This window comes from Paenibacillus sp. An7 (genome assembly GCF_009870785.1).
Classification (GTDB): Bacteria; Bacillota; Bacilli; order Paenibacillales; family Paenibacillaceae; genus Paenibacillus.
In genome coordinates this window covers 57,672-108,335 of record NZ_WTWX01000013.1, presented here as the reverse complement: position 1 = coordinate 108,335, position 50,664 = coordinate 57,672, and the positions used below count along the sequence as shown (strand labels likewise).

The 50,664-nt window shown below is 41.4% G+C and carries 48 protein-coding genes and 1 riboswitch (1 of these 49 cut by a window edge); of the genes, 13 read left to right on the top strand and 35 right to left on the bottom strand.

Features of this window, described 5'->3' with window-relative positions; translation table 11 throughout:
• Positions 1-569: 569 nt before the first annotated feature.
• The gene (locus GQY27_RS15090) at positions 570-1,448 is read right to left on the bottom strand and encodes a nucleotidyltransferase-like protein (protein ID WP_160035851.1); all 879 of its coding nucleotides are present in this window, start codon (positions 1,446-1,448) and stop codon (positions 570-572) included.
• Between the two features lie 123 nt (positions 1,449-1,571).
• On the opposite strand from GQY27_RS15090, the gene GQY27_RS15085 reads away from it, so the two are divergent.
• A complete protein-coding gene (locus tag GQY27_RS15085) occupies positions 1,572-1,937 on the top strand; it encodes a YgzB family protein (RefSeq protein ID WP_160035849.1) in 366 nt (121 codons plus the stop codon).
• 164 nt (positions 1,938-2,101) lie between these two features.
• Here the strand turns inward: GQY27_RS15085 and GQY27_RS15080 are convergent, their stop codons facing one another.
• From GQY27_RS15080 to GQY27_RS15030, 11 genes are all read right to left on the bottom strand, one after another.
• The gene (locus GQY27_RS15080; protein WP_160035847.1) at positions 2,102-3,832 is read right to left on the bottom strand and encodes a glycosyl hydrolase family 18 protein; all 1,731 of its coding nucleotides are present in this window, start codon (positions 3,830-3,832) and stop codon (positions 2,102-2,104) included.
• A gap of 113 nt (positions 3,833-3,945) precedes the next feature.
• Positions 3,946-4,365 carry a peroxide-responsive transcriptional repressor PerR gene (gene perR / locus GQY27_RS15075; RefSeq protein WP_160035845.1) on the bottom strand — a complete coding sequence of 140 codons (420 nt, stop codon included), beginning with the start codon at positions 4,363-4,365 and terminating at the stop codon, positions 3,946-3,948.
• A gap of 203 nt (positions 4,366-4,568) precedes the next feature.
• Positions 4,569-6,479, bottom strand: coding sequence for a DUF4097 family beta strand repeat-containing protein (locus tag GQY27_RS15070; protein WP_160035843.1), 1,911 nt, complete (start codon positions 6,477-6,479; stop codon positions 4,569-4,571).
• Positions 6,480-6,706: 227 nt separating this feature from the next.
• A complete protein-coding gene (locus tag GQY27_RS15065; RefSeq protein ID WP_160035841.1) occupies positions 6,707-7,420 on the bottom strand; it encodes an MgtC/SapB family protein in 714 nt (237 codons plus the stop codon).
• A gap of 34 nt (positions 7,421-7,454) precedes the next feature.
• The gene (locus GQY27_RS15060) at positions 7,455-7,937 is read right to left on the bottom strand and encodes a GNAT family N-acetyltransferase (protein ID WP_160035839.1); all 483 of its coding nucleotides are present in this window, start codon (positions 7,935-7,937) and stop codon (positions 7,455-7,457) included.
• 74 nt (positions 7,938-8,011) lie between these two features.
• Complete coding sequence (gene gatB / locus GQY27_RS15055; RefSeq protein WP_160035837.1) at positions 8,012-9,451, bottom strand: Asp-tRNA(Asn)/Glu-tRNA(Gln) amidotransferase subunit GatB; 1,440 nt, start codon at positions 9,449-9,451, stop codon at positions 8,012-8,014.
• Positions 9,452-9,479: 28 nt separating this feature from the next.
• Positions 9,480-10,937: an Asp-tRNA(Asn)/Glu-tRNA(Gln) amidotransferase subunit GatA gene (gatA, locus tag GQY27_RS15050; RefSeq protein WP_160035835.1), complete on the bottom strand. Its 1,458-nt coding sequence runs from the start codon at positions 10,935-10,937 to the stop codon at positions 9,480-9,482.
• A gap of 23 nt (positions 10,938-10,960) precedes the next feature.
• Positions 10,961-11,248 carry an Asp-tRNA(Asn)/Glu-tRNA(Gln) amidotransferase subunit GatC gene (gatC, locus tag GQY27_RS15045; RefSeq protein ID WP_160035833.1) on the bottom strand — a complete coding sequence of 96 codons (288 nt, stop codon included), beginning with the start codon at positions 11,246-11,248 and terminating at the stop codon, positions 10,961-10,963.
• A gap of 134 nt (positions 11,249-11,382) precedes the next feature.
• The gene (locus GQY27_RS15040) at positions 11,383-11,769 is read right to left on the bottom strand and encodes an ATPase (RefSeq protein ID WP_160035831.1); all 387 of its coding nucleotides are present in this window, start codon (positions 11,767-11,769) and stop codon (positions 11,383-11,385) included.
• Between the two features lie 256 nt (positions 11,770-12,025).
• Complete coding sequence (locus GQY27_RS15035) at positions 12,026-12,661, bottom strand: MBL fold metallo-hydrolase (RefSeq protein ID WP_160035829.1); 636 nt, start codon at positions 12,659-12,661, stop codon at positions 12,026-12,028.
• A complete protein-coding gene (locus tag GQY27_RS15030; RefSeq protein ID WP_160035827.1) occupies positions 12,662-13,228 on the bottom strand; it encodes a thioredoxin family protein in 567 nt (188 codons plus the stop codon). It abuts the gene before it with no gap.
• 255 nt (positions 13,229-13,483) lie between these two features.
• On the opposite strand from GQY27_RS15030, the gene GQY27_RS15025 reads away from it, so the two are divergent.
• The gene (locus GQY27_RS15025) at positions 13,484-13,822 is read left to right on the top strand and encodes a hypothetical protein (protein ID WP_160035825.1); all 339 of its coding nucleotides are present in this window, start codon (positions 13,484-13,486) and stop codon (positions 13,820-13,822) included.
• 42 nt (positions 13,823-13,864) lie between these two features.
• On the opposite strand, the gene GQY27_RS15020 is transcribed toward GQY27_RS15025, so the two are convergent.
• The 5 genes from GQY27_RS15020 to yyaC form a co-directional block, all read right to left on the bottom strand.
• Positions 13,865-15,307, bottom strand: coding sequence for an O-antigen ligase family protein (locus GQY27_RS15020; protein WP_160035823.1), 1,443 nt, complete (start codon positions 15,305-15,307; stop codon positions 13,865-13,867).
• A gap of 122 nt (positions 15,308-15,429) precedes the next feature.
• Complete coding sequence (locus tag GQY27_RS15015) at positions 15,430-16,596, bottom strand: class I SAM-dependent methyltransferase (RefSeq protein ID WP_160035821.1); 1,167 nt, start codon at positions 16,594-16,596, stop codon at positions 15,430-15,432.
• 103 nt (positions 16,597-16,699) lie between these two features.
• The gene (locus GQY27_RS15010; RefSeq protein ID WP_160035819.1) at positions 16,700-17,350 is read right to left on the bottom strand and encodes a DUF6483 family protein; all 651 of its coding nucleotides are present in this window, start codon (positions 17,348-17,350) and stop codon (positions 16,700-16,702) included.
• Positions 17,351-17,484: 134 nt separating this feature from the next.
• The gene (locus GQY27_RS15005; RefSeq protein ID WP_160035817.1) at positions 17,485-18,276 is read right to left on the bottom strand and encodes an alpha/beta fold hydrolase; all 792 of its coding nucleotides are present in this window, start codon (positions 18,274-18,276) and stop codon (positions 17,485-17,487) included.
• Positions 18,277-18,416: 140 nt separating this feature from the next.
• Positions 18,417-18,980, bottom strand: coding sequence for a spore protease YyaC (gene yyaC, locus GQY27_RS15000; RefSeq protein WP_236570613.1), 564 nt, complete (start codon positions 18,978-18,980; stop codon positions 18,417-18,419).
• Between the two features lie 101 nt (positions 18,981-19,081).
• On the opposite strand from yyaC, the gene GQY27_RS14995 reads away from it, so the two are divergent.
• On the top strand, positions 19,082-19,306 hold the full coding sequence (locus GQY27_RS14995) for a DUF1128 family protein (RefSeq protein ID WP_160035815.1): 225 nt from the start codon (positions 19,082-19,084) through the stop codon (positions 19,304-19,306).
• A gap of 144 nt (positions 19,307-19,450) precedes the next feature.
• On the opposite strand, the gene GQY27_RS14990 is transcribed toward GQY27_RS14995, so the two are convergent.
• The gene (locus GQY27_RS14990) at positions 19,451-20,461 is read right to left on the bottom strand and encodes an asparaginase (RefSeq protein ID WP_160035813.1); all 1,011 of its coding nucleotides are present in this window, start codon (positions 20,459-20,461) and stop codon (positions 19,451-19,453) included.
• A gap of 173 nt (positions 20,462-20,634) precedes the next feature.
• Here GQY27_RS14990 and GQY27_RS14985 point away from each other — a divergent pair, with 173 nt between their 5' ends.
• The 4 genes from GQY27_RS14985 to GQY27_RS14970 all read left to right on the top strand — a co-directional run bounded on the left by GQY27_RS14985 (position 20,635) and on the right by GQY27_RS14970 (position 22,725).
• On the top strand, positions 20,635-21,312 hold the full coding sequence (locus GQY27_RS14985) for a phosphatase PAP2 family protein (protein ID WP_160035811.1): 678 nt from the start codon (positions 20,635-20,637) through the stop codon (positions 21,310-21,312).
• A gap of 86 nt (positions 21,313-21,398) precedes the next feature.
• Entirely contained in the window at positions 21,399-21,656 is a 258-nt protein-coding gene (locus tag GQY27_RS14980; protein WP_160035809.1) for a GlsB/YeaQ/YmgE family stress response membrane protein, read from the top strand.
• Positions 21,657-21,717: 61 nt separating this feature from the next.
• A complete protein-coding gene (locus GQY27_RS14975; RefSeq protein ID WP_442950912.1) occupies positions 21,718-22,275 on the top strand; it encodes a YtxH domain-containing protein in 558 nt (185 codons plus the stop codon).
• A gap of 93 nt (positions 22,276-22,368) precedes the next feature.
• Entirely contained in the window at positions 22,369-22,725 is a 357-nt protein-coding gene (locus tag GQY27_RS14970) for a DUF5665 domain-containing protein (RefSeq protein ID WP_236570612.1), read from the top strand.
• A gap of 75 nt (positions 22,726-22,800) precedes the next feature.
• On the opposite strand, the gene GQY27_RS14965 is transcribed toward GQY27_RS14970, so the two are convergent.
• The 11 genes from GQY27_RS14965 to GQY27_RS14915 all read right to left on the bottom strand — a co-directional run bounded on the left by GQY27_RS14965 (position 22,801) and on the right by GQY27_RS14915 (position 34,949).
• A complete protein-coding gene (locus GQY27_RS14965; RefSeq protein WP_160035807.1) occupies positions 22,801-23,796 on the bottom strand; it encodes a magnesium transporter CorA family protein in 996 nt (331 codons plus the stop codon).
• A 100-nt stretch (positions 23,797-23,896) separates the two neighbouring features.
• Positions 23,897-24,670: a sigma-70 family RNA polymerase sigma factor gene (locus GQY27_RS14960; RefSeq protein WP_160035805.1), complete on the bottom strand. Its 774-nt coding sequence runs from the start codon at positions 24,668-24,670 to the stop codon at positions 23,897-23,899.
• A complete protein-coding gene (gene rsbW, locus GQY27_RS14955; RefSeq protein ID WP_160035803.1) occupies positions 24,667-25,119 on the bottom strand; it encodes an anti-sigma B factor RsbW in 453 nt (150 codons plus the stop codon). Before rsbW ends, GQY27_RS14960 begins: the two co-directional genes overlap by 4 nt.
• 18 nt (positions 25,120-25,137) lie before the next feature.
• Positions 25,138-25,476 (bottom strand): STAS domain-containing protein, encoded by a 339-nt coding sequence (locus tag GQY27_RS14950; protein WP_160035801.1) that lies wholly within the window; start codon positions 25,474-25,476, stop codon positions 25,138-25,140.
• A 90-nt stretch (positions 25,477-25,566) separates the two neighbouring features.
• Positions 25,567-27,222, bottom strand: coding sequence for a hybrid sensor histidine kinase/response regulator (locus GQY27_RS14945; RefSeq protein WP_160035799.1), 1,656 nt, complete (start codon positions 27,220-27,222; stop codon positions 25,567-25,569).
• 17 nt (positions 27,223-27,239) lie between these two features.
• Positions 27,240-28,112, bottom strand: coding sequence for a CheR family methyltransferase (locus tag GQY27_RS14940; protein WP_160035797.1), 873 nt, complete (start codon positions 28,110-28,112; stop codon positions 27,240-27,242).
• 93 nt (positions 28,113-28,205) lie between these two features.
• Positions 28,206-31,916, bottom strand: coding sequence for a response regulator (locus GQY27_RS14935; RefSeq protein WP_160035795.1), 3,711 nt, complete (start codon positions 31,914-31,916; stop codon positions 28,206-28,208).
• Positions 31,917-31,920: 4 nt separating this feature from the next.
• Positions 31,921-33,093: a SpoIIE family protein phosphatase gene (locus GQY27_RS14930; protein WP_160035793.1), complete on the bottom strand. Its 1,173-nt coding sequence runs from the start codon at positions 33,091-33,093 to the stop codon at positions 31,921-31,923.
• A 242-nt stretch (positions 33,094-33,335) separates the two neighbouring features.
• Positions 33,336-33,680 (bottom strand): YflT domain-containing protein, encoded by a 345-nt coding sequence (locus GQY27_RS14925; RefSeq protein ID WP_160035791.1) that lies wholly within the window; start codon positions 33,678-33,680, stop codon positions 33,336-33,338.
• Positions 33,681-33,772: 92 nt separating this feature from the next.
• Positions 33,773-34,303, bottom strand: coding sequence for a hypothetical protein (locus GQY27_RS14920; protein ID WP_160035789.1), 531 nt, complete (start codon positions 34,301-34,303; stop codon positions 33,773-33,775).
• 121 nt (positions 34,304-34,424) lie between these two features.
• On the bottom strand, positions 34,425-34,949 hold the full coding sequence (locus GQY27_RS14915) for a DUF948 domain-containing protein (RefSeq protein WP_160035787.1): 525 nt from the start codon (positions 34,947-34,949) through the stop codon (positions 34,425-34,427).
• A 355-nt stretch (positions 34,950-35,304) separates the two neighbouring features.
• Here GQY27_RS14915 and GQY27_RS14910 point away from each other — a divergent pair, with 355 nt between their 5' ends.
• Positions 35,305-35,466, top strand: a complete 162-nt coding sequence (locus GQY27_RS14910; RefSeq protein WP_160035785.1) for a DUF1328 domain-containing protein — start codon at positions 35,305-35,307, stop codon at positions 35,464-35,466.
• Positions 35,467-35,663: 197 nt separating this feature from the next.
• Entirely contained in the window at positions 35,664-36,119 is a 456-nt protein-coding gene (locus tag GQY27_RS14905) for a hypothetical protein (protein ID WP_160035783.1), read from the top strand.
• A gap of 116 nt (positions 36,120-36,235) precedes the next feature.
• Here GQY27_RS14905 and GQY27_RS14900 read toward each other — a convergent pair whose 3' ends face one another.
• On the bottom strand, positions 36,236-37,111 hold the full coding sequence (locus GQY27_RS14900; RefSeq protein WP_160035781.1) for a cation diffusion facilitator family transporter: 876 nt from the start codon (positions 37,109-37,111) through the stop codon (positions 36,236-36,238).
• A gap of 321 nt (positions 37,112-37,432) precedes the next feature.
• Here GQY27_RS14900 and GQY27_RS14895 point away from each other — a divergent pair, with 321 nt between their 5' ends.
• Positions 37,433-37,618 carry a hypothetical protein gene (locus GQY27_RS14895; protein WP_160035779.1) on the top strand — a complete coding sequence of 62 codons (186 nt, stop codon included), beginning with the start codon at positions 37,433-37,435 and terminating at the stop codon, positions 37,616-37,618.
• Positions 37,619-37,703: 85 nt separating this feature from the next.
• On the opposite strand, the gene GQY27_RS14890 is transcribed toward GQY27_RS14895, so the two are convergent.
• Positions 37,704-39,329 (bottom strand): ABC-F family ATP-binding cassette domain-containing protein, encoded by a 1,626-nt coding sequence (locus GQY27_RS14890; protein ID WP_160035777.1) that lies wholly within the window; start codon positions 39,327-39,329, stop codon positions 37,704-37,706.
• A gap of 265 nt (positions 39,330-39,594) precedes the next feature.
• On the opposite strand from GQY27_RS14890, the gene GQY27_RS14885 reads away from it, so the two are divergent.
• Entirely contained in the window at positions 39,595-40,731 is a 1,137-nt protein-coding gene (locus GQY27_RS14885; RefSeq protein WP_160035775.1) for a virulence factor, read from the top strand.
• Positions 40,732-40,867: 136 nt separating this feature from the next.
• Positions 40,868-41,079, top strand: a riboswitch (Lysine riboswitch).
• 105 nt (positions 41,080-41,184) lie between these two features.
• Positions 41,185-42,636: an amino acid permease gene (locus GQY27_RS14875; RefSeq protein WP_160035771.1), complete on the top strand. Its 1,452-nt coding sequence runs from the start codon at positions 41,185-41,187 to the stop codon at positions 42,634-42,636.
• A gap of 74 nt (positions 42,637-42,710) precedes the next feature.
• Here the strand turns inward: GQY27_RS14875 and GQY27_RS14870 are convergent, their stop codons facing one another.
• The 4 genes from GQY27_RS14870 to xylA all read right to left on the bottom strand — a co-directional run bounded on the left by GQY27_RS14870 (position 42,711) and on the right by xylA (position 49,612).
• Positions 42,711-43,832: a transglutaminase domain-containing protein gene (locus tag GQY27_RS14870; protein WP_160035769.1), complete on the bottom strand. Its 1,122-nt coding sequence runs from the start codon at positions 43,830-43,832 to the stop codon at positions 42,711-42,713.
• A gap of 193 nt (positions 43,833-44,025) precedes the next feature.
• Positions 44,026-46,386, bottom strand: coding sequence for a YcdB/YcdC domain-containing protein (locus tag GQY27_RS14865; protein WP_160035767.1), 2,361 nt, complete (start codon positions 46,384-46,386; stop codon positions 44,026-44,028).
• Between the two features lie 262 nt (positions 46,387-46,648).
• Positions 46,649-48,142, bottom strand: coding sequence for a xylulokinase (gene xylB, locus GQY27_RS14860; protein ID WP_160035765.1), 1,494 nt, complete (start codon positions 48,140-48,142; stop codon positions 46,649-46,651).
• Between the two features lie 153 nt (positions 48,143-48,295).
• The gene (gene xylA / locus GQY27_RS14855; protein ID WP_160035763.1) at positions 48,296-49,612 is read right to left on the bottom strand and encodes a xylose isomerase; all 1,317 of its coding nucleotides are present in this window, start codon (positions 49,610-49,612) and stop codon (positions 48,296-48,298) included.
• A 345-nt stretch (positions 49,613-49,957) separates the two neighbouring features.
• Here xylA and GQY27_RS14850 point away from each other — a divergent pair, with 345 nt between their 5' ends.
• Positions 49,958-50,664 carry the 5' portion of an ROK family protein gene (locus GQY27_RS14850; protein ID WP_160035761.1) on the top strand. It continues 454 nt past the right edge of the window, so the window shows 707 of its 1,161 coding nt (coding positions 1-707); the start codon lies at positions 49,958-49,960; its stop codon lies off the right edge, out of view.

The window sequence follows — 50,664 nt, the reverse complement described above, 5'->3', positions numbered from 1 at the left end:
TAAAGTTATTGAAAAGAGCGATAAGCTCATTTAGAAAATGCTGACGAGAACTTAAAGTTCTCTATTCAATTTGTTATGACCAACAAATTGAATTTGTATTAATTCACTCATGAGTTTCACTTGCGTAAAACTCCTCGTTGTTCAGTTTTCAAAGATCAATCTTCAATGTGAAACTTCATTTTTTATCACTCGCTTATTTCAAGCGGCGACTTTTATAATATAACACATTGTCGTTTGTTTCGTCAAACATTTTTTTAAAAATCTTTTTTCAAACTTTCTTATCGATATAGTCCATGTTGTAATGACTAACCTGAAAGTTTGTCGCCTTTTTAACGGGCGATTTATAATTTATCATATTAGGAAGGGATGAGTCAAGCTATATAACTAACTTTTTTTAAGGTTTTTCATCTCTCCTACTTCAATAGCCCTGTTGTACACTTAGCAAGGAGATTTGTTAGTTAAAAGGGCCGTTATCCAATTATCCTCTCACACTTTACATACTTATTTGCCAAAAAGATAAGAGAAGATTATCCTTCTCATCTCCTCTATCTTTAACATACGAACTCGAATCAATTCACAAAGTATCGAATCTCTCTCCCGCTTTCAGTTAATGAAGGGATCCAGCTGCCCGTTTCCTTGATAATAGAACGATGCACTAACTTACGCAGCATGAGCGGGAGCTCCTCATGACAATACATAAGATCTGGATTCATCATTAACTCAGCTAAACTTACAGGATGATTGCTTTTGCGAAGAACTTCTAATAATAACTCAGAGCAACCTTCCATTTTGGACATGACTGAAAACTCACAGGCTAGCAAAGTTAATTCCACACGTTGTTCCAAGGTCTCTTCACTGGCTATAAGCTCGTCATATAACTTATATACTGCTCTGTCCATGTCTCTGATCTGTGCCCATACAGCCTGCTCGGGAGGGGTCCCCCTCTCAATTACTACGATTTTTGCCCAGTGTTTGAGTGATTTCAGAATACTTTGGTATGCATCAATTACCTGTCCATCTGCGAGCCAACGCTTTGCCTCAATACAAGTATTTAAAAAACAAGAGTACTCGTAAAACATTTTTTGCTTACGCATCTTACTGGCAAACGCCAGCACAGAGTCTCTAAGCAAATGAATTTTCTCATCCCGATCCCATAAGATATCTCCATCCATAAAGGCTTCCGTTACACTTCGATTTTCTCCTGTTATCAAATCTCGATTAAGCTTCATCCAGTCCATGTAAACAATCTGGTAACGGAGTTCACCTATAATGGAGTGTCTTATTTTATTATGCAAAGAGCTGTCTTCGTGCAAAATCAACACGTACACCTCAAAATCCTGCATAAGAGATCCCTGAAAATGCTCTCCGGAATGAGAGTACGCAATAGCTCCAACGACGCCCTGATTATCCGACTCTTCGGATAGAAAAGACAAATTAGATAATTCCACGCTTTCCCTCCATACAATAAATGGTGATTTTTTACCAATTAAGTTATAATATAGTTCTACATAAAAACATAGGTTTCCTGCTATACAGTAAAGACAACTACTCTTACGTTAGGAGCATTTATAATGATTTTTAAATCAGCTAAGATTGAAGCCTTTCGAACTTGGGGATTGCTGCTGACCATGATGGGAATGGGACTTATGGTACTTGGTACAGCAGGTATTGTTTTTTTTGGTTCCGCTGGTAAGATCGCCGCAGGTATTGGACTTGTTATTGGTCTGATTTCGATGATGGGAAGTCTCGGGATCTATTTTTGGGCAGGTATGATGTCTGTCAGTGCGGTTCAGATCGAGTGCCCCGAATGCCACAAACTTACTAAAATGCTGGGTAAAACAGACCGCTGTATGTTCTGCAAAACGATTATGACTTTTGACCCGGCTCAAGCAAACATAACAGCAGATCAACTTGACGTCCAAAAATCAAGATCCTAGCAATCATCTCCTACAGAAAATAATAGCTACACTCTTTATACACTAAAAAAGCCGTGCTAACTCTCCTAGGAAGAAAAGCACTCCAGTTGTTAGACACAATCTAACAATCGGAGTGCTGCTCAAGAAGGAGCCGCAGCACGGCTTTTCTATATTATAAGATCATATTAGTTCATATGAATTCGGTTTAGTACAGCCCAGGCGCCTTCATTCGCAAAACTTCTGCTCCAAGATGCGACTCCTGCTAATTCCAGTCTTTTAGCCAGTTCAACTCTTGCTCTAAGCGATGTCTTATCTTCAAGCCAAATCTTTTTAAGGACTCCTTGCTCCTCGTACTCTACATAATGCTGACCTGTATCTTCTAAATACTGAGGGGTCAGTTTCTGTGTCGAGATTATTTCCTGGGCAGTATCCATTCCAATTGCTTTGGAGCTCACTTTGACTTCTCCCTCAGCCATTTCCTCAGTCCACACTCTTGTATAGGTCGGCACACCGAGCAGGAGTTTTCCTGCTGGTACTTCATCCTCATCCATAATTTTCGTCATCGCAGCTGCAGCCCACGGTATCGACGATACCGATCCGGCTATTGGACTTGTAGCCCAGTGCTCATCGTAAGTCATCACCATCATGTAATCAATAATCTGTCCAAGTGATCTGCGGTCAAGAAATTTACTCCATAGTTCACTATTTGATTTAGGTGTTACCGCTATCGAGAGCACTAAATCATTCTCCTTCGCATAAGGGCGAAGCTCTCTCATAAATTGAGTAACATTAGGACCATCTTCTGTATATACATTCTCAAAATCAACATTAATGCCGTCCAGCTGATAAGTTTTTGCATATTCAATGATTTGGGTGATAATGGTATTTCGCTTTTCATAAGTGGATAGCGCTGTTGCTGTTAGGTCAGCATCAAATGCATTACTTATCAGCCCCCAGACTTCTATACCGAGTGCCTTTGCTTTCTTCACATAAGCTAGATCGGCCTTACTCGCTACATTCCCTTTGTCATCTGAAATCTCGAACCATGTAGGACTAACTACATTCACACCTTTAAGAACAGAAAGATTATCTGGGTCAGCTGCTCGATTGTAAACTGCCTCCCATGTAAGATGAATCGTTTTATCTTTCCATCTTCGCTCTGCTGCTGTTGGCACCACTTCCAGTTTCGGGACGGTTACCGTTTCTGCCCTTTTCAATTCACTAGCTAAAATATAACCCGTATAACCGCTATCCAGCTGTACAAATAACCATTTTCCATCAGAAGACCAAATTCTAACCCGGTCACCAAGATTTATTTTTTTCACGGTCACCGCTTGATTGTTAGGTTTTTGATAAAGTGATATACGTTCTTCTGGTTCTTTATGTTGGCCACTCCCTGCTGCTACTGCATATTCTATGGTTTCACCTTGATTCATGAGCAAAACAGCTCCTGTGTCTGCGCTCTCATGAACACTGATTCCGTACACTTCTTTCAATGCTTGTACAGGAATATAAAGTTCGCCGTCCGTTTCTTCAAGTACGTTTTGTAAAATATATGGCTTTCCATTTAGTTCTCCCTGCTCTTCCTCTTTTGTTAGCTGAAGTACCTTATCAGGAGTAGTTAAAATAATTGTACCTTCTGACTCCTCGTAACGAATGGAAGGATCTACTTCCTCTTGGAGCACAGAAAGAGGGAGTTTCAAACTCTCATTAGAGCCTTTAGCCTCAGCGTCCATAAGTTCTCCTTGAACAAAGATTGGTTTTTCAAATCCTCTCCAATCTGTAATGTCATCCACGCTGCGAATCACAATAGTCGTAAGCAATAGGTAAGCAATAGTGACGATACAACCTAAGCCCAGGGCTTTTTTCCAAAAGGGGGATCTTGTCCCTCGTTTTCGTGTTTTTCTTCTCACCATGTAAGTATCCTCCATCCGATATAACAAGAGTAAAACACAAAAGTTTAAAAAAAATAAAAAAACGCGAGAAATTCCAAAAAAGGAATTCTCACGTAATTGTAACAGTTTTCTGCTTACCTACAACTCTTACATACACCATAAAGCTCAAGACGATGACCATGCACTTCAAAATCCGTGCATGCTGCGGCTTTCTCTTCTACGTCTTGCAGTGAAGGATAACTGAAATCTTTAATTGTTCCGCACTTTTCGCAAATAATATGATAGTGTTCCGATATATTCGCATCAAATCGGCTGGAGTTATCACCATAAGTCAGCTCTCTCACCATACCTGCTTGTGTAAACATCTTTAAGTTATTATATACAGTGGCCACGCTCATACTAGGAAATTGAGGTTCCAGCGCACGATAAATTTCATCGGCAGTTGGATGTCCCATTGATTCCATTAGATAGTTAAGAATCGCATGGCGTTGAGGCGTAATGCGGACACCAGTCGTTTTAAGTTGTTCTAACGCATGTTGGACACGTGTTGCCATAAGCCCACCGCCTTACCTTTCTTACACTCGCACCCTTACTAGGGATTAAATATTTAAATTGTTAGACAAAATTTTTCCATGTTAAGTGACAGACTTCATATTTATTGTAAATTGTTATTCTTACAGTTGTCAACGCATATAGGCAAAGGAGAGGTACATTAGACAAAAAAGAATTGAATTGAGTATAAGATTAATGTGAGCAATTAGAGTTCATCCCGTGGAGTTTTCTGTTGTTCTGAAACATCCTCTGGGATTTTGGTCTGATTGATGATCAGATCACTATTTCCCTCAATTTTGATTTTATACTCGCCTTCACCAACAGTTCCTTGAATTTCTCTGTTCTTAATGATAAATGGTAATTCACTATTTAAGTTCCCATATGTGCTGGAACCTTCAAGGTTATAGTCTCCGTCTTGAGGTAATGATAGATTAATATCCCCTACTGCACTATATATATTCCAATTGCCACCTACCATACTTGATGTTACCTGAACGGCTCCGTTCAATGTTTCAAGACTCAGATCCTGTAAAGGATTCATTACTTTAATATTCCCATTGCGTGTTTTCGCTTCAATATCTCCTACAATACCAGAAGCTTGGATATGACCTACCTGTGTCGATAAACTGATTTCTTTGGATACATCTTCCGCTCGGAGATCTCCTCTATTCGTATCTAACGAAGCACTTCCTGTCACATTGGCAACCGATATATTTCCGTTTAATGTCTTAGCCCGTATATCACCGATAGCACTATGAATATAAATTTTACCGTTACCCGATTCGACGTTAATGTTGTTAATCGCTTGCGGTCGGTCCATGTATATAGCACCGTTAGATGTTCTAACCTCCAGATCAAACCTGCGGTCGTCTGGGATGGTAATCGTCATATTGAGTCTTGGCTGGCGTTTCGATTCACTCCCATAACCTTGGGGCGAGGTAGAAACGTGAATGGTCTTACCTTCGCTCACCTTCACCTCTGAAGCTTCTGCTACTGCCTCTGCTTCTATTTCTTCTACCTGATCTACCCATACTATGGTGTTAATCTGAATTTCGTCCACATCGCCTCGGTTTACTCTAATATCTCCATTAACATTCTCAACAAGAACAGATGCCGTACTCATCTCTACAGGAACAGTAGTGGTATCTTTGACAATCCGATTGTCTGCAGCTTCACTATAATCCATCGAAGCAGAGGTAAGATTCAAGCTCACTCTGTTCCATAGATGAGTGTAATGATCTTGCTGTGTTACAACAAAGATACAAGCGATAAGCGTAACGGAGAAGACGATCCCTTTAAAATCAGGCTTAAATCTCGATTTATATTTTCTTTTACTGGAAGGCCGAAGTTGTTGATGCAGAGTAAACGAAATAATAAATTCAATTCCCCATACCACTAGAATAAACGGCCAGTATCTTAAAAGTTCAAATGTATATTCCGTCTGATCAATCTGATCAAGCAGCAGGAGAGTGCCCGTTACCATAATAAATAAAGCAGCTGTATATCGACCAATTCGAATCTTATAAGGTAATGCCACTCTTTTCTTTTTTTGTTTCTTCCAAAAGCTTAGGGATAGTAAAATCTCTCTAGCGAGAAGAATACCACCAATTAAAATCAAGATAACGGCTGTACCCGTGGTTCCATATAGGGCAATGTACTGCTGCAACCACCTTGGTCGCTGAATGAACATCACCATTAAAGTTCCGCCAAAAATAAGGAGTATTCCGAAAGAGATTCCTCGTTCCCACGCTAAAAATCTAAAATTAGGAGCAATCGTTCTGTCCTCATCATCGCTCTGCCCCTGGGGCCTGCGCTTGCGCATTACAATCTGATCTGCAAGCTGGAGAACTTCATAAATATTTATGAAATAGAGAACAGGTATAAGAAGACCCAGCAAAATCAACAGCGGTACATTAATTTGTATTCCGATCGTAGAGAAATAAAGAAGTGCTGATAGATCAAGTAATAAGAGAAAAATAAACGTCAGGCCCTTAATGTATACACCAAGATATAAATGACCCAAACCCGGTAATAAAGCAGATAAAAGACCTGCTATAAACTTATGTTTTTTTCGTGTAAAACGTTTTGATGAGCCAGATTGCATGGAAGGCTGCATGTGAATATCCACCTCCTGAATAACAAACAATGAACGGTAAGTCCATTTTCTTTTTGATACTACCCTATTCTCTATTGTCTGTAACTGGAAATCAAATGGTATTTATTAGCCTAGCCTTTTAAAAAATATAAAAGAACTGTTCAGTAAGTCTGAACAGTTCTTTTATATGATCTTTATATGATCTATATAAGATACAAAAGTATAGCCTTTATATGCAAACAAGTCTTCTATTCAACTGAAATCGAGCGAAATTGATGCCACTCCTGCAGCTTCGTAACAAGGGACACCGTATTGAAACTTTTGGGAACTAGCACATGAAGAGTAACCTCAACATGCCTTTCTAACTCTGATCGATAGTTTGATGAACTGATATCCAGATCACTTACTGTCATTTTACGAACGGCAATCTTCTCTTCCTCCATAAAATGAGAGATCTTCTCGATCAGTACAGGTGTAGACACCGCACTTAGTGTAATAATGTGGGGTTTATTCCCCTTCAGATAACGTCTCTCCACTTTATTAAACACCCAAAGGTTTAAAAGGACTAAGACGGTGGATACAATAGCAGCAAAATAAAATCCAGCACCTACGGCAAGTCCAATACCCGCAACTACCCAAATAGAAGCTGCCGTTGTAAGTCCTGTAATAGACTTTCCTGTAAATAAAATGGTACCCGCACCCAAAAAACCAACCCCTGTAATTACAGCGGCGGCTAAACGGGCAGGGTCCATACGTACATTTGCTTCATTCACGAAATCAGCAAAACCATAAGCCGATAATAACATAATAAGTGCAGAGCCTAAGCAAACTAAAATATGTGTCCGAAAACCAGCTGCATGGTTAGACCGCTCTCTCTCAATTCCAATTAATCCACCAAGTGTCATTGCTGCGAGCAGCCTTAAGAGAATATCCCATTGTCCAATGTACCATGGATCGCCCATTTTATCTTACCCCTTCCGTTAAACTCATCCAGTATTAGGAACGATCGTTTATCCTATTCAAATGAAAAGTCGTTAATTCCACTCCAGGAGCAACCTCCTGCGTTTCTACCGGTTTAAAACCGTATTTTTGATATAAGTTCGAAGCAGGTACATTCTTAAGTCCTGTTGAAACGATGATTTTGGGTACATCCCGGTAAAGATCCAGTACATACTCAATGAGTTGTCCTGCGATCCCTTTACGAAAATGAAGCGGATGAACCATCATCCGGGAGATCGTTCTGGTCCCTTCCTCTTCTGTCTCTACCGCTACCGCTCCGAGTAATTCCATATCATCTGTTATATAACCAAAAAACGATTCACCGCATCCCTGAATCGTCTCTACGGTATCTAAAAGCGGCGGAATTTCGTTAAAGCCAATCCACTGTGCTTCCAGGCGATATGCCAAGTGCTGAAGTCTCCAAATCTCAAGAACCAAATCTGTGTCCTGCAAAGAGATGGGTATGATTTTGCCTTCCATCTAAGCTAGTTCCTCCTACCATAAAAGAAGCCCGTCATCATAGACGAGCTTCTATCCGTATATTCAAGCATAACCTAGCGGCTTAAAACTTCAACAAGCAGTTTATTGGCTAGTCCAGGGTTTGCTTTCCCCTTACTTTCCTTCATCACTTGTCCAACTAAGAAACCGATCGCTTTTTGCTTTCCTGCTTTATAATCTTCTACGGACTGCGGATTAGCTGCAATAACCTGTTCAACAATCGTCAGAATGGCTCCTTCATCACTGATCTGTACGAGCCCTTTCTCTTCTACAATCTGCTTAGGAAGTTTGCCGCTTTCGAGCATTTCTTTAAATACGGTCTTGGCAATCTTGTTGCTGATCGTTCCCTTCTCAATAAGGCCGACCATTTCTCCAAGACCTTGTCCAGTCAACTGGAGTGCCGTGATTTCTACCCCTTCACTGTTAAGGTAGCCAAGCAAGTCGCCCATAATCCAGTTGGATACGGCTTTTGCATCGGAGGTGTATTTCATGCTGTCTTCAAAAAGATTAGCCAGATGCACAGAGGATGTAATGACTTCCGCATCATAGGTTGGAAGGCCATATTCCGAAGTATATCTTGCTTTGCGCTCATCAGGAAGTTCTGGAATCGAAGCGCGAACGCGGTCTTTCCATTCCTGACTTATATGAAGAGTAACTAGATCCGGATCCGGGAAATAACGATAGTCATGAGCTTGTTCTTTACTGCGCATGGATAACGTCTTACCAGCAGCTTCATCCCACCGGCGTGTTTCTTGAACAATCTCTTCTCCATCATCAAGCAGTTCCGCTTGGCGAATCTCTTCGTATTCTAGTCCACGCTGCACTCCGCGGAATGAGTTCATGTTTTTCAGTTCTGCTTTTGTTCCAAGTTTGGTCTCACCAAAAGGACGAAGACTGATATTAGCGTCGCAACGCAGCGATCCTTCTTCCATCTTCACATCAGATACATCACAGTACTGCATAATAGCACGGATCTTTTCTAGATAGGCACGCGCTTCTTCTGGAGACGAAATATCCGGTTCGGATACAATCTCAACAAGCGGAGTTCCCACACGGTTGAAGTCAGCAAGCGATGCATATCCGCCGTCAACGTGCGTCAGCTTGCCTGCGTCTTCTTCCAAGTGCAAACGAGTGATACCAATACGTTTTGTTTTGCCATCTACTTCAATGTCTATCCAACCATTCTCACCGATAGGCTGATCGTACTGTGAAATCTGATATGCTTTTGGCGAATCTGGATAGAAATAGTTCTTACGGTCAAATTTACTTACATCCGCAATAGTACAGTTTAGAGCCATCGCTGCTTTCATGGCGTATTCTACTGCTTGACGGTTAAGTACCGGCAGTACTCCGGGGTGTCCTAAACAAATCGGACATGTATGTGTATTAGGCGGTGCTCCAAATTCGGTAGAGCAGCCGCAGAAAATTTTCGATTTCGTATGGAGTTCAACGTGAACTTCCAACCCAATGACAGTCTCATATTTCTTTGATGACATATTCTATTTCCTCTCTTTCCTCTGTGAATTACAGCTGTGGACGCTGTTTATGGTAATCGGTGTGTTGCTCAAAAGCATGGGCTACACGCAGAACGGTTGACTCGTCAAAAGCCTTTCCGATAATCTGCATACCAACAGGCAATCCATCTGCAAAACCACAAGGGACGCTGATCGCTGGAACACCGGCGAGACTTACAGGAATGGTAAGAATATCATTTAGATACATCGTTAGCGGGTTATCCACTTGAGAACCAAGTTTGAATGCGGTTGTCGGAGCAGTAGGCCCGATAATGACATCATAGTTTTTAAACACTTCATCAAAATCATTTTTGATCAAAGTGCGTACTTTTTGAGCTTTCAAATAATATGCATCATAGTAACCTGAGCTAAGTGCATAGGTTCCCAGCATAATACGGCGCTTCACTTCAGATCCGAAACCTTCACTGCGGGAACGATGATACATATCCAGCAGATTGTCCGGATTCTCAGCACGAACCCCATAACGTACTCCATCAAACCTTGCGAGGTTAGAGGAAGCCTCAGAAGAAGCGAGCAAGTAGTAACTTGCTACTGCATATTCGGTATGTGGAAGAGAAACTTCTTCCCATGTAGCGCCCAAGCTTTCAAGTACTTTCAGGCCAGCCATGACCGTTTCTTTAACCGATGCATCGACACCTTCTCCTATGTATTCCTTTGGAACCGCAATTCGCAGCCCTTTCACATCGCCGGTCAAAGCACTGAGGAAATCAGGTACTTCTACATTAGCTGAAGTAGAGTCCATCGCATCATAGCCAGAAATGGCTTGGAGTACATAAGCCGAGTCTTCCACATTTTTGGTAAGCGGTCCAATCTGATCAAGAGAGGATGCAAAAGCTACGAGTCCAAAACGAGAGACACGGCCATAGGTAGGTTTGAGTCCAACCACGCCGCAGTAAGATGCAGGCTGACGGATCGAACCTCCTGTATCGGAACCTAGTGTGAAATAAGCTTCACCCGCAGCCACAGCTGCAGCTGATCCACCACTGGAGCCGCCAGGTACATGATCTAAATTCCATGGGTTACGTACAGGATAGAAACTGGAATTCTCGTTGGAACCCCCCATAGCAAACTCATCCATATTAAGTTTGCCGAGCGTAATCGTATCGGCTGCTTTCAGCTTTTTAACTACTGTTGCATCATAGACAGGATCGAAATTTTTCAAAAACTGACTGGCACATGTAGTTCGAAGTCCTTCCGTAACAATATTATCTTTGATTCCTGCAGGTAGTCCAAACAGCAAACCTCGCTCTTCGCCAGCCGCAAGCTTATCATCAAGACGTCTTGCGGCCGCTTGTGCTCCTTCTTCATCTAAAGTCAGATAAGCACGAACCTGTTCTTCTACTTTGCCGATTCTTGCATAAGATGCAGCCACTAATTCGGAAACTGAAAACTCCTTGGCATGCAGCTTATTATGTATTTCAGGTAATGTAAGATTAAGCAAACTCAACGGTATTTACCTCCCTATGGTATCTATTCAAGTATAGCCGGAACTTTAATCTGACCCTCTTCTTCATCCGGCGCATTAAGCATCACTTTTTCTATTGGCAAACTTTCACGTACTTCATCTTCACGCATTACATTGGATACATGCAGTACATGTGTAGTCGGCTCGATTCCATCGGTGTCTAGCTCGTTCAGCTTCTCAGCATACTGCAAAATTGCGTTCAATTGCTCCGTTAGCTGTGTTTCTTCCTCATCGCTTAGGTTAAGACGTGCCAGCTTTGCTACATGTTGAACATCCTGATTCGTAATACTCATACTAGGTTCGTTCCTCCTTCAATTTAGCCCTATCTATTCATATTGTGTCCATTTTAACACGTCCATGCAGTGAATCAAATGAAATCGTTATAAAGAAACAAAAGGAGCCGGAAAATTGATCCGGCTCCTTACCATTAAATCCATGCACGTAGATTAACTTGCTTTATAAAATCCGCTTGTGACATTGGTTCGTTCGCGGCCTCTTCTTCCTCTTCCACTAATTCCAGTTCATCGCCATTTAATAACTGACGGAACAACTTCTCATTATGTGTAGCCAGTGCGTAATCAATAAGGGCATCCCTCTCAATACGCTCTGCTTCCTGTCTCAAGATTTGTTCTTCCGGTTCGATATCACCTGATGGAACAAAAAAGTTGCGATTTACCTGAGGAACACGAATCACATAGTCAAAAGCGTTATCTGGATTCCGATCATAAGCAATAATATAACCGTAATCTCCTACAGGAAGATTCTGCTCAAAGGCGTCCGCGACGATGATAATCTTTTCCCCTAAATTCAGCATCGTCTACCTCCTGATTCATTATTGTCTGTCTAGTCTACTAAAAAAAAGTAACGATGTCTATGGAAAGAATCGCCCCATTCAAGATAAGAAGATAGATAAGGATAAAGAGAGCTACATAAAAAAAGAACGCAAACCGGGACGAATCCTCAGTCTGCGTGCTTGTCATAGTTGGGTGTTTCTAATAAAGTTCATTCTACTCATTAATAAGAGTGTTGTCCATACTTTTTGAAGAAGAATGTCGGATTCTCTACTATTTTTAGCGAGAAGCACGAACGTATGGATTATTTTGTTTCTCAAATCCGATGGTGGTTTTCGGTCCATGACCGGGATATACCACAATATCCTCATCAAATGTGTAAAGCGTATTCTGTATGGAATCAATCAGCTCTCGCTCACTGCCTCCAGGAAGATCTGTACGTCCTACACCCGAACGGAATAATACATCCCCGGCAAAAAGATTTTTACCGCTAAGCAGACTCACACTGCCTGGGGAATGTCCTGGAGTGTGGAATACTTTGAAGGTATGTCCTACTAAATTCAAAGTCTGTCCCGCAGCAAGATCATATTCTGCCGGTCCTGTCATGAGCGGTTCCGTCACATCAGGCCAGCGAAGCGATCCATTCCATTTAGGAGATTCCAGCCATTCTGCTTCCGCTGCATGCAGATAGACAGGGCACCCTTTCCAATTCCGAATTTCTTCTACACCGCCCATATGATCAAAATGAGCATGAGTAAGCACGATGGCTTCAATCTCAAGATTCTCAATTGCCCGGACAAGCGACTTAGGATTCATACCCGGATCAATAATAAAAGCTTTACTCGTATTTTCTCCTTGCACCAGATATGCATTGGTTTGCAGTGGTCCTAGGTTAAATGTTCGTATATTCAGCATCTAAAAACCGGAAATCAGTTCACGCAGCTCACGTATAATCGCTGCCTGATACTCCGTACCCTCCCCGTAACGTTTTATAATTTCCTTGCGTGTTTCTGCGAGATTATCTTGATAATCTGCCGCCTCACGGTCTTTATTCTCTGTCTTAAATTGAACCATTGCTTCCTGTACATGAGCAGGACGAGGTCCCCAAGTTCCAAGCACGTGACCACCGGAGTCTGTAAAGATAACTACCGGAATCGAACGTCCTCCCAAGGTTAAGAATTGATCCATAATTTCAAGGTGATTCTCCATAATCAGTACTTCTGTAGGAATTCCTGTAATCTCCAATGCTTGGAATACAACCGGAATATTACGCACGACATCTCCGCACCAATCAGCCGCCAAAATAAGAACGCGTAAATCATCACGATGATTTAAGCTTTCAAAGAAAGCCTGATCTTCGACATTTGTCCACTCAAACCGTTGATACCAATCTTGAAAAACCTCTTGGTTCTGAGTCATGTTCGAAACAAATTCTTCTGGTGGTAATCCTTTACCGAATTTATGCGATAAATTTGGAGTCATGAGAAGCACTTCCTTTCCCGTTTCAGAATGTGATCAATTGATATGATGATTACATATAAACCAAATCGATAAAATACAAACAAAAAAGGAAGATATGATCATCCTTGCTTTACTTTATGTAAAAACGGAGGTTACCCTACAAAGATCACAGGCTCTCCTTTTTCCATCATATCATGAAGTTCTTATTTTCTTCTACTAAGTCAGGTGTCCACTGCAGCTCCGTCCGCATATGGTACAAAAAAGGAGGTCGATGGCATGAATCACTCTGCCCGTCCCGGACAGACCGCTCCCTACGCGAAAGGACCCAAGACGAAGCTGCCCTCAGCTCGAAAAATCCGTAGGGCTTGCAACAAAGAATTGTACCGGACTATCAAGCGACTCAAAGTTTATATTGCACCAGACCTTGTAACACAAGGAGAAAATCTATATTACCGAAAAGTGATCGGTAACCTAATCTGGGTGAACGAAAATCATAATAACCGAAAAGCTCAGTGTGACTGGTGGGACAAAGATGTACTTCCTGAGCTTGCCGCACTTTGGGATATCCCAGAAACCAAACTTTCCGCCGCATTTCGGGATTCCTACGGAGGTTAATTCCTGCTCCTTATGGCGAAGGTTCTTCTTCTCTCAGGTTCATCAACGCTGGGGGGGCGGGACAGGTAAAGCCAGAGCTCCCAGTAAGATAAGAACCATCCAGAACACCGAATAGCTAAAATCAAAATCAATCCCGCCATGCAGGATAAGAAGCAGTCCGGCAGGTAAGAGTTCCGGCGCATGCCGGCGCAGAAGTCCTCCTATATAGACAAAAAGACTCGCCATTAGCAGCAGGCCTATTAAACCGGTATCGAGCCACATATCGAGATAGGCGCTATGTATTTCATTTCCCGCATACGGGGCTGATTGCACTGTCTGCACAGCATGTTTCCAGGCCTCCCCGCCATGGCCCAGCCAAGGGGAGTTAAGAGCAAATCTGACTGCATCTTGCCACATCACCTCCCGGGAGACCCATGTCTCTCCGGAGGTTATTCTTGCGGATGCAGTGCGGATCACGAGCCAGGCACAGCTGGCAAGGCTTGCTGCACTTACTGCGGCAGCGGCCACCCTCCGGCCGCGCGCAAGCAGTGTATGAAGCAGCAGCGCACCTGTGAGCGCTGCGATCTCCCCCCCGGCCAGCCACAGCAGGCCGGGAATGGTTGCCGGCGCCAGGCTCGCGCCGGCAAGTGCTCGGTGCGTGACTGCCGCCGCAAGGAGCGGCGCAGCACCCGCACCGAGCAGCAGCAAACGCTGTCCGCGCTGCTGCTGTAGGAGCATAGCGGCGGCGCATATGCATGCCGCCAGCCAAGCACCGCGCGACTCGCTGAGAAGAAGCGCGGTTGCAGCTGGATATAGAGCAAGAGAGGAGACGATCACTTGCTCCCTTGCCCCTTTTCCACTGCTTCTAAAGCCAAGTGTCGCTGCCGCAAGGCGCTCCAGTAAAAACATCCCAACAAGCGCTGCATAGGCATTTGGATATTCAAGTACCCCGGATAATCTTGCTCCCGCAAAGCTAATTAACGGATCATCCGTGCGCAAAATGGTATAAGGTAATACAAACAAGCCGCATACAGCAGATAAACCGCTGATTACAAGAAACCAGCCTGCTATCTGAATACTTGCAACAAGCCATCTTTTTCCGAACGGTTTTGTGCCAAGTAGAAAACAGACTGCCGCATAAATACAAATAAATCCAAACCGGATCATATTATGAAAAGTTCCTTCGAAACTAATCGGATTTCCCCATACGAACTGGACTGCATATATAACAGATAGAAGCAGAGGAATCACATATAAAAAAGCTCCTTGGACGTACAGATGATCATACCAAAATCTACTTTTCTTTCTTAAATAAAGCCAAACATATAAGTACATAACAAACAGAGCACAAAGCAACGCTCCTCCAAGTTTATATACATCCTCTATATAAAAAAGGCCGCGGTCCATGATCCCCATTACGAGTACAAAGCCAGTAATAATACCTAAAATTGAATATAACCATCGTTCTTTTTTTGCAGATTGTCCTCTTCTCTTTTGATGTATCATGATTTGAACAATCCCTCTTTCCCTTCCTATCTACCTATCTACTATTCCCTAAAAAAAAGAGATCAACCCTATATTAGGATTGACCTCTTATCTAACAATTTTGTTCTATTTATTCTACACCTCTACGATTTAGGAAGCAGATCACGACAAGCCCGTTCCAGGTAAGGATCGACATGTAAAAAGTCCCGGTAAGCCTCGTATTCTTTCCACAAGGCATCCGGGTCACCTGCTTGTCCTCGCACCGCTCGGATCAGAATGTTTTTAGGTGTATGCTCCATATCAATAAACTCCAGCAGTTGAGTTCGATATCCCATCATATCAAGTAATTTCGCTCGAATGGAATCTGTAGCTAGCGCAGCAAAACGCTCTTTCAGAATGCCGTGAGACAATAATGGATTCATAACTGAAGCTTCCATCTGCGCAAACAATTCATGCTGACAGCAAGGTACCGACAAAATAACCGAAGCTCCCCAGCGAACTGCTTTATCCAGTGCGGCATCGGTTGCCGTATCACAGGCATGAAGCGTGACTACCATATCTACTTGTTCGAGCTCGTTATATTCCGCAATATCCCCTACCAAAAACTTCAGATTCTGATATCCCAGATTTTTGGCGATCTGACTGCAATGTTCAATGACATCGGCCTTCAAATCAAGACCAACAACTTGAATTTTCCGTCTTTGCTTCACCGCCAAGTAATGATAAAGGGCAAACGTCAGATACGACTTACCACACCCAAAGTCCACGATTGTGATCGGTCTCTCCTCCGGCAGACTAGGCAGGATATCTTCAACCATTTCTAAAAAGCGATTGATCTGCTTGAATTTATCATATCTGCGAGCATGTACTTTTCCTTCTTCACTCATGATACCGAGTTCAATGAGAAAAGGAATGGGTTTGCCATCTTCAAGTACATATCTTTTTTTACGATTATGTGAAAGGTCAATCTCCTTTTTGGACGGAGAACGCGTTAGAATGGAGACCTTGTATTTTTTACTAATCAAAATCTGATAGTCCGCTTCTGGTGTACATAGCATACCTTGTCTAAATGTTTCCTCAAACATAACAGTCACAGCCTTAGCTGCCTGCTCTGGTTCTAAATTTTCATGAATTACCTTATTGTTCTGATGATATGCAAACTGATAGTGCAATTTATTCTTTAATAATACAGGTTTAATCTGTACTTTTGAATAAAGCTGTCCTTCTCGTTTACGTAATTGGCTGAGTGTAGCATTGATCAGTGCCTGCTCTTCAAATATATCTGTAATTAATTTTCGTAAAGAATCCAAAATGGTACATCTCACTTTCTATATAACTTTATCTTAGTAACGATAACATATTAAACCATTATGTTCAGTAAGTTTATTTTTATCACGGAATGACCGAATCATACTACTTTCTTTGCATATGATGAAGTCCTTCTTCTACCTCTTGACGAGGCAGTCCACCTTGTTTAAGCTTCCCATCTTCCAGTTTTAAAAGACGCTGATAGAATACGCGAGCTTCTTCTCTGTATTGTTCTTCAGGGTCACGGTCCACCAAACGATACCAACTATTCTCAGCTTCCGCATATTGGCCTATTTCTTCTCGGTATAATGCCGATAATCTCTCCGTTTTGTCTGGAAGTTCATATCCTTTCACTTTCACATATAGCTGCTGAATCCGTGCCGGTGCTTGCAAAATATCGGGATTTGCTCCATTCAGCATACAGTACAGATATAAATGCAAAGCTTTCATATACCGGATTAAGCCTTCATCTGTGTGTCCTTGATCCTGATAGATCTCGCCTTCTTCTTCTAGAATACGGGCAACCTGCTGAACTTGATCTACTTCAATTCCGCTACCTTGACGGAAGAGATCAATGATATCCTCGGTAGATAATGAATTCAGGAGCTGAGAATTTAAACGAAACTGGCGTTTCAGCCACTCATCCAGTTCCCATAAAGCTTCTATATGTTTTTTCTTCTGTTTGAGTTCAAACACTTTACCGATCATGCTGGTCATTTCCTCCACCATACGAAGGAGATAATCTCTTCTGAACATATGGATCTTCACTCCTTAGGCAGCTTATCCGTACTGTATGTATTGATTTTACCTACATTTATACGAAAAAGCCAAACCACAAAAAAAGCGAACAGGTTCTATCCTTCACCTGTCCGCTTCCCTTATCTATATTATTATTTTACATTCTTATTTAAAAATTCTAAGATAACTCGTGTCAGCTCATCAGGGGCCTCTACCATACTCATATGTCCAGCACCACGAATTAAAGCCTGTGTAACTCCTTCACCATCTGTAGTAAAGGTTCTATCCGGCGGCACGACTCCATCGGATTCTCCAGCGATAAGCAAAACGGGGACATTGGATTCCTCCAGAACATGACGCCGATCAGGACGTTCTCTCATAGCGATTGCTGTGCTTGATGCTCCCAGCGGAGAAGTACGATATCCAATCTCCTGAATTTTGTCGATTACGCTAGACATTTGTTCGCGATTTTCCTCTGCAAACAAACCCGGTACAAGAGAATCCACAAAACTCTGAATTCCTTTTGTTTGAATGGTAGAAACGGCTGCTAATCTTTTCTCTTTTGCTTCTTCGCTGTCTGGATAAGCAGTGGAATGGACAAGTCCAAATGCCTTTACCCGTTCAGGGTAACGTTCCGCTATAGAAAGAGTGATGTATCCGCCAAGTGAATGACCAAATACACTTACCTTAGCTAGTTCAAGTGCATTTAGCACTCCTATTACGTCGTCTGCCATCTGATCTATGCTGTAACTGCTATTTGGAGCATCTGACTGACCATGTCCTCTTAGATCAGGAACAATGCAGCGATAATTCGCTGTGAGCCCAGGCAATATTTCATCAAAATAAGCCGAGCTGCCGCAAAAACCATGTAATAATAAGACGGCCTCTCCGGCTCCTTGATCCTTATAAGCAATGTTCTGGTTTTCAAGTTCCATTTTCTTCATCAGTTACGCCTTCTTTCTGTTAGCCGTATATAGCCGAATCAAAACTAAAACACCTGGATTAGACTTATCTATTCTATTACTCTTTTCAAGACCTGTTGAAACACTTACCTTATCTGTAATTATTTCCTAGCCCTTAGTAGCTAATTCATTAAAACTTGACTCATTCTCGTGTAGTCCACACCTGCTTTAGCAGCGTCTGCAATCTGTATTGCCATATTCATTACCTGGTAGAGTGAGGTCATCTGCAAGATGGAATACGGTCTGGGGCCATTTCTATTTACAATACCGGCAATACTATAATTCCCAACAGGAGGCAGTTGTCCTTTTACAGACTGACCCGGGAACAAGGCAGTTGCTTTACTTATAAATCTGCCTATATTAGCTGCGTCTCCAAGACATGCATCTATAGCAATAACGATCTGATCAGAAGGAATCTCTGCAAGATACGACTCTAGATTGACTGCATCACAAGGACTTGAGAGCGTTCCTATCACTCTAGTAAAACCATGATCACACAGATAGGTTCCGGTCAGCGGGCCAAGTGCATCGCCAGTAGAGCGATCTGTTCCAATACATACGAAAGTAATCTCTTCTTCCTTGTGTTTGGTATATATTTGTTTAAAAAAAGAGACAAGCTGATCCGCTGTCACCGCATTCCCCACTGACATTCCGCTTCGAGAAGTAAGGGGAGTGAATTTAGACAATTCCCGTCATCTCCTTTTCGTGTCTTCTTTTTCTTTCTATCCTGCTCCTTACATGATACAATACGAACAAACTTTACTGTACCGAAAGGAATGGACGGAATATGGATTTATCTCAAAAAAGCCCGGAAAATATCGAATACATGATTGAGGCTATTAAAGAAAAATTAAAAATGGCGAGCGCTTCTGCCCTGCAATCTTCTGCTTTCTCCGTGGAACAATATGATGATATCTATGACCTATATGATGTTGTCAATTCAAAAACAAATCTTAGTATATCTGAAGTGGAAGCGCTAGTGTCTGAGCTTGGTCGGCTGCGCCGCGTGTAACACATGCACAATAAAATATAAAAACAGCTCTGTGCTTACAATGGCATATAGATCATTTTCTTAATTAGGAAAAAGTCTATAGGATCCACGTTAAGTTTACAGAGCTGTTTTTTTATAATGAAGAAAGAAGAAACGTTCTATATTCTATGCATGGGATTCCAGTATGAAAGCAGATTCTGCTTTGCCTACCACATTATGTGCATCATTCCGAATTTCTCTGGGGAACTGCTCCGTAAGGCGCTGGATCGTCTCTGCATTGTCATAACCGATCTGTGTAAGAATAGATTTCACAATGATTCCCCACTCTTCGTCTGAACCATCCAGTACTTTAAAACTAATACCTAGTCGTTCCTTCCGTAAAGCCAAACAAAATACACCCTGAAAACCGCCTTTGGCTACAATATTATCATCATAGAGCAGGACAGAGTCAACCCGGCCTGTTCCACCGACCATATCGGGGGCTCTATTCATAGCTGCAGTAATAACCTCTGCCGCTTTGCGGGTTTCTTCATCTTCTATGAGGTCAGGGCAAGCCAGTTTGAGAAATGCCGTTGCCATTGTTGAAATAGGCAATGCGAATACGGGAAATCCACAGCCGTCCACTCCAGCAGCCATATCACTTGGATCAATTTCACCTAGTTGAGATATAACTTGTTTAATTTCTTGTTGAACCGGGTGATCCGAATCGGCATAGGAAGCAAGATCATATCCTTTTAACTTACTGTACGCAAGGACTCCCATATGTTTACCCGAACAATTGTGAAGGAGTCTTCTCTTATCTCCTTGTTGCCGAATATAATCCGTACGGCTCTCCTCATGCAATGGAAAACTTGGGGCACATACGAGTCCACCTTCATCCAGGTTTATCTTTTCTTTCATCTGCTCTAATGTATTCCTATGAAAAGGTTCTGATCGATGGGAAGATACCATAAGTGCGATTTCTTCTTGGCTAAAATCGTATGCATTTACAACTCCTGCCCGAATTCCGGGTATGGCCTGAAGCGGTTTTGCAGCAGAACGGGTAAATGTCCTGAAATGAGGATCGCCTGCCGAATAAACAACCTGCTTCTTATCATTCACGATACATATATGTCCTCGGTGTGCACTTTCGAGTACGCCCGAACGAAATTCTTTTATTAACATTGTGTCCGTCATGCTTGTTCTCTCCTTCTAAATAAAGGGACCTATTCTACATGTGACAAGATCCCTACGTTCACCATAATACAGTATAGTACAAAGATGATATTTTGACAGAGAAAATAGGTAAACTATTATGAAAGGTTCATATTTAGGTTGAAATTTTCCACTATAAAGGAGCTCATTAAAACATGCAAAAAATCAAAGACCATTCGTTATTATGGACAATTATTGGCCTTGTTGCAAGTTTCAGTATTATTTTCCTAATCGCTTTTCTACTGTACATCCTGGGGACGGACCGCATACAAGAATTTGATATTCATATTCAAAAGCTGCTGTTTCCTAATGAAAACAGCTCGTATTACACTCTTCTCCCTCTTATGCGGGCTGTCACTTCCTTTGGCTCCTTTCATTATTCTTTATTGGTGGCACTTGCCTTCGCTTGTTATTACATAATCTACCGAAGTCGTTATTTGGAGGGCAACATCGTACTGCTAAGTTTTCTCGGGATGTGGGGAATGAATACCCTTAGTAAATACATTGTGCGCCGAGAGCGCCCGGACCTTGACTTTCTTATCAGTGTCAGCGGATATAGTTTTCCAAGCGGACATGCCATGGTTGCTGCTGGATTCTACGGTCCCCTGCTATTAATCGCAATCTATTCGAAGAAACAGAAAAAAGGAGATCCCGCTTTACTTGCCATGATCGGTATTTCTGCTATTCTCTTGCTTGGATTTAGTCGTATTTATCTTGGTGTCCATTACCCTTCCGATGTGTTAACTGGATTCATTTCGGGGAGCGTATGGGTGGTTTGTATAAACCAGATCTTTCGAACGGAATTTGCATCCTCTCCCTCTGCGAAACACTAGATGTTACCATCCTTGTTTCAATACTGGCAAGGGACGTTTATATATCGAATAGCAAGGCAAATGAGCAAGCAAAGGAGGCGATTGTTATGTGGGCCATCATCTTAAGTATCGTAATGGCGATTCTCATTGGACTTATTGGCGATGCTCTCGTTGGCCATCACATGCCAGGCGGTATTTTAGGATCGATGATTGCGGGTTTAGTCGGTGCTTGGATCGGTTCGATGCTATTCGGTGACTTTGGTCCCGTCATCGCTGATTTTGCCGTCGTCCCAGCCATTATCGGAACAGCTATCTTTGTTTTTCTTCTCGGACTTATTGGAAAGTTGTTTAGAAAAGCAGCTTAAAGGGGTAAGAAAAGAACAAGAAGTAATGAACTTATAAAATTTAATAATTAGAGGAGCGATTATGATGAATCAAAATGACATGGACTACAATAGATCAATTTCGGACTACAGGAACCAAGATACGGGAAATAGCAGCAGCTTTTCAAAAGGCTTATTTATCGGAGGACTCATTGGTGCTGCAGCGGCACTGCTTTTCGCACCGAAACCGGGCCGTGAACTTCGTGGTGATTTATCTTATCGAATGGGCGAAGTGTCCGATAAAACGAAAGAAGTGGCTTGTGTAGTTGGCGATAAAGCTTCTGAAATTGCAAAAACGGTTTCTTCTAAAACTACAGATTTGGCTAAAACCGTTAGTGATAATACCTCTACTGTTCTTTCCAGTGTGAAACAAGCAACTGCTGACGTAACGGATGAAGCTAGAAAAGCTTCTCAGAATGTAGCAGAGGAAGCAAAAAAAGCTTCTGAGAATGTAAGCAGCGAAGCACAGAAATCTTCAAACAACATTGCTAATGAAGCGAAAAATGCAACCTCTCAGGTTGCTGCAACTTCTGAGAAAGCTGCGGGTGAAGCAAATCGTGAACTGAATCGCAGTTCTACCCCTTCATCCACAAACTATTAATCTCGATCATTCATCTGCGTAGCGTATAGCCAGCTGTATACAGCTGGCTATTTTTTCATCATTTTAACGATACGGATTAAAGGAGGAGAATCGATGAGCACGATGGACATAAACACAGATAAGAAAAAAGCGGAACAAAAGGCGATCGTAAATGATCATCCCTTTGAGCTAAGACATGAAGTAAAGAATCTCAATTCACGTCTTGATGGAATCTATAAAGCAATGGAAAGTGTGGAATTTAAAGATTTACTGGAAAATTACAGCAGTACGAAAAGGCGCCTTATGTCCAATTTCACTGCTGGGATCGCAAGGGGATTAGGGATGTCTCTGGGTACTGTGGTTGTTCTCGCTTTATTAGGTTGGCTACTCAGTCTAATTGTGGATATGAATCTGCCGGGTATCGGAAGATATATCGCTGAACTGCAAGGTTATATAAACCAGGCCAAATAATGATTTAATGATTACTTAATATAGAGAAGCCTTATTAATTATCTCCAAAGGATATTTATAAGGCTTTTTTACATATCATTCCGGCTTCTTCTTTTTTCGAACCTCTCCGGTTTTGATTCGAAGAATATCCCCTGTCCAGCCTTTAAAATACATCCATAAGAGCATGCTAACCATACTGAGCAAAGTAACCGTCATTGTCACGGCAAATCCCCATGGTGTCGTAATCCACGGTAAATTCTCAAAATTCATCCCCCAAATAGCACCTACCGCAGTAGCTGGAGTAAACACGGAGGTGACAATAGTCAGCGTCTTCATAATATCGTTTCCTCGAATGGAGGAGGAAGCATCATCGATGGAAATGAGTGTATCAATCTCTTTTTCATAGTGCTTAAACAGACGATCCATGCGTTTCATTCGGTAGTAAAGCTTATTATAAGACAATCTATCCTTCAAATTTAGCTCATAAAAAGCTTCATTTGCTGCATACATTAATTCCTGAAAAGAAATAAATTGATTACTCCAAAATAACAATTCAAACCGCGCGGTCAAAATTTTATCCATTAAGGTCCGGGCATTCTTTTCTTCCATACTTTTTTCCAATTTACGAAGATTAAGTTCAAATTCGTCCATACCAATATGAAAATAATGCAGCAGCGTACGCGCCATGACAAATAATCCAGATATCGCATCTTCTGCTTGAGATAATGCTATTAATCTTTCTTTAGAATAGAGCATCTTCCTAGTACCTTCATCTATATTTAAAGTAACAAGCGTCCCCGTTTCAACGTAGAAATAGAATTGGCTCTCTATGCCTTCTTCCCCAATATCTTTTTTAATGGTGTACAAAATAGAACCGAATAATACCTGTTTCCCCCCTGCTACCGTACGAGCTGATATGTAATTAGTTTCCAGATTGGGTAATTTACTAAGCCACTCTGTAGCTCCAGGCAAGATATTACTAAGTTCCTTTAGTTCCTCGCATCCAAGGTCGGTTACGTTATAATTTCTCCACTGAAAATGATCAAAGATCTTTAAATTATGACCCATTTTCTTTAAATCGTGCTCTTCCATAAAAGCTTCTCCCTCCCTTTTCCTTTTATAAAATCGCAATAAAAGAAGCATGCCGCATTCCAATGGAAATGCAGGCATGCTTTCAAACTTGATAAGTAAGTTAAAATGAAGATGATTGCGACATAATCTGTTTTAATTTTTCCGTAGCCCTCTTCTGAATACGAGAAACGCTCATTTGGGAAACTCCTAGTTTCTGAGCAATTGCCCTTTGCGACTGCCCATCTTGGAAAGCGAGCAGCAGCACTTTCTGCTCTTGTTCTTTCAGTTGATTCATCGCTTGCTGAAGATCCATACGTTTCTCTACCGAATCATAATCATTCACATCGGAACTAATCAATTCACCAAGCGTAGCTGTACTCTCATCTTGTGATAACGGCGAATCGAGTGAGACATAATGATAAGATTCACGGCCTGCAAGCACCTCTACTGTTTCTTCAACGGTGAGATCCAGATAACTCGCAATTTCTTTCACATCAGGCGAACGTTCAAGTTTCATCGTCAGTTCATCAATGGCGTGCTGTACCAGCGCACCTTTCTCTTTGATCCGACGTGGAACTTGTATGTACCAAGATTTATCACGAAGGTAATTTTTCATATGACCAATCATGCTTTTCATCGCATAAGGCTCGAAAGGAATCCCCAAGGTTATATCATATTGACTGAGTAACCTAACGAGCGCCATTTGACCAGTTTGATATAAATCTTCATAGAGATCTGGCCTATTTCTAGATATTTTCCCAGCAGCCATTTTGACCATAGGCTCGTATTTCTTAATCAGTATGGTAGCAATTTCGTTATCTTTGGTTTGTTGATATTCCCAAATTAACCCTACTGCTTCATCCATAGACTCTTGGGGAGTCGACCGTTCAGTCATACTGTTTCCTCGCTTTTAGTGAGGCGTTTGGTCAGTACAACCTCAGTTCCTTTACCAGATTCACTTGTTACATTTACATCATCCATAAGAGCCTGCATGAGATAAAAGCCTAGGCCACCAATCTGAACCTCGTTCAAATCTTTGTCATGCAGTGTAGCGACTCCTTCTCTTTGCTCAACACGTTCAAAGCTCTCCCCTTCATCTTTGACCGTAATAGCAAGTTCAGAATCGTCAAAATTAAAAATAACTTCTACAACTCCATTTTCCTCACCGTAGGCATAAAGCACGGAGTTATTACATGCTTCTGAGACTGCGACTTTCATGTCCTCGATCTCTTCATAGGAAAAACCCATCTTTGATGCAATACCGTACAAATTAAGCCTAACAATATCAACAAAGTCGGCTGTCGCCGGCAAATTCAGTTTTACACTTTGTGATTCTGCTTTCATTTTACCTTCGTTCCTTTCCTATTGGGTATTCTCATGTGAGACAAAAAATTTCGAGATACCGGTCATATCAAATAGTTTTTGAATATTAGCAGGCACTTCTTCTACTATAAAACTCGCATTCTTGCCATGTCTTACTTTTAAAATCGATAACAAGATACCGATTCCTGTACTATCAATGTATTTCAAGTCTTTCAGATTTACGATTAAGTTCTTTTCAGTGTCCCCCACGAGTGGTTCCATTGTATTGCGAAAATCAGGTGCAACCGAGAGATCAAGTTCTCCGCTCAGGTATACCTTATTAGCATTGTCAACCGTTTCCGTACTTACATTAAACTTTTCATTTTTGTTTGTATTCATTAGACATCTCTCTCCCGAAAAAAATGTTATCTATATTGAATTAACCTCAGGTATACGATATGAAACACTTTTTATCTTCCATCTTTTTCACTAAAGTATGGAGGTTGCTCTGGAAGTATTATATGTCTGACGAAACTCACTTATTTTTTGTTTCACATTTGACATTTTGACAGGTTTACTAATGTAACCGTTCATTCCTTCAAGAATACAACGATCTTGTATCCCATCCATTACATTAGCCGTCATTGCTATAATTACAGGTTGAGGCCTATTTCTAAGCTCAGATCTAATCTGTCGAGTGCATTCAAGTCCGTCCATAATCGGCATCTGCAAATCCATGAAAATAAGATCATATGAATTCGTTAGTACCATCTCCAGCGCCTGACTTCCATCCTCAGCAATATCGGAAGACAAACCAAGTTTTTTCAGCATACTGGTCATTAACTTCTGATTGATCGGATGATCATCCACAACAAGAACAGTCGCTTTCGAATTCTCCTCTTCCTCTGAGCCTTCTGAGAAATTAGGCATTTCCTTATCTTCCAACAGTTGATTATAAGGAAGCATATTCACCGTAAATACAAAGGTAGCACCTCGTTCTTCCTCCGTATCCACTCGAATCGTTCCTCCCATCATATCCACTAGATTCTTACAAATAGCAAGACCAAGACCCGTGCCACCGTATTTCCGTGTCATAGATGAATCAAGCTGTGAAAAAGGTTTAAACAAATGATCGGCTTTCTCCGACGCAATACCAATCCCTGTATCCTTTATTGTAAATTCGAGTACATAGCGGCACTGGTCAAACTCTTTAAGGGACGCCATTAAATATACTCCGCCATTGTCTGTAAACTTAATAGAATTGGCAATCAAGTTCGTAAGAATTTGTCGAAGTCGGGACATGTCTCCGTAGAGAACACTAGGGATAGCGTCATCAATGAAGTAAACAAGTTCCAAATTCTTCTTGGAGGCCTCCACTTGAAACAAACTGTAAATTTCTTTAATACAAGAAGACAACTCGAATGGTTGTTGTTCAAGTTCCATCTTCCCAGATTCCATTTTTGTGAAATCCAAAATATCATTAATAATGATAACCAAAGCATCAGCACTGTTCCGAATGATTTCGGTATATTCTTTTTGTTCCTCTTGTAACTCTGTTTCCATGAGCAAGTCAATCATTCCAATGACTCCATTCATCGGGGTTCTGATTTCATGACTCATCATCGCCAAGAACTCGGTCTTGGCTTGCACTGCAATTTCTGCTGCTTCTTTAGCCTGAACTAGCTCTTGGTTAATCCGTTCCAGTTCCATGGTTTTTTGCTGTAAGAGCATGGACTGAATTTTGAGACGTTTGTTAGATAAGTACATATCCACAAACCCCTCAATTTTGGATTTCAAGATTTGAGGAATAAAAGGTTTTACCATGTAATCAATCGCCCCTGCAGAATAACCAGCAAAAAGGTGCTCTGCCTCTTTGCTGTTCGCAGAGATAAAAATGATAGGGATATCTTTTGTTTTATCTCTAGCCTTGATTAATTTGGCTGTCTCTATTCCATCTAGACCAGGCATCTGCACATCCAGAACAATGACTGCAAAGTCATACTTCAGCAGGCATCTAAGCGCTTCTTCACCTGAAGTCGCTTTAACGAGAACATATTGCTCACTTTCGAGGACTGCCTCAAGAGCTAGCAGGTTCTCTGGACGGTCATCGACAAGTAAAATATGAATCGGTTCTTTCATCCCCATAGCCATGGTCCCCCTTACTACTTCAACTTACGATATATTTTTTCAACCCGATCCATCGGTTCATAATCTTCACTATAACCAGAGAAGTGAATCGACTCTTTAGATCCGAGTACCAGTACGCCAAGGCGACTCAAACTTTCATGAAACAAACCGTGTACATGACGCCGTAACTCGTCATTAAAATAAATCATCACATTTCTACAGAATATAACGTTAAATTCGTTAAAAGAACGATCGGTTGCGAGATTATGTTCAGCGAAAATAATATTCTTCCGTAAATAAGGATGCAGCATGACCGAGTTATAACGCGCTGTATAATATTCAGAGAAAGCGCGAGTACCTCCTGCTTCCATGTAATTTTTGGTATACAACTTCATTTTCTCAATTCCATATACGCCTTCTTTGGCCTGCTGAAGGGAGCGTTCATTCATGTCGGTGGCATAAATACGAGACTTCTCATAAAGCCCCTCTTCGTGCAATAGAATCGCCATAGAATAAACTTCTTCTCCCGTAGAACAGCCGGCATGCCAAATTCGAATATAAGGATAAGTCCTAAGCAGCGGAACTACTTTCTCACGGAACATCTTGAACAAGCTGGGGTCACGAAACATTTCCGTAACGGGAATAGATAGACTTTGCACCAATTTCTTAAATGCAGCACGCTCATGCAGTACCTTATGTTGAAGCTCAGATATTGAGTTCACATGTTCTGTATCCACATGATGAAGAATTCTCCTTCTCAGTGAAGGCATGGCATAGTTCCGAAAATCATATCCATACAAACGATGAATTCCTTCCAAAAGCAAATCGATCTCAATTTGCTCCCTCTCTTCCTGTACAGGTTTCTCTTCGAAAGGTCCTTCTGAAATTGTCGTTTCCCCAGTTGTCATAAATTGCTCCACTTCCTTACTTTATACTTCTAACCATAAGTTCATTTAATTCTCTTAAATAAGGGTACTCACTCTTATACCCACTTTTTAAGCTTACGAATACAACCATACTCGCATTAGTGATAAAAGTTGATCCGTTTGGATCGGTTTTTTCACATAATCTGAGGCTCCTGCCTCTATACATTTGCCTCGGTCGTCTTTCATCGCCTTCGCTGTCAAAGCGATAATCGGTAATTTTACAAACTCAGGAATTTGCCTGATTCGAGTCATCGCCTCATATCCATCCATTTCAGGCATCATCATATCCATCAAGACGAGATCATAATTCCGATTCTTTTCAAGAAGTTCTATCGCTTCTCTTCCATTCTCGGCAAAAGTTACATCCATACGGTAGCTTTCCAGTACACTCGACAAAGCAAATACGTTACGGATATCGTCATCTACTAATAAAATTCGTTTACCTTCAAACAAAGTTTCCTTGTTATAAAGATTTTGCAAAATCTTTCTCTTATCTTCCGGCAAGTTTGCCTCTACCCGGTGTAAGAACAAAGTCGTCTCATCTAGCAAACGTTCGGGAGATTTAACATCCTTAATAATAATGGATTCAGCATACTTACGCAGTTTTAGTTCTTCTTTACTGTCCAGTTCCTTACCTGTGTAAATAATGATAGGAAGATCATTCAGCTGTGCGTCATCACGAATCTGATCCAACAATTCAAATCCTGTTATATCTGTTAACATGAGGTCAAGTACCATGCAGTCATATCTCACTTTGCGCAGTTCCTCAATTGCTTCTTTCCCCGTAGAAACTGCCGTTATGGCTACATCATCATGACCGATAAGTTCTATAATTGCATTACGCTGTATCTCGTCATCTTCTACAATAAGAAGGCGTTTCAGTGATTTATCTATATAGGATTCAATGTGAGCAAATGCCTGATCCAATGATTCGCGGGTAGATGGTTTTTTTAGATAAGCAATAGCCCCCATCATAAGTCCCTGTTTAATTTCATCCATTACAGAAATCACATGTACCGGGATGTGGCGTGTAGACAGGTTTGCCTTCAATTCATTCAAGACACCCCAACCATCCATCACAGGAAGCTGAATATCAAGAATGATCGCATCTGGCAAGTAGCGCTTCGCCATCTCAAGACCAATGTCTCCTTGCAAGGCAACGAGTGCTTTGAAATCATGTTGTCTTGTCATATCGAGCAAAATATTAGCAAATTTCGGGTCATCTTCGATAATGAGCATCACACGGTCCCCGTTTTGAATATCTTCCCGATCATCTTTAATGTTGTTAACAACAGCTACGGACGAGGAAGATATTACTTTAGGCGGACTAGAAGGAATCGTCATTGATCTATCATAAATAACTCGATCCTGCTTAGCAAAACTTTCATGAGTCGCTGCTGATTCTTTATACTCATTCACCGCCCCATTAAGTTTCACGGCATCTTCTTCAAGAAGTGGCAAGAACAGAGTAAAGGTGCTTCCTTCGCCTTCTTCTGAGCAGAGCTTAATTTCCCCGCCAAGCAGTTTAGCTAACTCTCTGCTGATGGATAATCCCAGTCCCGTGCCTCCATATTTCCTGCTTGTCGTTCCATCAACTTGCTGGAAGGCTTCAAAGACTAAATCAACTTTGTCTTGTGCAATTCCAATACCCGTATCTTTTACCGACATCGAAATATAAGGAATATTAATATCAAGATATTCTGGCAGTTCTTTTCTCTCAGCTAGCTTCATATTGACCGTAATAGAACCAGAAGTGGTAAATTTGAAAGCATTTGATAACAAATTACGTAGAATCTGTTTCACACGATGTCCATCGGACACAAAGGATGCTGGCAGATTCTCATCCGTTTTAAAATGAAGTTTCAGTTTTTTGCTCATCGCTACAGGTGCAAAGTTCTGTTCCACGAAGTTCTGTAGACCAGAGATGTTCACCTTCTCATGGTTAACTTCCATTTTTCCAGACTCTACTTTAGATAAATCTAAAATTTCATCAATCATTTTCAAGAGATCCGCACCTGACATATAAATGGTTTGTGCATACTCTTTTTGTTTTGGTGTCAGGTTTCCATCTTTATTCTCTGTTAGAAGTTGAGATAGAATAAGCAAACTATTAAGCGGCGTTCTAAGCTCATGTGACATATTAGCAAGGAATTCCGATTTGTATTTCGACGTAATGGAGAGTTGCATCGCTTGCTGCTCGAGTTGACGTTTTGTAATTTCTATCTGTTCGTTTTTCTCTTCTACCTGCTGCACCTGCTCTTCAAGCGCTCTCGTCTTACCAAGAAGTTCGGTATTAAAATGCTCCAATTCTTCCTGTTGACGCTGCAATAGTTCTTCCGAACGTTTGAGTTCTTCTGCTTGTTCTCCCAAACTTTCGTTTGAACGGCGCAGTTCCTCTTGTTGGGTTTGAAGTTCCTCAGATTGCATTTGAAGTTCTTCTGTCAGAGCCTGCGATTCACGTAAAAGTTCTTCCACTCTCATACGACGATTAATATTGTTAATGATAACGCCGATATTATTGACGAGCTGCTCAAACAGCTGTCTTTGCATGAAAGTAAGCGGTTCAAACGAAGCCACCTCCACTACCCCAAGCAGCTCTTCTTCAAATAAAATAGGTCTAATGAGAATGCTGGCAGGTGTAGAATTGCCAAGACCTGAACCAATTTTTAAATATCCATCGGGAGCTTCGCTGAGTTCAATCACTTTTTTATCAAGTGCGCTTTGTCCAACAAGCCCTTCTCCAATTTTGAAGGTAGATTTACTGTTTGTTTCTCCCCCATCAAAAGCATAAGCTCCGTAACATTTTAACTCGTCTGGATGTTTATTCTCATTATGAAGATACACAGCACCATAATTCACACCAATAATAGGTGCAAATTCACTTATAAATAACTGGGACACTTGTTCTGTTGATCCTACGCCCCGCAGTAGATCCGTAATCCGAGCCATATTGCCGTTAAGCCAGTTTTGGTCCTCTTGGGCTCTCGTATATTCTTGCTCCAGTAGCTGCTTTTGTTCCAGATCTTCAGCCATATCTTTAAACACACGGGCGATCTGACCAATTTCATCTTTCGTCTTGACTTTGATTCTTCGAATGGTGCGGAATCTCCCTTTTCCAAAACTCTGAATCATCATCGAAACGGTATTTAACCCTTTTGTAATACTAGGAAGGACCCAAAGAATAATACCAAGGGCAATAAGCAATCCGGCTACCAATAAACCGCCAAGCCACTGTACTGTGTTATTTATTTCTTCTTCAGCAGCTGTAATTTCCTGATCTATCAATAAATCCTGATAGTCATTCAGCTCGGTTAAACTACTCAGTGTAGCCAGTTGTGTGGCTCCTCCCGCATTGCTCCGGTAGGAGTTAGCTTCTGCCACTTTTCCTTCTTCAAGCAACGCCATAATACGAACGGTATAATCCTCAAAATTTTGAAGATTCTCTTTCACTTCATTTACCAGACGATGTTCCTCTGGTGTAACGGCACGTTCCTCAATATTTTTAAAGTTCTCATTCGCACTTGCTTTTTTATCATCCATCTTCGAATTTGCCGATTGTAATGTATTCGCATCCGGATTCATCATTGCCGACGCAAGATAAAAGGCAACATCATTCACATCTGCACGTACGCCAGAAGTGTATCTAGTCTTCATGTATCGATCGTTATACATATTATCGATTTCGTTCTTCATGTTGTTGGTGGCATTAAAACTGAGCATGGTAAGCACAAGTAAGATCGCCATCATTGCACTGAAGCCAACAAGCAATCGAGTGCGTATTTTCATTCTTTTATTCTCCTTTTAGTGAAATCCATACTAAACAAATATCATCTTCATGTTCTTTCGTCACTTCTTCATCAAAGAACGTCTGACGCATCTCTTGCTCGTCGAAATTGTGGCCCTTACTTAAGCGCTCTTTCAAAAATGCAAGCTGCTCTTCTGTTTCTCCATCCACCGCTTCAAGCAGCCCATCTGTGTACATCGCAATATGACTATCTCCTGTATAATAGACGGTGTGAGTTTCTGCCTCCATCGTATCAAAAAGTCCAACGGGATGCGTGACAAGGTCGAGTGAAACCACTTCGCCATTCCCTTCAAAAAGCAGTGCGGGAGGATGCCCAGCATTGACGTAATCAATCCGCATTTCATTCGTGTCAATCACAAGGTATATAGCTGTGAAATAGTACATAACCAGCTGATCATCCAAATAAAGTTGATTAAATCTTCGGTTTAATTCCTTCATGACCCGGTCTGGTTCAATATAAGTAGTTACTGTATCTTTTAAAACAGAAGCAATAAACATACAAAAGAGTGACGAGGAAATTCCGTGCCCCATCATATCCAGCAATATAACCCCGTATCTTCCTTTCCCAAGCGGATACCAAGCATATAAATCTCCTGCAAGTTCAGCGGATGGCTGATATAAAGCATTCACTGTAAACTTGGGGTCTTCAATAGCGGGACTAAGCACCGCATTCTGAACAAGACTGGCTAGTTTTAATTCATCTTGGATCCGTTGGTCTCGCTCTTTACGCCAATCTTTCTCCTGCTTTAGACGTAAAGCAAGACGAATGCGGGCCATTAGTTCCACTTTGTTAATTGGCTTCGTAACATAATCTACCGCTCCTACATCAAGAGCTTCAGCTAGTTTCTTAGAATCACCGACAGCCGTTACCATAATGATCGGAATATCTTTAAGATGAGGATAGGTTTGTACAATACGACAAGCTTCGATTCCATCCATTTCTGGCATCATCATATCCAGCAAAATGAGATCTACATCCGGTTCCTCCGCCGTATCGGAAGGGAGATCTTTATTCGCCCCTCGAACTTGAACCCCTAATACATCAAACATCTCAAAAGCCGATTTCGCAGTAACGATATTTTTATAATTTTCTTTCTTTAAAATTTCACGAATGATAATTACATTGGTCGGATTGTCGTCTACGATAAGTATTCTCATAACCCTCTCCTTCTACTAGTAATAATTATACTAGGGTCTTGTTTTCTGTAACAGAAATATATATTTTCTTAACTATAGCAAAGTTTAAAGAGATAAGATATTTAAGATAAACGTTCTCATTTTATATACAGCTGTACACAGCTACACCCTTTCTTTAAACGCACAGAAAGGAATGGGAGTATATTCTCCCATTCCTTGCCCTCGTATTTTTTATATTTACTTCATTTAGGTAGATGCAGAATCTATACACTACGCAGAGCTATGACAAGAACCTTACCTTTATCAAGCTCTCTTTCGTAATATTCTGCTTCCGTTTCCGTAAATCCAATGGATACAATTTTAGCGCGAAGTTCATCTCCACGGGAGCGGAACAGATTAGCAATCGAATCAAATACGCCTTCTTCTTTTAAACCAATCTCCTTAGCGTTTGCTTTATCAGCAATTCGATCCGTTCGATCTTCACTATGTGCTAATACGAAAATATCTTTCGCTAGATAATCTGCATCACGAAGTTCATTTACCGTTTCCACTGCCTGAATTCCGTTCTCAACGAGTTTAGCATACGCTTTTGAATTCGTTGCTTTCATGATATTCACGCTCCTTAGAACCTCTAATCTTTCAAATGTTTACTTAGTATATAAACAATCTTACTTCTTTTGAAACCTTGATTTCACTCTCCCTAAAAAGAGGCTTCATCAAAAAATTCCACATGTTTCAAATGCTGATTTTGATCCAAATAGACTTTTACAGCCTGATGACCTTTAATGTACACATCCCCATCTTCAGCAATGAAATCTGGTTTTCCAAGCGTATGTTTAATGCTGCGCGGAGTAAGTTCCATATATACATCATTCACCTTTAAGTAGGCTGCATCTTTCTTCACCTGAATATAGGAAACCGTTCCATCTATAATACCGATGGTCACATCATCATAAATAAACTCTCTACTACCAAGCAGTAAGTCTTCTTTTGTTTGCCCGGGGTACCCTTTCTTGCTCAGCACCTCTGACTTGGTATCTTGTAAAGAAATATCATTTACCGTTTTGAATTCATTTTGTTGCTCAATTGGCAGTATTTGAGTTGGTGCCGACTTCTTTACCGCCAACTCTACTGAATGATTGCCTTGCCACATTGCGGCAGGTTCAGCCGTAGGTTGAACGGAAAAGGGAGATGTGAGCGCCAACATGATCAGCATGGTTTGTAACATCATCTCTCACCCTTTCTTCTTCTCCTTATGCTGTACCATCCTGCCGCACGTTCGTTTATCCTGTTAAGGATCCTTGTTATATCGCTATGGCAAGATTTCCTACATAGATCTTATTTATTAAAAGTTAACGTCTGATTTTGTTCCAAGTATCTGCAGCAATATCCACATAATTGAGCCACTTTTTACTTGTTGAATTTTCATGATGAGCAAGACTTGGGGTTACGATTCCTGCAGAAGTTCCTCCAGCAGCAGGCAAGGCTTTTACTTCCGAAGCTTGTTTTTCTGCTGAACGGCTGCTTCTTACCACATTACCGGATTCTTTTTTGTGTTGAAACTTACTCATTACCGTACTTGATACTTGTTTAGCAGCACCTGTTACTTCTGCGAGCACTTCACCTAGATTTTTCACAGAAACCATGACGGGATCAATTTGTTTCATTTTTTGTTCCACATCTACTGTAATTTCATTAGCATGACGAACGGTTTGTTTTACCTCATAACCTAATTCATCGATCGTACCTTGAACTTCTTTCAATGTTTTGCTTACATTATCCAGGGATTCCTGAGCCGTCTTTAATGTCTTAATCAAGAAGACAACCAGTACAGCAAAAGCAATCGCAATAATAGCTACGCTAATTTGCCACAACATTTACACAACCTCGCTTTCGTTTCTTCATCATTAGTGTTTGTTATTCGAGAATTACCCGCCATATACCGTCTCGAAACAAGAGAGCAAGCTCGCGAAATATAAAATTACTAAATTATTTTTAAAAGCATATATCTATAATTCGAAGGGGAAATTCAAACATCGCTGACTCTTACTTCGTGATCTCCTCTTTTTGTTTCACTGGAAGTTCACTCGGTTAATGAGAACTACGAAACGAGAAGGAATTGTTGTTGGTCATCGGAATTTGTCCTACTCATACATAACAATCTAAAGGATCGTTCTAAGGGCCGCTTCTGAATTTCTTGTCGTAATACAAAAATAGAAAGGATTGATTCTTATGCTAAAATGGACTCTTATCTTTTTAATTATTGCCGTTGTTGCAGGTATCTTCGGATTCTTTGGTATCGTAGAGGCAGCAGCTTCCATTGCTAAAGTGCTCTTCTTTATCTTCTTGGTACTCTTCGTTATTTCTCTTATTATGGGGAAAACACGAGCCTGATGGGTTATAAACCCTAAATAAACACATAAAAAAGCTGTTAGCCTTTGCTAGCAGCTTTTTTATGTGTTTAAACAAGGAAAATGCATCTAATTGATAATTATTCAATTAATTGTTATTTTCTGTGTTTCAATTCCTAGCTAAGTTGGTTATTGTTATCACAGAACAAACTATTACATATATCCTTAGGAGGAAAAGAAATGAAAAAATTGATTTCTATTACAGCGGCCCTTGCCCTTACTGCTTCTTTCGCAGGAGCTGCAAGTGCAGCAACGGAAACAACGGAAACGACAACTCCCCCAACTACGAATGCGGTAACCGTTTCTACCGAGACGCCAAGTACTACTACTCCAAATGCTACTACTGCAGAAACTACTGTCTCTAACGAGGCAACGACTACTACTGTTGTTTCTACAGAGAAAACCGAAGATACGGTCCTTGTAAAACCAGGTGATGGAATTGACCTTCCGCTGCTTCCTTTGGAAATTACAAAAACAACATATTTCTATGATACACCAAATGGAAAAGCTCTTGGTGCATTGAGCTCACAATTCGTTTCCGTTACAGGTAACGAAATAACGAATCGCATCACTGGTGATACATGGGTAGAGATTTACACTTGGAAAGGTGTTGCCTGGGTGAACACAGGAAAATAACCTAATCCACAATTAAAATCGTCCTTTATACAATACGCAAGGGTGCCCGCTGTAAGTTTAAACTTACAGCGGGCACCCTTTTTTCGTAAAATCAGTCCTATTGGATCAATGAAATCTCAGTGTATCGACATTTTAGGTTCTACATGTACATGAACATGCATAATGTTATGATGCCGTCTCATATTTTCTTCGATGGTGTCACTGATTTTATGTCCTTCCACCAGACTCAAATTCGGGTCTACTTCTACGACGACATCGACCATAACATGGCTTCCATACAGTCTAGCTTTTACATCCTTAATTCCTTGGACTCCTGAAGTTTTGGCAATCGTGCTTCGTAAATCAAGCAGTTCTTCTTCGTTAAAACCATCCGTTAAACTATGCGTTGACTCTCTAAATATATCCCATGCTGTTTTACAAATTAAGAGACCGACAACAAAAGCAGCTACCGTATCAAGCCATGGCAGACCAAGCTGTGCCCCGAGTATGCCAATCCCTGCACCTACACTAACCAAAGCATCCGATAAGTTATCTTTGGCTGCTGCCATAAGCGCCTGACTTTTGATTTCCCTTGCAAGTTTGCGATTATATAGGTAAACAAAAATCATGACAATGGCTGAAATTGCTGCTACTGCAGCTGACCAAGCGTTTGGAATTTCTCCGCTTCCTTCGAATAATCCTTTGCCTGCATCAATCAATACCTGAATACCAACCATGGCCATAATAAAAGATGCCACCATTGCCGCTACGGTCTCTGCGCGAAAATGTCCATAAGCGTGATCCGAATCAGGTGGTTTTCTTGAGATTTTAAGGCCAATCAGTACAGCAATGGATGCAACAATGTCAGTCATGTTATTTAAACCATCGGCTTTCAGCGCACTAGAATTAAATAGAAACCCACAAAATAATTTAAAAGCAGACAAGACAAGATAAGCTCCGATACTGATCCAGGCACCGCGCTCTCCTCTTTTTATATCTTCATATGCGTTCAACGAAAAAGACACTCCCTTAAATTAACTTTATCCATAAAAACGATAAGCGGTAAACATGGTCTACCTATGTTACCAAATGGTAAGCGAGTGGGTCTACAGAAACAGTGTTGCCGTCCCACATCGCTGTAGTCAGTGTGAAAAATTGTTGCTTTATAGCAGGGCTGTATGATTAGATAAACTTTTTTTCATTAGTGCAACTATCCTTCACTTTCCTTCGAACCCACTTTAACTATTCTTTCCCTTGTTCCCGTATTTAAAAACGTATAAAATGAAATGGATATCAGATAAGTAATCTAAACATCTCTTAGGAGGATGTATCGTATGAGCGAAGATCAAGAACAGCGCAAAATAAGCCTGGCCGATGCGATTAAACAAAAGCTGGCACAGAAGAAAGAACAAGCTTCTTCCGGAAATCGTGGTGGATTTCAAAGCGCAGGAACCAAAAAATTGGTCAGTCAAAATAACAAAAAACCAAATAACCAACGCCGTCGTACTGGCGGTTCATAAAAGGTTCTCTGTTAACAGCCTAAAAAAGTCCGTATCTCTTCATTAGAGATACGGACTTTTTGTATTATATACAGCTAAGCTAGACTTACACTTCTGCTGGGTACATTTGAGCACGAAGCTGTTTTACTTCTTCACTATCAAGATACTCATCATAACTCATTGTACGATCAATTACGCCATTTGGTGTAATTTCAATGATACGATTCGCGATAGTTTGAATGAACTGATGGTCATGGGAAGTAAATAAAATCGTACCATCGAAATCAATCAAGCCATTATTCAGTGCTGTGATGGATTCAAGGTCAAGGTGATTCGTCGGCTCATCCAAAATCAGTACATTGGCACCGTTGAGCATCATTTTGGAAAGCATACAACGAACTTTTTCTCCCCCGGAAAGTACACTTGCTTTCTTAAGTGCTTCTTCTCCGGAGAACAGCATACGTCCCAAGAATCCGCGCAAGAATGTTTCTTCCTGATCTTTAGAGAATTGACGCAACCACTCTACCAAATTCATATCGACACCTTCAAAATATTTGGAGTTGTCTTTCGGGAAGTAAGCTTGAGTTGTCGTAACACCCCATGCATATTCACCTGAATCAGCTTCTGTTTCGTTCATTAGTACTTCAAACAATGTCGTTTTTGGCAAAGTGTTAGGCCCAACAAAAGCAATTTTATCTCCTTTGTTCACAACAAAGCTCAGATCATTAATTACTTTCTCGCCTTCTACCGTTTTCACAAGACGATCCACAGTAAGCAACTGCTTTCCAGCTTCGCGTTCTGGTTTGAAGTTAATAAACGGATATTTCCGGTTGGACGGGCGAATATCATCTAATTGGATCTTCTCCAATTGTTTTTTACGAGAAGTTGCTTGTTTTGATTTCGAAGCGTTCGCTGAGAAACGTTGAATAAACGCTTGAAGTTCTTTCATTTTATCTTCTTTTTTCTTGTTCGCATCACGCTGCAAAGCAAGTGCGAGCTGACTTGATTCATACCAGAAGTCATAGTTACCTACGTACAGCTGGATTTTACCAAAGTCAATATCAGCAATATGCGTACATACTTTATTCAAGAAGTGACGGTCATGGGATACAACAATAACAGTACCTTCATAATCCATAAGGAAGTTCTCGAGCCACTGAATGGATTCCAGATCCAAATAGTTGGTAGGCTCATCGAGCAAAAGGTTATTCGGATTACCGAACAAAGCTTGCGCTAGGAGAACACGTACTTTTTCATTACCTCTCAGTTCAGCCATTTTGCTATCGTGCATTTCACGAGGAATACCTAGACCGATCAGAAGTGCAGCAGCATCCGGCTCAGCATCCCAGCCGTTCAGCTCAGCGAATTCGCCTTCAAGCTCTCCTGCACGAAGTCCATCTTCTTCTGTGAAGTCAGATTTAGCATACAGTGCTTCTTTTTCTTTCATAATCCCGTAGAGTTTCGTGTGACCCATAATTACGGTCTCCAACACTGGATACTGGTCATATTCGTAATGGTTCTGTTTCAGTACGGCCATGCGCTCACCCGGAGTCATGTGTACTTCGCCTTGGTTTGGTTCAATCTCACCGGACAAAATTTTCAGAAATGTAGATTTACCTGCTCCATTTGCTCCAATTAGACCATAACAGTTACCTGGTGTAAACTTAATGTTTACATCCTCAAATAGTGCACGCTTTCCGTAGCGGAGTGTTATGCCGCTTGTACTAATCATGTTAGAAATCCCATCCTTTTATATGAAATTAAATTTATTTCTTAATTGAATCGTAAGGTTCTATGCATGCCTAATGAGCATACATCAGCCATTAAGCCGCATTTACCCGTATGGCAACATATTATAGCATAAATATGATGAAGTTTCTCAATTTACCATAGGAATACATAGTTTTTGGATTTATTTCAATCCTCATGTACAATTAAGTGAGATTCTTAATAGCTTAATATCATTTTTTATATATGAACGGAGGTAATTTGAACTTATGAAAATTATATCTATTGAACCTACGCCTAGTCCAAATACGATGATGCTTCACCTCAATGAACAACTTGAGGCGGGAATTCGAAAAACATATACGCTCGATAATGAACGCTCTGCTCCTGCTTTTATTCGTCAAATGCTTCATATAGATGGAGTCAAAAGTGTGTTCCACACCGCAGGTTTTGTAGCACTTGACCGCAAAGGAAATGCAGATTGGTCTGAAATTCTTGGAGAAGTTCAAAACAAACTCGGTCAAGAAAGCGCTGAATTAAACTGGACCCAGCCCGAAGACGCTACCGGTGAACATTTTGGTGAAGCTGAGGTGTTTGTCCAATTCTTCCGGGGCATTCCAATGCAAATTCGGGTGAAATCAGGCTCTCAAGAAGAACGTATCTCTTTGTCTGATCGTTTTGTCAAAGCTGTCACTGAAGTCGCTTCTAGCACTCTCATTAAAGAACGTAAACTAACTGATTACGGAGTACGCTATGGCGAACTGCCTGATATTGCTCGGGAAGTAGAACAAGAACTTGAAGCTGCATTTCCACAGGAACGACTCATTAAAGTCATTGATCAAGCCATTGCTCACGGTGCCAATCAAGATGAATTTATAGAGCAGCGCCGTGATCTTACGGACGATGAAGTAAAGGCAGCGCTACAAAATGGAGACTGGCGTGTTCGCTATGCAGCTTTAGATCAAATGGAGCCCTCTTCAGAACGAATCGAGATGATCCATACAGCCCTGCAGGATGAAAAAATGCAAATTCGCCGCCTTGCGATCATCTATCTTGGTGACCTAAAGACACCGGAAGCACAGGAACTATTATATGAAGCAATGCAAGATAAATCGCCTGCCGTTCGCCGGACTGCTGGAGATACGCTGTCTGATATTGGGGATGCGGCTGCCACACCTGTCATGATTCCAGCTCTCAAAGACAGCAGCAAACTTGTTCGCTGGCGGGCTGCGCGTTTTCTTTATGAAGTAGGAACCGAGGACGCGAAAGAAGCCCTCCAAGAAGCAGTAGAAGATCCTGAATTTGAAGTCAGTCTTCAAGCGAGAATGGCTCTTGAACGTATTGAATCTGGTGAAGAAGCTGCGGGAACGATCTGGCAGCAAATGGCCGGTCGTAATAAAAACTAATTTCACACTTAGCTCACATTAAAGGCATTTTATACCATTGATTTAGAAGTATCCTTCCTTTATACTAGAATCTGTTTTAAATAAGAGTTATGAACAATCAAATAATTAAGATACACCTCATCATACGTAAGTTATCAGGTGAGGTAGAGGTCGCGAATACGATCAGTAAACCAGGAGAGGCATATGAGCTGCCGCTAGCATCCGGGCTGAAAGGCGTATTTGCCGAAATCTGCGAGTAATGCTCTATTGAAATATACTCCAGGTTGGGGCTGTTATCCGAAAGGGACAGAACTGTCATAGCATGATTCTCTTTGCGAAAGGGAACAGCTATGTTGAGCTATCTTCACATTTAACAAAGTAACGTATGGTGCCGAATTCATGATATAGACCGCCGGTGCCTGCCCGCGGTCTTTTTGTATTGTTTGACTCAAATCGAAGGAGTGTATTTAGAACATGCAGCACGACTCACCAGCACCCACCCTGAAAAAAGGGCTTAAAGCCCGTCATATGACTATGATTGCTCTCGGCGGTTCCATTGGAACGGGACTATTTTTAGCGAGTGGCGGTGCCATTGCTACCTCTGGTCCCGGCGGCGCGCTAATTGCCTATGCAGCAGTCGGCATTATGGTATATTTCTTGATGTCGAGCCTAGGAGAACTGGCCACATTTATGCCTGACTCAGGTTCATTTAGCACCTATGCTACCCGGTTTGTTGATCCTTCGCTTGGGTTTGCGCTAGGTTGGAACTTCTGGTATAACTGGGCGATCACGATTGCAGCTGAACTTTCTGCGGCAACGCTGATCATTAAATATTGGTTCCCAGACAGTAACTCTGCGCTTTGGAGTTTACTTTTCCTATTACTTATCGTTGGACTGAATGTCCTCTCTGTTAAAGGGTATGGAGAATCTGAATATTGGTTTGCTCTTATTAAAATTATTACCGTGATTATATTCCTGATCGTTGGTGTCATGATGATTGTAGGGATCATCGGCGGCGAAGCCATTGGCTTCACTAACTTTACGTTCGGAGATGCCCCGATGCATGGAGGATTTTTTGCACTACTCGGCGTATTTATGGCTGCTGGTTTCTCATTCCAAGGGACGGAGCTCATCGGCGTTGCAGCGGGTGAGAGTGAAAACCCGCGTGAAAATGTTCCGCGTGCCATCCGTCAAGTATTCTGGCGTATTTTGCTTTTCTATATCTTGACGATTCTGGTGATCGGTCTCGTGATACCATATACCAACCCGAATCTGCTGAAATCGGGATTGGACAATATTAGTGTCAGTCCATTTACGTTAGTTTTTCAAAAAGCAGGTTTTGCATTCGCTGCATCGGTTATGAACGCTGTTATTCTTACTTCTGTTCTTTCAGCAGGAAATTCAGGGATTTACGCATCCAGCCGTGTATTATTTGCTCTTGCTAAAGAAGGAAAAGCACCTCGTATCTTTGGGAAACTAAATAGCAAAGGCGTGCCGATCTATGCCCTCTTAGCCACGGCAGCTGTAGGAATGCTGGCTTTCTTTTCATCTATGTTTGGAGATGGTGTGGTATATACTTGGCTTCTGAACGCTTCTGGAATGTGCGGATTTATTACCTGGCTTGGTATTTCAGTTAGTCATTATCGTTTTAGAAAAGCTTATATCGCTCAAGGACGTGACTTAAAAGACTTGCCTTTCCGTGCTAGATGGTTTCCATTTGGACCGATCTTCGCTCTTATTTTATGTATGATTGTCATTGTGGGCCAAATTTTCACTTTGGATCTAGCTGACTTAGGATGGCTTGATATCATCGCAACTTACTTCACTATTCCACTTTTCCTGATCATCTGGTTCGGATATAAATGGAAGTATAAAACAAAAGTAATACCGCTTGAGGATTGTGATTTCGAAACGGGTCAATCTTAATAATAAAGCCTGTTCTACAATAAAATGTCCTTTACAAAGGGTACATTTTACAATTGTTGTAGAACAGGCTTTTTTTATTTCAACTCCCAGCTGACCTTTACTTTCATATCTCCTGTATCCTCAAAATCAGACACGTAGTAGGAGACGGAATTCAGCCCTAGACTATATAAATCCTTAAGGGCCTCTAAGAGTCTTGCTTTCTCCCCACTGTAGCGAAAAAGCACTGCCTTCTGTTCTTCTTTTATTCTCCCTTTTACAAGACCTTTCAGATCAGCAGAACTGTGTATAATTTTATTTTCATTATAGAGTACATAATCCAGTTTGTTATACAAACGATCATACGCCGATATCTTATTCATATCAGTATGCTGCAATACAGCCAGTGTTTCACGGTATAGAGATGTTGCTGCAGGATACTGTTTCTGCCACGTATGATCTTTTCCCATCTCTTCGTCAGTGAGTAAGTAATAGTTATAACTCACTTTCCCTAGTTGATTAGGAGTTGGATCATCCCAGGTGGTGTCCATATGATACCATTTGCCATCAAGCAACAACAGATTCCAGGCATGAAGTTGGCCCCCTGCTTGCCCCTCTACAATTTGGTTCTTAATTCCCGATTGTTTTAACATCTTATAAGCCAGTAACGAGTAACCCTGACATACGGTACTGCCTGTAGCAAGACCATCATAAGCCGTATATTTTCTCAGGGATACATCATAAGCCAAATGGAGGACAATCCAGTCATGGATGGCTTCTACCTTCTCGTGTGAATTCATTTCTGGCATGATAATCTCTTCTAATATCTCTTTCACTCTTCGTTCCACATACGCGGTTTGGGCTTTGGTTTCGCGGTATTTCAGATCAATCGTCACTTCTGCCGATACATTGTTCCCCTTGTAATGATAAGCATAACTTTTAATATTGTATTGAATATAGGGGTCGCTTGCCATTGCCTCTTCAATTGCTTTCTGCAGTGTAGCCTTGAGCTCTTTGATTTTTCCTTTATACGTAAACTTCACACTTTCTGTCCTGTTCAGCATAGCTGTCGTCAGTACGGTATGCATGCTCTCTGATGTAACTATTTTCTCTGTTGAAGCTGCATATAGTGTATCGAGGTCTACTACCCGGGGGATCACAATGATGATCGCAAGGACGAACAGTACAACGATTAACAAACCAAAACGGTTTTTCCTCAAGATCGTCTCCGCCTCTCTTCGGGTAATGGGCTCTAGTCTTTGCAGGAATATTGTAACACAAACGCTCTTGGCATCTCTTTTCTAGTTTTGTCGATCCACATCGAAAAAAATAGCTCCCTTAGTAGGAAGCTATTTTCTGTATCTAATTATAACTATTCCGGTAAAGTCAAATAAGTACCTGTACATCCATTTATTAATAATAACGATAAAAAGACTGACTATTCATGAAAAAATCAAGTTTCCCTTGCAGCTCTGCGAGACGATTAAGTACTTGAGCTGCTTCTGTAACCGTCACATAACGTTCTGGCAGGAAGCGTCCATCAATGAGTGGCAACAAATCCAGCTTAATCGCTAGTGAAGCAGCACCTTTGTTTGTAATCTGTGAGGCATCTGCTACAGCAGCCAGATCTGTTCCCTGCTGATAGAACTTAGAAAGTTTCTCGTACTTCAGCACGCTCATGATCATTTCAGCTAATTCCCCACGTGTAAGTTGTTTTTCAGGGGATATTTTTTGTTCCGGATCCGCTTCAATCCAGGATTGGTTAATAAGAAGATTCAATATGGAGGCATAAGGACTGTCTATATCCACATCCGCAAATATCTTATCGTCTTCATTTCCTGAATAATATACGTCATTTCCTACACCAGGATTAAGCCCTCTTGCTAAATACGTATACCAATCCCCTTTGGTAATGGTGCGTTCCGGTTCAATCTTTCCTTCTTCATTCGGTGTTAACACCCCATGGCTGACCATCTTCTGTAATAGAGACTCCGCAGAGTGCCCTTTAATATCTACAATATCGGATACAATGCTTTCCTGTGTAGTTCCATAGAGAAGTTTCCATTTGCCACTAGAAGCATCAAGCGCTTCACTGCTGTAATAGTCAATATCGCTTAATTGTGGATGATACACAAGCTTAATAGATCTTTCTTCTCTATCTCCTTGAATTCCATAATACCCGCCAAATCCTTCATATTGAAGTGTCGTTTTGGTTCGATCAAGGAAAATCTTTTTTGCTGCCTCTTTCGTCACTGCTGGTTCAGATGCAGCCGGCATAGTGGCAGCATCAGCTGAGAACTGAGAATAAAAGCTCTGCACTGCTCCTGCTTTGTCCATTGAGATGCTCACATTATCGCCATACACAGGAATCCCATTTAAGTAACGAGTAAAATTAAAGAAATAACTTGTGTCGGAATTGCTCACCGTACTCAGTTTTAGTTCCTTCGCTGCGTTTGGAACGAGTGCAAGAACTTTATTGATTGCCAGCTTTTTCGCAGCTTCTGCTGTGATTTTCTGTTTGTTCTCTACTGTTTTATCAACCTTAGTCTCATTATCCATACTACGGTTGTAAATTTCATAACTTTGAATTTCTCCAGTCTTTGCGTTAACTTCGGCGGAGATCCCATTCATGTACATATACGAATCATCCTTATCCTCTTTAGACCAATAGATATTCCAACTCGGCTCTCCAGACCGGTAACTTCTTTTCTCATAACGGCTTTCAGAAACCTGATACCCCTTAGGAGTCGGGAATGTGTTTTCTACTAATTGCAGGGCTTCCTCAGCGGACAGATCTTTCTTTGCAGGAACAAAAGCATTTCCATTTGGCAAAGATTCAGTAACATATTCTGTTTTTGTATCTGTGGAATTATATGCGCTAAAAGTTTCTCCTGTATTCGCATCAATGGATTCCATTCCTGTTGAAGGTAAATAACCAAGATAATAATTGCTATGTTTTTTATTGTAACTGTATTTATTAGGGATGTAGGATAGCTCTACATTAAAGTTCTTTTCAAATATAGATCTTGCTTCTTGTGCAGACAATTTGGGATTAGGAGAAGGAAAGTCGGACTGTGGTATGTTTCTCGAATAATTAGTCACAACCCCGCTGTCGTGTACGGTAACATAGACTGTATTTTCACTCGTAGGCAGTCCATTCACATGAAGTTGATAAACAAAATAGTACTGTGCATGACCAAAAAGCGGAGATATCGTATCTCCTCCACTAGCGTCTAATTTAACATAATCATCCTCAGATAATCCTTTGATGGCTTTATGCAAAAATGCTTTGCTGATTGCTTCAGATTCTGCATAAGAAATACGTTTAGCATCACTGTCTGCTTGTTTCTCCCACAAATATTCAGGCAAATACACAGACAAGACTTCTCCTGTCTCACCATGCACAGTAGCACTGAATCCATGTGAAGATGAACCCATTCTAATTTGGAATTGCAAATCCCAGACTTTATAATCTGGCTGCGGGTATGAATTCCCTCCACCATAATTAGATGATGTTAACGTTGCTTTTTTTAGTTCAGGAAACAATGAAATCACATTGTTATACGCTTTTTCTGACGAAATTTTTGCGCCTTTTGGAAGTTTTGAGTCTAGAACAATTGAAGATTGACCACTTCCCGCCTCACTTGCTGTCTCCGTTACAACGACAGAAGCAGCGGAAACACTATGAATTGCTCCTTGCGTATGTACTCCAAGCATAAAAGCCGCCATGGCAGCCGCTACTTTTTTCACAGAAATCGATGACCTTATATCCAAAATTCATACCCCCCCCTAAAATTTCCAATCTATTCCATTGTATCATACTATAAACTATCACATTCCATATTTCCCATTTAAAAATTTCAAGATAAAGACCCAACTTTTTGCTAGAAAATGTGTTGCAAACCTCATACACTCTAACATAAACTGCCATGCTAATTAAACCCTATCTCTTAAGTTCATCTTCACTTCGTCTAGAAAATAGATCATAAATAACCGCCCCGTAGATCTCGGAGCGGTTATTAAGGGGTGCCACTATCTATCTGTACTGTGCGAGTTTCTCATTTAATTCACGTGTTTGTCCGTAAATCTTCTGATAGAGCGCGAACAGTTCATTGTACACTGCAGCCGTCTCCGGATTTGGCTCATAAGTTTTCGCAGGGCGGATAAATGCTGCCGCACACGCCTGTAAAGAATCAAACCATCCACACCCGTAAGCTGCCAGCATAGCAGCCCCCATAGCAGGACCTTGTTCGCTTTCGAGCTTCACAATCCGGCTGTTAAAAATATCTGCCTGCATTTGCAGCCATGTTTCATTTTTAGCCCCGCCGCCAATAGAGACAACTTCATTAATTGTCTTACCGGATTCACGGATAATATCAATGGACTCTCTTAAAGAGAACGTGATGCCTTCGAGTACGGCACGTCCAAAATGAGCAAGAGAATGACCGGCGTCTACGCCGATGAAGCTTGCGCGTATATTTGCATCAGGATGCGGAGTTCTTTCTCCAACGAGATAAGGAGTGAATAATAGTCCTTTACTGCCTGCTGGGATGGCATCAATGCCGCTAAGCAGTTCATCAAAGGAAAGATCTTTTGCAAAAGTATCCTTAAACCAGGTCAAACTATACCCCGCAGCAAGTGTCACACCCATGATATAAAAAGCATCTTTCTCCCCGTGGTTAAAAAAGTGTACTTTCCCTTCAAAATCGAGTTCTTTACGCTCTTCATAAGCTAGTACAACCCCTGAGGTTCCGATGCTGCTCATCGTCTGTCCTTCATTCAGAATGCCAGCGCCAATCGCCCCACAAGCATTGTCTGCTCCCCCGGCAAATACTTTCGTGTTTGCAGTAAGCTTGGATGCTTCTGCAATCTCAGGAAGCAGTGTTCCCACCTCTTCAAAAGACTCGACCAGTCTTGGACAAAGGGAAAGTGGAAGTGAGAAGGCTTCTGCAATCGTCTGACTCCAGCTTTTGCTTGCTATATCTAACAGCAACGTTCCCGCCGCATCGGAATAATCCATTGCAAAGTCGCCGGTTAACCGGTAACGAACATAGTCTTTGGGAAGCAGGAATACGGCTGCCTGCTCCATGATCTCAGGTTCATGCTTTTGAACCCATAATATTTTAGGGAGTGTAAATCCTTCTAATGCACGGTTTTTTGCAATCTGTAAGAGATCCGTACCTAACGTTTCCTCGATAAGTCGGCATTCTGCTGTCGTCCGTGTGTCATTCCACAAAATAGCGGGACGCAGCACATGACCATCCTTATCAAGTAACACGAGCCCATGCATTTGACCAGAAAAGCTAAGACCTGCTACTTCCTCAGCCGAAATATTAGACATTTCCATGAGCTTACGAAGAGACACTAACGTCTGCTCAACCCAATCCTCTGGATTCTGTTCGCTGTAGCCCGCTTTGGGTTGATGCAGCGGATACGGCTGTGATGATTCGAATAAAACTTCCCCGCTGCGGTTCACGAGTACCGTCTTCACTGCACTCGTTCCTAAATCCACCCCAATAACATAACTCATTGTTTTTCTTCCTCCTCTATGTCCACTTATTTCTACCTTTACATAAGAAACGTCCCCGCACCTTTCGCATACGGGCGAAAAAGGCCGGGGACGATCCGTAAAGTCTAACTAACGCTGCAGCGTCCTGTTGGCATGATCAAGGCCGATAAAGTATTAGTCAGCCAAGATATACTGGTTAAGTGTCGCTTTCAGAAGTTCTTGACGACCTGATTTATTAGCACGTGGTGTTTCATTATTCAGAGCATATTCAGCAAGGGAGCTGAGTGTTGATTTTCCTTCTACTACTTCAGCACCGATACCCTCTTTAAAGCTTGCATATCGATCTTCGATAAAGTTATCAAATACGCGATCTTCGATCAGTTTTGCAGCGACTTTTAGACCTTTCGCATACGTATCCATACCAGCAATGTGAGCGAGGAACAGATCTTCTGGTTCGAAAGAAGAACGACGTACTTTTGCATCAAAGTTTACTCCGCCTTTACCAAGGCCGCCATTCTTAAGTACTTCATACATGGTAAGTGTTGCATCGTAGATATCTACTGGGAACTCATCTGTATCCCAACCGATCAAGAGATCGCCTTGGTTCGCATCCAGTGATCCAAGCATACCGTTAATACGAGCGACACGCAGCTCGTGGTCAAATGTATGACCTGCCAGTGTAGCATGGTTAGCTTCAAGGTTCAGTTTAAAGTCTTTATCGAGGCCATATTTTTGCAAGAATGCAATGGAAGTGGCAGCATCGAAATCATACTGATGTTTTGTCGGCTCTTTTGGTTTAGGCTCGATCAGGAATTGAGCGTCAAAACCGATTTCTTTTGCATAATCTACAGCCATATGGAACATACGAGCAATATTGTCCTGCTCAAGAGCCATATCTGTATTCAGCAGCGTATCATAACCTTCACGTCCGCCCCAGAATACATAGTTTTCTGCACCAAGACGTTTACCTACTTCAAGACCTTTTTTAATCTGAGCTGCCGCATGTGCATATACGTCCGCATTACATGTAGAAGCTGCACCATGCATAAAGCGCGGATTTGTAAACATGTTTGCTGTATTCCAAAGCAGCTTCTTGCCGGTTGCTTTCATTTGTTCTTCAATTAGATCTACGATGGTATCAATATTGCTGTAGAACTCACGCAGACTATTTCCTTCTGGAGCGATGTCTACATCGTGGAAACAGAAGAAAGGAAGATTCATTTTTTCCATGAATTCAAATGCTGCTTCTACGCGAACTTTCGCAAGGTCAAGTCCAGAATATTTATTATAAGAACGAACAGCAGTTTCTGCACCAAAAGGGTCAGCACCGCCTGCTGTTAATGTATGCCAATAAGCCATACCGAAACGGAAATGTTCTTCCATTGTTTTACCTGCTACGACTTCTTCCGGATTATAAAATTTAAATGCCAAAGGATTCTTCGATTCTTTACCTTCAAATGCAACTTTGTTAACGGATTCAAAATAAGCCATTGTTACAAAGCCCTCCTCTAATTGGTCTAATGTCCGATTCGCGAAATCGTTTACACCGATATACTAACACACCATCTGCCACTTTGTCTATTGGTTAAACAAAGTTTGTTTATTCTCATTTTTTTCTGTTACAATAGACTTTACTTGAATTAATTTCATAATACCTTTCGTTGCTTTAATCAGAGTATCTATAAATCAAAATGGTTCTATTTGTCTATATATAGTTACAAATTTTATCGTTTTAATGAATTATGAAATCGATTCACTTATGTTTCTTAAACGATAAGTTTTCGTGAACTTTTCGTAAATCATGTAATGTAAAATCCTGAAGGGACGTGCTGATTCATGGCTATAACCGGAGATCAGGCTCTGGTCAAAAAAATTAATAAAACGATTATTTTAAATACGATCCGGGAACATGCACCTTTATCTAGAGCCAACGTGTCGACTCTATCCGGATTAAATAAAGCAACGGTATCTAATCTTGTGGCGGAACTTATAGATGGGCATTTAGTCACTGAACTTGGTCCAGGTGAATCCAGCGGAGGACGCAAACCGCTTATGCTTCTATTCAATAAACATGCTGGTTATGCGGTGGGTCTTGAAGTCAGTGTGAAACGTTTACGAGGTGTTCTAACGGATCTTGCCGGATCCATTATTGCTGAGGATGTTCAGCCTCTTACAAGTCACGACGTGTCATACGTCTGCAGTTCTATCGTCTCTATGACGAACGGGCTGCAGCATCAAGCGCCTCCTTCACCACATGGTGTCATTGGTGTGGGAATTGGAGTACCAGGTATGGTAGATGAAGAAGGAACCGTTCTATTTGCTCCGAACCTTGCTTGGAATATGGTTCCTCTTCGAAGGATGTTAGAAAAAGAACTGGAGCTCCCTGTCACAATTGATAATGAAGCCAATGCAGGAGCACTTGGTGAACTTCATTTTGGAGCGGCTAGAGGAACACGTCATCTGATATACATCAGTGCGGGCATTGGGATTGGATCTGGTATTGTAATTGATGGAGAACTTTATAAAGGCGCATGGGGTTATGC

What these genes read in the sequence shown, in the direction of transcription:
- GQY27_RS15085 (WP_160035849.1), top strand. Translation starts at nt 1,572, where the DNA reads ATGATTTTTAAATCAGCTAAGATTGAAGCCTTTCGAACTTGGGGATTG.
- GQY27_RS15080 (WP_160035847.1), bottom strand. Translation starts at nt 3,832, where the DNA reads ATGGTGAGAAGAAAAACACGAAAACGAGGGACAAGATCCCCCTTTTGG.
- perR (WP_160035845.1), bottom strand. Translation starts at nt 4,365, where the DNA reads ATGGCAACACGTGTCCAACATGCGTTAGAACAACTTAAAACGACTGGT.
- GQY27_RS15070 (WP_160035843.1), bottom strand. Translation starts at nt 6,479, where the DNA reads ATGCAGCCTTCCATGCAATCTGGCTCATCAAAACGTTTTACACGAAAA.
- GQY27_RS15065 (WP_160035841.1), bottom strand. Translation starts at nt 7,420, where the DNA reads ATGGGCGATCCATGGTACATTGGACAATGGGATATTCTCTTAAGGCTG.
- GQY27_RS15060 (WP_160035839.1), bottom strand. Translation starts at nt 7,937, where the DNA reads ATGGAAGGCAAAATCATACCCATCTCTTTGCAGGACACAGATTTGGTT.
- gatB (WP_160035837.1), bottom strand. Translation starts at nt 9,451, where the DNA reads ATGTCATCAAAGAAATATGAGACTGTCATTGGGTTGGAAGTTCACGTT.
- gatC (WP_160035833.1), bottom strand. Translation starts at nt 11,248, where the DNA reads ATGAGTATTACGAATCAGGATGTTCAACATGTAGCAAAGCTGGCACGT.
- GQY27_RS15040 (WP_160035831.1), bottom strand. Translation starts at nt 11,769, where the DNA reads ATGCTGAATTTAGGGGAAAAGATTATCATCGTCGCGGACGCCTTTGAG.
- GQY27_RS15035 (WP_160035829.1), bottom strand. Translation starts at nt 12,661, where the DNA reads ATGCTGAATATACGAACATTTAACCTAGGACCACTGCAAACCAATGCA.
- GQY27_RS15030 (WP_160035827.1), bottom strand. Translation starts at nt 13,228, where the DNA reads ATGACTCCAAATTTATCGCATAAATTCGGTAAAGGATTACCACCAGAA.
- GQY27_RS15025 (WP_160035825.1), top strand. Translation starts at nt 13,484, where the DNA reads ATGAATCACTCTGCCCGTCCCGGACAGACCGCTCCCTACGCGAAAGGA.
- GQY27_RS15020 (WP_160035823.1), bottom strand. Translation starts at nt 15,307, where the DNA reads ATGATACATCAAAAGAGAAGAGGACAATCTGCAAAAAAAGAACGATGG.
- GQY27_RS15010 (WP_160035819.1), bottom strand. Translation starts at nt 17,350, where the DNA reads ATGTTCAGAAGAGATTATCTCCTTCGTATGGTGGAGGAAATGACCAGC.
- GQY27_RS15005 (WP_160035817.1), bottom strand. Translation starts at nt 18,276, where the DNA reads ATGAAGAAAATGGAACTTGAAAACCAGAACATTGCTTATAAGGATCAA.
- GQY27_RS14995 (WP_160035815.1), top strand. Translation starts at nt 19,082, where the DNA reads ATGGATTTATCTCAAAAAAGCCCGGAAAATATCGAATACATGATTGAG.
- GQY27_RS14990 (WP_160035813.1), bottom strand. Translation starts at nt 20,461, where the DNA reads ATGACGGACACAATGTTAATAAAAGAATTTCGTTCGGGCGTACTCGAA.
- GQY27_RS14985 (WP_160035811.1), top strand. Translation starts at nt 20,635, where the DNA reads ATGCAAAAAATCAAAGACCATTCGTTATTATGGACAATTATTGGCCTT.
- GQY27_RS14980 (WP_160035809.1), top strand. Translation starts at nt 21,399, where the DNA reads ATGTGGGCCATCATCTTAAGTATCGTAATGGCGATTCTCATTGGACTT.
- GQY27_RS14975 (WP_442950912.1), top strand. Translation starts at nt 21,718, where the DNA reads ATGATGAATCAAAATGACATGGACTACAATAGATCAATTTCGGACTAC.
- GQY27_RS14970 (WP_236570612.1), top strand. Translation starts at nt 22,369, where the DNA reads ATGAGCACGATGGACATAAACACAGATAAGAAAAAAGCGGAACAAAAG.
- GQY27_RS14965 (WP_160035807.1), bottom strand. Translation starts at nt 23,796, where the DNA reads ATGGAAGAGCACGATTTAAAGAAAATGGGTCATAATTTAAAGATCTTT.
- GQY27_RS14960 (WP_160035805.1), bottom strand. Translation starts at nt 24,670, where the DNA reads ATGACTGAACGGTCGACTCCCCAAGAGTCTATGGATGAAGCAGTAGGG.
- rsbW (WP_160035803.1), bottom strand. Translation starts at nt 25,119, where the DNA reads ATGAAAGCAGAATCACAAAGTGTAAAACTGAATTTGCCGGCGACAGCC.
- GQY27_RS14950 (WP_160035801.1), bottom strand. Translation starts at nt 25,476, where the DNA reads ATGAATACAAACAAAAATGAAAAGTTTAATGTAAGTACGGAAACGGTT.
- GQY27_RS14945 (WP_160035799.1), bottom strand. Translation starts at nt 27,222, where the DNA reads ATGGGGATGAAAGAACCGATTCATATTTTACTTGTCGATGACCGTCCA.
- GQY27_RS14940 (WP_160035797.1), bottom strand. Translation starts at nt 28,112, where the DNA reads ATGACAACTGGGGAAACGACAATTTCAGAAGGACCTTTCGAAGAGAAA.
- GQY27_RS14935 (WP_160035795.1), bottom strand. Translation starts at nt 31,916, where the DNA reads ATGAAAATACGCACTCGATTGCTTGTTGGCTTCAGTGCAATGATGGCG.
- GQY27_RS14930 (WP_160035793.1), bottom strand. Translation starts at nt 33,093, where the DNA reads ATGAGAATACTTATCGTAGACGACAATCCGACCAATGTAATTATCATT.
- GQY27_RS14925 (WP_160035791.1), bottom strand. Translation starts at nt 33,680, where the DNA reads ATGAAAGCAACGAATTCAAAAGCGTATGCTAAACTCGTTGAGAACGGA.
- GQY27_RS14920 (WP_160035789.1), bottom strand. Translation starts at nt 34,303, where the DNA reads ATGATGTTACAAACCATGCTGATCATGTTGGCGCTCACATCTCCCTTT.
- GQY27_RS14915 (WP_160035787.1), bottom strand. Translation starts at nt 34,949, where the DNA reads ATGTTGTGGCAAATTAGCGTAGCTATTATTGCGATTGCTTTTGCTGTA.
- GQY27_RS14910 (WP_160035785.1), top strand. Translation starts at nt 35,305, where the DNA reads ATGCTAAAATGGACTCTTATCTTTTTAATTATTGCCGTTGTTGCAGGT.
- GQY27_RS14905 (WP_160035783.1), top strand. Translation starts at nt 35,664, where the DNA reads ATGAAAAAATTGATTTCTATTACAGCGGCCCTTGCCCTTACTGCTTCT.
- GQY27_RS14895 (WP_160035779.1), top strand. Translation starts at nt 37,433, where the DNA reads ATGAGCGAAGATCAAGAACAGCGCAAAATAAGCCTGGCCGATGCGATT.
- GQY27_RS14890 (WP_160035777.1), bottom strand. Translation starts at nt 39,329, where the DNA reads ATGATTAGTACAAGCGGCATAACACTCCGCTACGGAAAGCGTGCACTA.
- GQY27_RS14885 (WP_160035775.1), top strand. Translation starts at nt 39,595, where the DNA reads ATGAAAATTATATCTATTGAACCTACGCCTAGTCCAAATACGATGATG.
- GQY27_RS14875 (WP_160035771.1), top strand. Translation starts at nt 41,185, where the DNA reads ATGCAGCACGACTCACCAGCACCCACCCTGAAAAAAGGGCTTAAAGCC.
- xylB (WP_160035765.1), bottom strand. Translation starts at nt 48,142, where the DNA reads ATGAGTTATGTTATTGGGGTGGATTTAGGAACGAGTGCAGTGAAGACG.
- xylA (WP_160035763.1), bottom strand. Translation starts at nt 49,612, where the DNA reads ATGGCTTATTTTGAATCCGTTAACAAAGTTGCATTTGAAGGTAAAGAA.